Origin of the sequence: Lentiprolixibacter aurantiacus (genome assembly GCF_026241225.1) — a bacterium.
GTDB classification, from domain to species: domain Bacteria; phylum Bacteroidota; class Bacteroidia; order Flavobacteriales; family Flavobacteriaceae; genus Lentiprolixibacter; species Lentiprolixibacter aurantiacus.
In genome coordinates, this window is record NZ_JAPFQP010000001.1 from 288,357 (window position 1) to 343,063 (window position 54,707).

64 protein-coding genes are annotated in these 54,707 nt (G+C 44.5%); 28 read left to right on the forward strand and 36 right to left on the reverse strand.

The features are described from left to right. Window positions 1-72: 72 nt before the first annotated feature. From OO016_RS01220 to OO016_RS01240, 5 genes are all read right to left on the reverse strand, one after another. Window positions 73-405 (reverse strand): MGMT family protein, encoded by a 333-nt coding sequence (locus tag OO016_RS01220; RefSeq protein WP_266010202.1) that lies wholly within the window; start codon window positions 403-405, stop codon window positions 73-75. After that, window positions 406-1,035, reverse strand: coding sequence for a LysE family transporter (locus OO016_RS01225; protein WP_266010203.1), 630 nt, complete (start codon window positions 1,033-1,035; stop codon window positions 406-408). Window positions 1,036-1,038: 3 nt separating this feature from the next. Then, entirely contained in the window at window positions 1,039-1,710 is a 672-nt protein-coding gene (gene trmB / locus OO016_RS01230; protein ID WP_266010204.1) for a tRNA (guanosine(46)-N7)-methyltransferase TrmB, read from the reverse strand. A gap of 112 nt (window positions 1,711-1,822) precedes the next feature. Beyond that, a complete protein-coding gene (locus OO016_RS01235; protein WP_266010205.1) occupies window positions 1,823-2,923 on the reverse strand; it encodes a sensor histidine kinase in 1,101 nt (366 codons plus the stop codon). Continuing rightward, complete coding sequence (locus tag OO016_RS01240) at window positions 2,923-3,612, reverse strand: response regulator transcription factor (RefSeq protein ID WP_266010206.1); 690 nt, start codon at window positions 3,610-3,612, stop codon at window positions 2,923-2,925. Before OO016_RS01240 ends, OO016_RS01235 begins: the two co-directional genes overlap by 1 nt. A gap of 293 nt (window positions 3,613-3,905) precedes the next feature. On the opposite strand from OO016_RS01240, the gene OO016_RS01245 reads away from it, so the two are divergent. The 3 genes from OO016_RS01245 (at window position 3,906) to OO016_RS01255 (ending at window position 5,769) form a co-directional block, all read left to right on the forward strand. Continuing rightward, window positions 3,906-4,214, forward strand: coding sequence for a T9SS type A sorting domain-containing protein (locus OO016_RS01245; RefSeq protein ID WP_266010207.1), 309 nt, complete (start codon window positions 3,906-3,908; stop codon window positions 4,212-4,214). Between the two features lie 173 nt (window positions 4,215-4,387). Continuing rightward, window positions 4,388-4,711 carry a T9SS type A sorting domain-containing protein gene (locus OO016_RS01250; RefSeq protein ID WP_266010208.1) on the forward strand — a complete coding sequence of 108 codons (324 nt, stop codon included), beginning with the start codon at window positions 4,388-4,390 and terminating at the stop codon, window positions 4,709-4,711. 83 nt (window positions 4,712-4,794) lie between these two features. Further along, window positions 4,795-5,769 (forward strand): LuxE/PaaK family acyltransferase, encoded by a 975-nt coding sequence (locus tag OO016_RS01255; protein ID WP_266010209.1) that lies wholly within the window; start codon window positions 4,795-4,797, stop codon window positions 5,767-5,769. 11 nt (window positions 5,770-5,780) lie between these two features. On the opposite strand, the gene tyrS is transcribed toward OO016_RS01255, so the two are convergent. Then, the gene (gene tyrS, locus OO016_RS01260) at window positions 5,781-7,076 is read right to left on the reverse strand and encodes a tyrosine--tRNA ligase (protein WP_266010210.1); all 1,296 of its coding nucleotides are present in this window, start codon (window positions 7,074-7,076) and stop codon (window positions 5,781-5,783) included. Between the two features lie 98 nt (window positions 7,077-7,174). On the opposite strand from tyrS, the gene OO016_RS01265 reads away from it, so the two are divergent. After that, window positions 7,175-8,188 carry an NAD-dependent epimerase/dehydratase family protein gene (locus tag OO016_RS01265; RefSeq protein ID WP_266010211.1) on the forward strand — a complete coding sequence of 338 codons (1,014 nt, stop codon included), beginning with the start codon at window positions 7,175-7,177 and terminating at the stop codon, window positions 8,186-8,188. Here OO016_RS01265 and OO016_RS01270 read toward each other — a convergent pair. The 3 genes from OO016_RS01270 to OO016_RS01280 are packed head-to-tail and all read right to left on the reverse strand — an operon-like array spanning window position 8,178 to window position 10,654. Next, window positions 8,178-8,588: a DUF4296 domain-containing protein gene (locus OO016_RS01270; RefSeq protein ID WP_266010212.1), complete on the reverse strand. Its 411-nt coding sequence runs from the start codon at window positions 8,586-8,588 to the stop codon at window positions 8,178-8,180. The two genes, OO016_RS01265 and OO016_RS01270, sit on opposite strands and share 11 nt — an antisense overlap. Further along, a complete protein-coding gene (locus tag OO016_RS01275; protein ID WP_266010213.1) occupies window positions 8,589-9,923 on the reverse strand; it encodes a dihydroorotase in 1,335 nt (444 codons plus the stop codon). Window positions 9,924-9,925: 2 nt separating this feature from the next. Beyond that, window positions 9,926-10,654, reverse strand: coding sequence for a polyprenol monophosphomannose synthase (locus OO016_RS01280; RefSeq protein ID WP_266010214.1), 729 nt, complete (start codon window positions 10,652-10,654; stop codon window positions 9,926-9,928). Window positions 10,655-10,780: 126 nt separating this feature from the next. Between OO016_RS01280 and OO016_RS01285 the strand changes: the two genes are divergently transcribed. From OO016_RS01285 to OO016_RS01295, 3 genes are read left to right on the forward strand one after another with little or no spacing between them, the layout of a single operon-like run. Further along, window positions 10,781-12,445, forward strand: a complete 1,665-nt coding sequence (locus OO016_RS01285) for an ArnT family glycosyltransferase (protein ID WP_266010215.1) — start codon at window positions 10,781-10,783, stop codon at window positions 12,443-12,445. Next, window positions 12,445-13,101, forward strand: coding sequence for a DUF4271 domain-containing protein (locus OO016_RS01290; protein WP_266010216.1), 657 nt, complete (start codon window positions 12,445-12,447; stop codon window positions 13,099-13,101). The genes OO016_RS01285 and OO016_RS01290 overlap by 1 nt, the downstream gene beginning before the upstream one ends. A 5-nt stretch (window positions 13,102-13,106) precedes the next feature. Next, window positions 13,107-13,853: a uroporphyrinogen-III synthase gene (locus OO016_RS01295; protein ID WP_266010217.1), complete on the forward strand. Its 747-nt coding sequence runs from the start codon at window positions 13,107-13,109 to the stop codon at window positions 13,851-13,853. 59 nt (window positions 13,854-13,912) lie between these two features. On the opposite strand, the gene OO016_RS01300 is transcribed toward OO016_RS01295, so the two are convergent. Then, on the reverse strand, window positions 13,913-14,311 hold the full coding sequence (locus tag OO016_RS01300; RefSeq protein ID WP_266010218.1) for a DUF423 domain-containing protein: 399 nt from the start codon (window positions 14,309-14,311) through the stop codon (window positions 13,913-13,915). A gap of 84 nt (window positions 14,312-14,395) precedes the next feature. Between OO016_RS01300 and OO016_RS01305 the strand changes: the two genes are divergently transcribed. After that, on the forward strand, window positions 14,396-15,766 hold the full coding sequence (locus OO016_RS01305; RefSeq protein ID WP_266010219.1) for a saccharopine dehydrogenase family protein: 1,371 nt from the start codon (window positions 14,396-14,398) through the stop codon (window positions 15,764-15,766). Window positions 15,767-15,836: 70 nt separating this feature from the next. Further along, window positions 15,837-16,286, forward strand: coding sequence for an Lrp/AsnC family transcriptional regulator (locus OO016_RS01310; RefSeq protein ID WP_266010220.1), 450 nt, complete (start codon window positions 15,837-15,839; stop codon window positions 16,284-16,286). A 28-nt stretch (window positions 16,287-16,314) separates the two neighbouring features. Here OO016_RS01310 and OO016_RS01315 read toward each other — a convergent pair whose 3' ends face one another. From OO016_RS01315 to leuS, 3 genes are all read right to left on the reverse strand, one after another. Then, a complete protein-coding gene (locus OO016_RS01315; RefSeq protein ID WP_266010221.1) occupies window positions 16,315-17,010 on the reverse strand; it encodes a zinc metallopeptidase in 696 nt (231 codons plus the stop codon). A 92-nt stretch (window positions 17,011-17,102) separates the two neighbouring features. Then, entirely contained in the window at window positions 17,103-18,203 is a 1,101-nt protein-coding gene (ald, locus tag OO016_RS01320; protein ID WP_266010222.1) for an alanine dehydrogenase, read from the reverse strand. A gap of 256 nt (window positions 18,204-18,459) precedes the next feature. Further along, window positions 18,460-21,294 (reverse strand): leucine--tRNA ligase, encoded by a 2,835-nt coding sequence (gene leuS / locus OO016_RS01325; RefSeq protein ID WP_266010223.1) that lies wholly within the window; start codon window positions 21,292-21,294, stop codon window positions 18,460-18,462. A gap of 111 nt (window positions 21,295-21,405) precedes the next feature. On the opposite strand from leuS, the gene OO016_RS01330 reads away from it, so the two are divergent. Genes OO016_RS01330 through OO016_RS01350 form a run of 5 tightly spaced genes read left to right on the forward strand, consistent with a single transcriptional unit; the run spans window position 21,406 to window position 24,880 of the window. Continuing rightward, the gene (locus tag OO016_RS01330; RefSeq protein WP_266010224.1) at window positions 21,406-22,284 is read left to right on the forward strand and encodes a cell division protein FtsX; all 879 of its coding nucleotides are present in this window, start codon (window positions 21,406-21,408) and stop codon (window positions 22,282-22,284) included. Between the two features lie 9 nt (window positions 22,285-22,293). Continuing rightward, window positions 22,294-22,563 carry a DUF3098 domain-containing protein gene (locus tag OO016_RS01335; RefSeq protein WP_266010225.1) on the forward strand — a complete coding sequence of 90 codons (270 nt, stop codon included), beginning with the start codon at window positions 22,294-22,296 and terminating at the stop codon, window positions 22,561-22,563. A 1-nt stretch (window position 22,564) separates the two neighbouring features. Continuing rightward, window positions 22,565-23,359 (forward strand): undecaprenyl-diphosphate phosphatase, encoded by a 795-nt coding sequence (locus OO016_RS01340; RefSeq protein ID WP_266010226.1) that lies wholly within the window; start codon window positions 22,565-22,567, stop codon window positions 23,357-23,359. 38 nt (window positions 23,360-23,397) lie between these two features. Further along, the gene (gene truB / locus OO016_RS01345; RefSeq protein WP_266010227.1) at window positions 23,398-24,105 is read left to right on the forward strand and encodes a tRNA pseudouridine(55) synthase TruB; all 708 of its coding nucleotides are present in this window, start codon (window positions 23,398-23,400) and stop codon (window positions 24,103-24,105) included. Window positions 24,106-24,154: 49 nt separating this feature from the next. Further along, a complete protein-coding gene (locus OO016_RS01350) occupies window positions 24,155-24,880 on the forward strand; it encodes a hypothetical protein (protein WP_266010228.1) in 726 nt (241 codons plus the stop codon). On the opposite strand, the gene OO016_RS01355 is transcribed toward OO016_RS01350, so the two are convergent. From OO016_RS01355 to OO016_RS01375, 5 genes are all read right to left on the reverse strand, one after another. Further along, window positions 24,839-25,489 (reverse strand): thioredoxin family protein, encoded by a 651-nt coding sequence (locus OO016_RS01355; RefSeq protein ID WP_266010229.1) that lies wholly within the window; start codon window positions 25,487-25,489, stop codon window positions 24,839-24,841. The two genes, OO016_RS01350 and OO016_RS01355, sit on opposite strands and share 42 nt — an antisense overlap. Before the next feature lie 151 nt (window positions 25,490-25,640). Continuing rightward, window positions 25,641-27,041, reverse strand: coding sequence for a TolC family protein (locus OO016_RS01360; protein WP_266010230.1), 1,401 nt, complete (start codon window positions 27,039-27,041; stop codon window positions 25,641-25,643). Between the two features lies 1 nt (window position 27,042). After that, window positions 27,043-28,395: an HlyD family secretion protein gene (locus OO016_RS01365; protein WP_266010231.1), complete on the reverse strand. Its 1,353-nt coding sequence runs from the start codon at window positions 28,393-28,395 to the stop codon at window positions 27,043-27,045. Window positions 28,396-28,400: 5 nt separating this feature from the next. After that, window positions 28,401-30,068, reverse strand: a complete 1,668-nt coding sequence (locus OO016_RS01370; RefSeq protein ID WP_266010232.1) for a peptidase domain-containing ABC transporter — start codon at window positions 30,066-30,068, stop codon at window positions 28,401-28,403. Further along, entirely contained in the window at window positions 30,061-30,747 is a 687-nt protein-coding gene (locus tag OO016_RS01375; RefSeq protein ID WP_266010233.1) for a TetR/AcrR family transcriptional regulator, read from the reverse strand. Before OO016_RS01375 ends, OO016_RS01370 begins: the two co-directional genes overlap by 8 nt. Before the next feature lie 199 nt (window positions 30,748-30,946). On the opposite strand from OO016_RS01375, the gene OO016_RS01380 reads away from it, so the two are divergent. Both OO016_RS01380 and OO016_RS01385 read left to right on the forward strand, forming a co-directional pair. Beyond that, window positions 30,947-31,273 (forward strand): hypothetical protein, encoded by a 327-nt coding sequence (locus tag OO016_RS01380; RefSeq protein ID WP_266010234.1) that lies wholly within the window; start codon window positions 30,947-30,949, stop codon window positions 31,271-31,273. A gap of 39 nt (window positions 31,274-31,312) precedes the next feature. Continuing rightward, complete coding sequence (locus OO016_RS01385; protein WP_266010235.1) at window positions 31,313-31,666, forward strand: hypothetical protein; 354 nt, start codon at window positions 31,313-31,315, stop codon at window positions 31,664-31,666. Between the two features lie 148 nt (window positions 31,667-31,814). Here the strand turns inward: OO016_RS01385 and OO016_RS01390 are convergent, their stop codons facing one another. After that, the gene (locus tag OO016_RS01390; protein WP_266010236.1) at window positions 31,815-32,738 is read right to left on the reverse strand and encodes a LysR family transcriptional regulator; all 924 of its coding nucleotides are present in this window, start codon (window positions 32,736-32,738) and stop codon (window positions 31,815-31,817) included. Window positions 32,739-32,820: 82 nt separating this feature from the next. On the opposite strand from OO016_RS01390, the gene OO016_RS01395 reads away from it, so the two are divergent. From OO016_RS01395 to OO016_RS01430, 8 genes are all read left to right on the forward strand, one after another. Further along, window positions 32,821-33,081: a hypothetical protein gene (locus OO016_RS01395; RefSeq protein ID WP_266010237.1), complete on the forward strand. Its 261-nt coding sequence runs from the start codon at window positions 32,821-32,823 to the stop codon at window positions 33,079-33,081. Between the two features lie 30 nt (window positions 33,082-33,111). Next, window positions 33,112-33,393, forward strand: coding sequence for a hypothetical protein (locus OO016_RS01400; RefSeq protein WP_266010238.1), 282 nt, complete (start codon window positions 33,112-33,114; stop codon window positions 33,391-33,393). A gap of 187 nt (window positions 33,394-33,580) precedes the next feature. Continuing rightward, a complete protein-coding gene (locus tag OO016_RS01405; protein ID WP_266010239.1) occupies window positions 33,581-35,014 on the forward strand; it encodes an NADP-dependent isocitrate dehydrogenase in 1,434 nt (477 codons plus the stop codon). Window positions 35,015-35,027: 13 nt separating this feature from the next. Further along, on the forward strand, window positions 35,028-35,360 hold the full coding sequence (locus tag OO016_RS01410) for a hypothetical protein (RefSeq protein ID WP_266010240.1): 333 nt from the start codon (window positions 35,028-35,030) through the stop codon (window positions 35,358-35,360). Window positions 35,361-35,368: 8 nt separating this feature from the next. Further along, window positions 35,369-36,331 (forward strand): sodium-dependent bicarbonate transport family permease, encoded by a 963-nt coding sequence (locus OO016_RS01415; RefSeq protein WP_266010241.1) that lies wholly within the window; start codon window positions 35,369-35,371, stop codon window positions 36,329-36,331. Between the two features lie 51 nt (window positions 36,332-36,382). Continuing rightward, window positions 36,383-36,943: a DNA-3-methyladenine glycosylase I gene (locus OO016_RS01420; protein WP_266010242.1), complete on the forward strand. Its 561-nt coding sequence runs from the start codon at window positions 36,383-36,385 to the stop codon at window positions 36,941-36,943. Further along, window positions 36,930-37,517 carry a hypothetical protein gene (locus OO016_RS01425; protein ID WP_266010243.1) on the forward strand — a complete coding sequence of 196 codons (588 nt, stop codon included), beginning with the start codon at window positions 36,930-36,932 and terminating at the stop codon, window positions 37,515-37,517. Before OO016_RS01420 ends, OO016_RS01425 begins: the two co-directional genes overlap by 14 nt. Continuing rightward, the gene (locus tag OO016_RS01430) at window positions 37,504-38,190 is read left to right on the forward strand and encodes a DUF2490 domain-containing protein (protein ID WP_266010244.1); all 687 of its coding nucleotides are present in this window, start codon (window positions 37,504-37,506) and stop codon (window positions 38,188-38,190) included. The genes OO016_RS01425 and OO016_RS01430 overlap by 14 nt, the downstream gene beginning before the upstream one ends. Here OO016_RS01430 and aat read toward each other — a convergent pair. From aat to OO016_RS01450, 4 genes are read right to left on the reverse strand one after another with little or no spacing between them, the layout of a single operon-like run. Next, window positions 38,173-38,835, reverse strand: a complete 663-nt coding sequence (aat, locus tag OO016_RS01435; protein ID WP_266010245.1) for a leucyl/phenylalanyl-tRNA--protein transferase — start codon at window positions 38,833-38,835, stop codon at window positions 38,173-38,175. The two genes, OO016_RS01430 and aat, sit on opposite strands and share 18 nt — an antisense overlap. A gap of 34 nt (window positions 38,836-38,869) precedes the next feature. Then, entirely contained in the window at window positions 38,870-40,249 is a 1,380-nt protein-coding gene (locus OO016_RS01440; protein WP_266010246.1) for a short-chain fatty acid transporter, read from the reverse strand. Window positions 40,250-40,294: 45 nt separating this feature from the next. Next, window positions 40,295-40,672: a DUF3127 domain-containing protein gene (locus OO016_RS01445; protein ID WP_266010247.1), complete on the reverse strand. Its 378-nt coding sequence runs from the start codon at window positions 40,670-40,672 to the stop codon at window positions 40,295-40,297. A 3-nt stretch (window positions 40,673-40,675) separates the two neighbouring features. Next, window positions 40,676-41,560, reverse strand: coding sequence for a flavin reductase family protein (locus OO016_RS01450; protein ID WP_266010248.1), 885 nt, complete (start codon window positions 41,558-41,560; stop codon window positions 40,676-40,678). A 109-nt stretch (window positions 41,561-41,669) separates the two neighbouring features. Here OO016_RS01450 and OO016_RS01455 point away from each other — a divergent pair, with 109 nt between their 5' ends. Together OO016_RS01455 and OO016_RS01460 are read left to right on the forward strand one after the other, a co-directional pair. After that, entirely contained in the window at window positions 41,670-42,818 is a 1,149-nt protein-coding gene (locus OO016_RS01455) for a sensor histidine kinase (RefSeq protein ID WP_266010249.1), read from the forward strand. Window positions 42,819-42,820: 2 nt separating this feature from the next. Next, a complete protein-coding gene (locus OO016_RS01460; protein ID WP_266010250.1) occupies window positions 42,821-43,171 on the forward strand; it encodes a hypothetical protein in 351 nt (116 codons plus the stop codon). Here OO016_RS01460 and OO016_RS01465 read toward each other — a convergent pair. After that, window positions 43,164-43,556, reverse strand: a complete 393-nt coding sequence (locus OO016_RS01465; RefSeq protein WP_266010251.1) for an HIT family protein — start codon at window positions 43,554-43,556, stop codon at window positions 43,164-43,166. The genes OO016_RS01460 and OO016_RS01465 overlap by 8 nt on opposite strands. Window positions 43,557-43,653: 97 nt before the next feature. Beyond that, a complete protein-coding gene (greA, locus tag OO016_RS01470) occupies window positions 43,654-44,130 on the reverse strand; it encodes a transcription elongation factor GreA (protein ID WP_266010252.1) in 477 nt (158 codons plus the stop codon). A 238-nt stretch (window positions 44,131-44,368) separates the two neighbouring features. On the opposite strand from greA, the gene OO016_RS01475 reads away from it, so the two are divergent. Further along, window positions 44,369-44,809, forward strand: a complete 441-nt coding sequence (locus OO016_RS01475; protein ID WP_266010253.1) for a Rieske (2Fe-2S) protein — start codon at window positions 44,369-44,371, stop codon at window positions 44,807-44,809. Here OO016_RS01475 and OO016_RS01480 read toward each other — a convergent pair whose 3' ends face one another. The 7 genes from OO016_RS01480 to OO016_RS01505 all read right to left on the reverse strand — a co-directional run bounded on the left by OO016_RS01480 (window position 44,810) and on the right by OO016_RS01505 (window position 50,894). Continuing rightward, complete coding sequence (locus OO016_RS01480) at window positions 44,810-46,984, reverse strand: TonB-dependent receptor (RefSeq protein ID WP_266010254.1); 2,175 nt, start codon at window positions 46,982-46,984, stop codon at window positions 44,810-44,812. It lies immediately after the preceding gene. A 52-nt stretch (window positions 46,985-47,036) separates the two neighbouring features. After that, the gene (locus OO016_RS14480; RefSeq protein ID WP_439649295.1) at window positions 47,037-47,171 is read right to left on the reverse strand and encodes a hypothetical protein; all 135 of its coding nucleotides are present in this window, start codon (window positions 47,169-47,171) and stop codon (window positions 47,037-47,039) included. A gap of 100 nt (window positions 47,172-47,271) precedes the next feature. Continuing rightward, complete coding sequence (locus tag OO016_RS01485; protein WP_266010255.1) at window positions 47,272-48,819, reverse strand: DUF4301 family protein; 1,548 nt, start codon at window positions 48,817-48,819, stop codon at window positions 47,272-47,274. Further along, on the reverse strand, window positions 48,816-49,379 hold the full coding sequence (locus OO016_RS01490; protein WP_266010256.1) for an AAA family ATPase: 564 nt from the start codon (window positions 49,377-49,379) through the stop codon (window positions 48,816-48,818). Before OO016_RS01490 ends, OO016_RS01485 begins: the two co-directional genes overlap by 4 nt. Beyond that, window positions 49,334-49,972: a nicotinamide riboside transporter PnuC gene (gene pnuC / locus OO016_RS01495; RefSeq protein ID WP_266010257.1), complete on the reverse strand. Its 639-nt coding sequence runs from the start codon at window positions 49,970-49,972 to the stop codon at window positions 49,334-49,336. Before pnuC ends, OO016_RS01490 begins: the two co-directional genes overlap by 46 nt. Continuing rightward, window positions 49,956-50,216 carry a hypothetical protein gene (locus OO016_RS01500; RefSeq protein ID WP_266010258.1) on the reverse strand — a complete coding sequence of 87 codons (261 nt, stop codon included), beginning with the start codon at window positions 50,214-50,216 and terminating at the stop codon, window positions 49,956-49,958. Before OO016_RS01500 ends, pnuC begins: the two co-directional genes overlap by 17 nt. A 48-nt stretch (window positions 50,217-50,264) precedes the next feature. Further along, window positions 50,265-50,894 carry a 4'-phosphopantetheinyl transferase family protein gene (locus tag OO016_RS01505; RefSeq protein ID WP_266010259.1) on the reverse strand — a complete coding sequence of 210 codons (630 nt, stop codon included), beginning with the start codon at window positions 50,892-50,894 and terminating at the stop codon, window positions 50,265-50,267. 86 nt (window positions 50,895-50,980) lie between these two features. Here OO016_RS01505 and ahcY point away from each other — a divergent pair, with 86 nt between their 5' ends. Further along, complete coding sequence (ahcY, locus tag OO016_RS01510; RefSeq protein WP_266010260.1) at window positions 50,981-52,297, forward strand: adenosylhomocysteinase; 1,317 nt, start codon at window positions 50,981-50,983, stop codon at window positions 52,295-52,297. 73 nt (window positions 52,298-52,370) lie between these two features. Here the strand turns inward: ahcY and OO016_RS01515 are convergent, their stop codons facing one another. The 4 genes from OO016_RS01515 to OO016_RS01530 form a co-directional block, all read right to left on the reverse strand. After that, a complete protein-coding gene (locus tag OO016_RS01515) occupies window positions 52,371-52,955 on the reverse strand; it encodes a DUF3332 domain-containing protein (protein WP_266010261.1) in 585 nt (194 codons plus the stop codon). 169 nt (window positions 52,956-53,124) lie between these two features. Then, the gene (gene rpmA, locus OO016_RS01520) at window positions 53,125-53,385 is read right to left on the reverse strand and encodes a 50S ribosomal protein L27 (protein WP_266010262.1); all 261 of its coding nucleotides are present in this window, start codon (window positions 53,383-53,385) and stop codon (window positions 53,125-53,127) included. A gap of 41 nt (window positions 53,386-53,426) precedes the next feature. Continuing rightward, on the reverse strand, window positions 53,427-53,975 hold the full coding sequence (gene rplU / locus OO016_RS01525; RefSeq protein ID WP_266010263.1) for a 50S ribosomal protein L21: 549 nt from the start codon (window positions 53,973-53,975) through the stop codon (window positions 53,427-53,429). A gap of 130 nt (window positions 53,976-54,105) precedes the next feature. Next, window positions 54,106-54,549 carry a DUF4199 domain-containing protein gene (locus OO016_RS01530; RefSeq protein ID WP_266010264.1) on the reverse strand — a complete coding sequence of 148 codons (444 nt, stop codon included), beginning with the start codon at window positions 54,547-54,549 and terminating at the stop codon, window positions 54,106-54,108. Window positions 54,550-54,707: the final 158 nt, after the last annotated feature.

The window sequence follows — 54,707 nt, forward strand, 5'->3', positions numbered from 1 at the left end:
TTGACCGGGAAATTAGGAAGAGGAACTCCTGAAAAGGAGGTGATTAGGGAATTCTTCATACTTATCCCTGATTTACAATTCCCTGGCCGGATCCCAGAAATGGCTATCAAAATCCACAACCTGATCATCCTTAATCCTTACCCCTTCGTTTTCAAGGAGTTGCTGCATCAGTTTGCTGCCGCCAAAATGGTTTTTCCCCGTAAGTAATCCCTTGCGGTTCACCACTCTGTGTGCAGGAACATCTTCCCGGGCTACAGCACCGTTCATGGCATAGCCTACCATACGTGCGCTACGTGCTGAACCGAGGTAGCGGGCTATAGCGCCATAGGAGGTTACCATGCCGTAGGGTATCTGACTGGCTACCTGGTATACCGATTCAAAAAAATTTTGCTTGTCTGTTTTCATCTACCTGTAGAAGATTCGGATAATGGTGATCATAAGCAGCACTAGCATCAGCAAACTCAGGACATAATTTGAATTGCGAGAAAAGGCGCTCGTTTTTTTCTCCAGTTTATTAAAGTAAACGGTATACAAGTAAAGTACGGTAAAAGTGCCGGAGCCCGCTGCCAGTATAAATGTAAGCACGTCCCATAGCTCGAATTTTATCCAGCCAGAGGCATTCCACATGGCATTTATTCCGGCATAATAGGGTATTGTAAGAAGATTCAGGGCAGCGAGCAGCAGCCCTTTCAGAAAGCTGTTCTTTCTGCTAACCTTGGTAAGTCTCAGTTTTTTCTTCTTGTGATTCTTGGCAGATATAAAGAAATAAACCGCAAAGAATGCAAATATTGCAATCGCCAGTTTCAACAGAAAATCGATCACCTCCGGATTTCGATAAAGGAACTTGGAAATGAGCACTGCTACATAGGCCTGCAGCATAATCATTGTTGAAACGCCAAGGCTAAAAATAATGCCATTGGCCTTGCCCTTCTCCACACTGGTTTTGGCGGCATTCATATTCAGGAGGCCAGGAGGAACGGTAGCCATAAAAGCGGCGGAGAATGTGGCAAAAAACAGAATGAGCAAATGAGACATGGGTCAGCTTAGCCTGAACTTGATGTATGTGATTGGTTTTCCTTCCTCAAGATACTGATTTTCGTAAAATGTCTGTATTTCGAGTACTTCAGGCGGACTCCCTTCATTAACGTACACATTGTGGTTGGCATACAGTACCTCCTGCCGTAAACCGTGCAGCAATCCAAGGGCATAACCGTGCATGAATTCACTATCGGTTTTCAGATGCACAACGCCATCATCCTTGAGTATGGATCGGTATTTATCCAGGAATCGCTCATTGATCAGGCGATGCTTGGTCCGTTTGTACTTAATCTGGGGGTCCGGAAAGGTTATCCATATCTCGGAAACTTCATTTTCGGCAAAAAGAAGGTCAATCAATTCAATCTGGGACCTCAAGAAAGCAACCTGCTTTAAGCCTTCTTCCACGGCAGTTTTTGCACCCCTCCAGAACCGGGCACCCTTAATATCGACCCCGATATAGTTGCGATCCGGAAATTTCCTGGCCAGCCCTACGGTATACTCGCCCTTCCCGCAACCCAGTTCCAGAACAATAGGCAGATCGTTACCAAAATATTCAGACCAGCGCCCGCGATATGAAAAATCTCCGTCTACTACCTCCTGCCTGGTTGGTTGAATTACATTGCCGAAGGTTTTATTTTCCCGAAAACGCTTTAGCTTGTTTTTACTCCCCACAGAATAAGATTTTATTTAGCAAAGCTAAGGAAACATCTATTGTCAAAAAGAGGAAGATATGCTATGCCTGTGATTTTCTTAGACCGTTAAAACATTGAAAACAGGCATTAAGTTATGCCTGGTTGAGCAGTTCTGATTCTGAAGAAGACTGAGTTGGTTCATTTGTGGTCTTTTCCAGTGTGAATGAGAACTCTGAACCCACATCGGGAACGCTTTCCACATAGATCTTTTCACCATGTGCTTCTATGATATGTTTCACAATAGACAAACCAAGTCCTGACCCCCCTTCTTTGCGGCTACCACTTTTATCTACCCTGTAGAACCTTTCGAAAATCCGCGAAATATGCTCCTGAGGTATTCCTTCCCCATTATCGGTTATCCTGACAATGACCTTGTTCTTTATCAGGTTTTCAACGCTAATTTCAGTGGTCCCGTTGTACTGGCCGTATTTTATGGAGTTTACAAGGAGATTACTAACCACCTGCTGTATCTTTTCCCGATCTGCATGCACCATTATAGGCTCCTTGTAATCCATATCAAAGGTTAGTGCAATCTCTTTCTTGGCAGCTTTCATCTCGAGCAGGTCAAATACATTCTGAATCAGTTCAATGATGTCGAAATCTTCCAGTTTGAGGTTCAGATCGCCTATTTCCAGCTTGGTGATCATGTCCAGGTCCTTCACAATATATATCAATCGCTCTACCCCTTTAGCTGCTCGCTGTAAATACTTCTTTCGCACATTCTTGTCGTCCATAGCACCATCTAACAAGGTCAGGATATAGCCCTGCACGGTAAACAAAGGAGTCTTTAGTTCGTGCGAGATATTACCCAGGAAATCCTTGCGGTATTCTTCCCGGATCTTCAGGGTGTCAATCTCTATTTTTTTGTCTTCGGCAAACTTTTCTATCTCCCGGGTAAGAGTGGCCATATCCGTGATTACGGGATTGGATCTAAGCGGACTGGACTCCAGCAGGGAGACATCGTCATAAATGCGTTTTATACGACGATATATAAAGCGCTCAACTCGGATCTGAATGACAAGGAAGCAGGAAAGAAAAATAGCTAAGGCAACAATAGGGATGTAATACCAATTCTGCTCCAAATCGTCTACATACCACAGCCATGTGATGAAGAGCCCTACAACTAATATGGAAATATAGATGGCTGAACGGAGGGCAAATTTATACGATTTCTTGAGACGGGTTGCGGACATTACAACACAAACTTGTACCCCACTCCTTTAACCGTTTTGAAGTGCTGGTCCCCTATTTTTTCCCTCAGTTTGCGAATATGCACGTCGATGGTCCGACCTCCAACAACCACCTCCTGCCCCCAGACCTTATCCAGGATTACCTCCCTTTTAAATACTTTGTTGGGCTTTGATGCCAGCAGGGCAAGCAATTCGAATTCCTTCCTGGGGAGTATTATTTCCTGGCCTTTGTTCATAACCTTGTACTCTTCCCGGTTAATTACAATATGGCCTACTTTCATCACCTCATCCTGCTTCATGCCCTCGTCTTCCTTAAGCCTTCTCAACAAGGCCTTGATCTTGCTTAGCAGAACCTTAGGTTTGATGGGCTTGGTAATATAATCATCCGCCCCCGCATCAAAGCCTGCTACCTGGGAATAATCTTCTCCCCTGGCTGTGAGGAAAGTGATGATAGTGTTCTCAAGGCCCTTGGTACGCCTAATGATTTCACAAGCTTCAATACCGTCCATTTCGGGCATCATCACATCAAGAATAATGAGGTGAGGTTGTTTCTTTTTGGCTTTCTCAACACCTTCTGCCCCGTTTTTTGCAGTGTATACCTGATATCCCTGTGAGGAAAGATTGTATTTTAAAATTTCAAGAATATCTGGCTCGTCGTCAACCAAAAGTATTTTTGTGTCCTCCTTTTTCATGGTCCCAAGTTGGTTAATCCCATCAAAAGTAAAGATAATACTTCTAGGTATAATGAGGTTAACATTGATTTAAACGGCGGTAACGTTTTCCTAACATTGGCCGTGCTTATACGCCAATTTTGCCGGTTGGTGCACACTTATTTGCATACTGCTTCCTTATTTTCACCGATAAAATGCTCGCAATTATCGATAAAGTGCATTTCAACGAATTTTTGGTTAAAATTCAATTGCCCTTCTTGACGCGATTTTCAAAAAAGCTATCTTTGTGGTATACAATTTGTTATATAGCTTGCATGAAGCACTTTTACCTTGTATGCTTACTGGTCTTTTGTTCCCTGTCTTACGCACAGGAAAAACCGTCATCTGGAGATATAAAGGGCTTCAAAGTTTATCCCAACCCTGTAACTAACGGCAAGGTCTTCATTCAGACCGATCAGAATGCACCCAAAAAAATCCTCATCTTCGATGTTTTTGGGACCCAGGTTAAAGAAACTACTATACTGGGCAATGAACTTAATCTTTCGGACCTGGTAGCCGGGATCTATGTGCTCCGCGTTTTTGAAAAGGACAAGGTTGCGACACGTAAGCTTATCGTAAAATAAACCAGGATTTCAAGTAAAAATCAGTTTAACTCTCAATCGATAAAATGTTCGGTTTTATCGATGAATGGGAGGATGGTTTTTCTTTACCTACAAAATCTGCGCGTTCACAACAAATCCCTCGGAACTGTTTATTAAAAACATATTTTTAAGGTGTTGATCCCAAATCAATGTGCATGAAGTTAATCTACTTACTCCTTTTTATGGGTCTGGCTTTGCCTGTTTCTGCTCAGCAGGAAGTAGGTATCACTTCAGTTGCAGATACCGAAATAACCAACTTCAACCTCTATCCAAACCCGGCTTATAACAACGTGGTTTATATAACAACGAAAAACAATGCGGTTAAGGATATCTCCGTATTTGACGTATTCGGGAAAGTAGTACTAACCGACAGGATGCGAACAAACGCTCTGGATATCTCCAGGCTTGTCCCGGGAGTTTATGTAATTCAGGTTGTTGAGAACAAAAAAACCATGAGGCGCAAACTGGTGGTGAAATAACACCAGCCTTACCCCAAAGAAATAAGCACTGTCAAAAGCAGTGCTTTTATTTTGGCTATTTTTGCTGGAGGTATAAAAGGATAATGGATTCCCGGAAAATATTTACTTGCAGTCCTACCGAATTCGACTCTCTTGCTCTGGAAATTTTCCGTTATCAATATCGGGAAAACATTGTCTACAATGCATTTTGCAAACACCTTCAGTTAAGCCCTGACAAGGTGCGTAAGGTTGAAGAAATCCCCTTCCTGCCTATACAGTTTTTCAAATCCCATCAGATTTTAACCGGTAAAATTACTCCTGAGCTAACCTTTACAAGCAGCGGTACAACGGGTCAGCTTACTAGCAAACACCTTGTGGCAAAGGCTTCTGTATACAGAAACAGTTTCCTGAAATCCTTCCGGCTTTTCTATGGGGATCCAGAAGACTACTGCATCCTTGCCCTGTTGCCTTCCTATCTGGAAAGGGAAGGGTCCTCACTGGTATACATGGTTAATGACCTTATCAATAAATCTGGCCATCCGGAGAGCGGATTTTACCTCCACGAGCATAAGAAACTTGCCCAGAAGTTGGTCGAACTGGACTCCAGTGGAATCAGGGTATTACTAATTGGCGTTTCCTTTGCTTTGCTCGATCTTGTCCAGAAATACACCTTTTCCTTAAAAAATACAGTGGTTATGGAGACTGGTGGCATGAAGGGAAGGAAAAAAGAAATGATCAGGGAAGAACTTCATACCCTATTAAAACAGGGGTTTGGCACAGTCAATATCCATAGTGAATACGGAATGACCGAATTATTATCACAGGCCTATTCCAGGGGACATGGAAAATTTGAATGTCCTACCTGGATGCGGGTAATGATAAGGGATCCTGAAGATCCTTTGACACTTTTATCCCATGGTAAATCCGGGGGTGTGAATATAATAGACCTTGCCAACCTGTATTCCTGCAGCTTTATAGCCACCCAGGACCTTGGGAAACTGCATCCCGGAGGAAGCTTTGAAATTCTGGGAAGATTTGACCATTCTGATCTCCGGGGCTGTAACCTCATGGCCTTGTAGGCAGGTCTGTATTATTCCACAATCAGAACGTAATAATTTTTTTTGCCTCGTTGGAGCAAAATATACTTGTCGTTAATCAGGTCTTTTTCTTCAAGGGCGTAGTCTTCAGATACCTTTTCCTTGTTAACAGAAATGGATTGTTGTTTTAATTCCCTCCTGGCCTCACCATTGGATTTTAAGAACCCTGTTTTTGCAGCAAGGGCCCCAATCATATCCAGCCCGGAAACTACTTCCGCCCTGGCAATTCTTGCCTGGGGAACCCCGTCAAAAACCTCCAGAAAGGTATCCTCATCAAGATATTTAAGGTCTTCCGAGGTAGATTTGCCAAAAAGAATATCACTGGCCTTAACTGCTTTTTGAAGATCCTCTTCTGAATGCACGGCCACGGTAACCTCCTCAGCGAGTTTGCGCTGAAGTGCCCTGAGATGCGGGGCTTCCTTATGCTGCTGTATCAGGTTTTCAATTTCTTCCCTGTTCAAAAAGGTGAAGATCTTAATGTATTTCTCTGCATCCTCATCGGAGGTGTTCAGCCAGTACTGATAGAATTTGTAGGGAGAAGTGCGATGTGCATCAAGCCAGATATTCCCGCTTTCGGTCTTGCCAAACTTTGTGCCATCGGCCTTGGTAATCAAAGGACAGGTCAGGGCATATCCCTTCCCTCCGCCAATACGCCGGATAAGTTCTGTCCCCGTGGTGATATTCCCCCACTGATCGCTGCCACCCATTTGTAAGGTACAGCCCAGGTTCTCGAAGAGGTACAGAAAATCATAGCCCTGAACAAGCTGGTAGGTGAATTCCGTAAAGGACATACCCTCTTTCGCGTCTGCAGATAGCCTCTTTTTTACGGAATCCTTTGCCATCATGTAATTGACTGTAATATGCTTGCCCACATCCCGGATAAAATCCAGGAAGGAGAACCCCTTCATCCAATCGTAATTGTTGACCAGTAACGCCCCGTTATCCGTTTCGCTGTCAAAGTCCAGAAAGCGTGAAAGCTGCTGTTTGATGGCTTCCTGATTCATTCGCAGTGTGGTTTCATCGAGCAGGTTCCTTTCCTGGGATTTCCCGGACGGATCGCCTATCATCCCGGTTGCCCCGCCGATAAGGGCAATGGGTTTATGCCCGGCGAGTTGAAAATGCCTCAGCATCATAACTCCAACCAGATGGCCAATATGAAGGGAATCTGCTGTTGGGTCGATACCTACATAGGCCGATTGCATTCCGCTTAAGAGGTGTTCTTCCGTTCCCGGCATAACATCGTGCAGCATGCCGCGCCATTTCAACTCCTGAACAAAATTCTTCACCATGGTCTTTCTCTAAATGAATTCGTGCAAAGATAAAAGAATTCCCTATCCGGCTTCCTATGGCCTTAAAATATGTCGGGTCTAATAAGTACCTTTGATCCATGATTCTAGTAACGGGCGGAACGGGTTTGGTGGGGGCACACCTCTTGTTAAAACTGACTCAGGGCGGGGAGCCGGTCAGGGCTACTTTCAGGTCCGGCAGTAAATTGGAAAGAGTCCGAAAATTGTTCATTTCGGAACATCCCGAAGGGTCCCGTTTATTTGAGAAAATAGAATGGGCAGAGGCCGATATACTCAACCTGCCCCAGTTGGAAAAAGCATTTGAAGGGATCACCCATGTTTATCACTGTGCTGCTCTTATATCTTTTGACCCACGGGATTTCAGGAAATTGAAACGCGTAAATGTGAGAGGCACTGCCAATGTGGTTAACCTCTGCCTTGCCTTAAACATTAGCAAGCTGTGTTACGTAAGCTCCATTGCTGCTTTCTCACACAACGATGGCAAAACACCCATTACGGAAGAGAACGAATGGATTGGCGCCGCCAATGTCTATGGGTTATCGAAATACCTGGCCGAGATGGAAGTCTGGCGGGGGGCACAGGAAGGAGTCCCGGTAGTGATTGTCAATCCCGGTGTAATAATCGGACCTGGCTTTTGGTACCAGGGAAGTGGATCACTCTTCAGGGCAGCGGCAAAAGCCCCAAAATATTTCCCCCCAGGAGGCACGGGATTTATCACAGTAAAGGACACCATAGAAATCATGACCGGGCTAATGGATTCAGATATTCAGGGTGAGCGATACATACTGATCAGTAAAAACCTTTCTTTTGAAACCGTGATGCAACAAATGGCGGCAGGGTTGGAATTGAAAAAACCAGTGAAAAAATTGAGCAACCTGCAACTTGAAATACTATGGCGACTGGACTGGCTCAGATGTGTTATCAGACGAAAAAGGAGGAGGCTTAGCCGGGAGCAGGCAAAGTCACTGAAACACCCGGTAACTTACAGCAATGCAAAAATCAAAAATACCCTGGGTTATCAATTCGAGGATATGGAAAAGGCCATAAACCACTGTTGTATGCTATACAAGAGGGATGTAGGTATCACTCCATAATGTCTTTTCGAACCTTTTCAGGAACATCATAACCGGTGGTATCTATTTTTGCCTTCTGTACCCTCTCCTCATCCAGCCGAAGCCTTTCCGCCTCGAGACGTTCTTCAAGCAGGGTATAGATAACTTCATATTCCGAGGGAATTGCCGCGTAATACAAGTCGCTCTTAACGAATTGCGCACTGTCTATCCCATGCCTGGCGTAGACATAGCTCATGGGTTCAATCTGATTTTCCTCCATCACATTTGGGTCAATGGCCTTACCTGCATTGATCAGGGCCAGGTCGAAAAGTATGTCTACCATTTTCTCCCGGGCAATAAGATCCTCGGGTTTTTCAATAACCTTTTCGTTGCAGGCTCCGAACAGAATTAGGAACACAACTAAATACCGGAATTTTTTCATTTACCTGTCAAATGTTAATCTCATCCCCTTCCGCTGCTCGGAATAATTCCCGTTGTGATAGGCCAAATGGCCATTAACCCAGGTATGGGTAACTTTGGATTTAAACTGATGTCCTTCAAAAGGAGACCATCCGCACTTATAGGCGATGTTCTCTTTGCTTACTTTCCAGGAGCCCTTGAGGTCTACTGCTGCCAGATCTGCATAATAGCCTTCACGTATAAAGCCTCGTTTCTCAATATCGAAAAGTCTGGCCGGGTTGTGGCACATTTTTTCCACAATCTTCTCCAGACCAATAACTCCTTCATGGTACTTATCGAGCATAGCAGGGAGGGCATGTTGAACCAGTGGCCCTCCGGAAGGTGCCTTGGTATAGACCTGGCTTTTTTCTTCCAGGGTATGTGGCGCATGGTCTGTAGCAACAACATCTATACGATCATCCAGCAGGGCCTTCCAAAGTTCATCACGGTCGGTTGCTGTTTTTACGGCAGGGTTCCATTTAATGAGGGTTCCTTTATCCTTATAATCTTCATCACTGAACCAGAGGTGGTGAATACAGACTTCTGCGGTAATTTGTTTGTCCTCAAGGGGGATCTCATTGGTAAAAAGATCCATTTCCTTTCCGGTAGACAAGTGAAATACATGCAGCCGTGCACCTGTTTTTCTGGCCAGGGCGATGGCTTTTGAAGAACTCAGGTAACAAGCCTGCTCACTGCGAATGAGGGGATGGTACTGCACGGGGATATCGTCTCCATACTTGCTCCGATAACGCTCCATATTTTCCCGTATGGTGGTTTCATCCTCGCAGTGGGCAGATATGACCATTTCGGTATTGCTGAATATACTTTCCAGTACCTGCTCATCGTCTACCAGCATATTCCCGGTTGAGGACCCGAGAAATAGCTTCACTCCAGAACAACTTTTTTTGTCAAGGCGTTTTAATTCTTCCAGATTGTCGTTTGTCCCCCCGAACAAAAAGGAATAGTTCGCTGACGACCTACCGGCGGCAAGCGCAAATTTAGCTTCCAGTTTTTCCAGGGTGGTTGTCTGCGGATTGGTATTGGGCTGCTCCATATACGTAGTAATCCCGCCAGCTACTGCCGCCCTGCTTTCCGAAGCTATGTCCCCTTTGTGCGTGAGGCCAGGTTCCCTGAAATGCACCTGGTCATCAATAATACCGGGGAGCAGAAGATTTCCCTGCAAATCCACTACGGAATGATCGGCAGCCGGGATTTGCCCGCTTATTTTTTCAATTCTTCCGGATCTGACCAGAACATCCGCCTCAAACTTTTGGCCTTCATTAACAACAAGGGCGTTTTTGATCAATGTACTATCCATATCTAAAAACCACTTCTTTTAAAAATACTCCGAAATTTCATATTGATTACACCAAATACAGCCTCCCAGATAATAGAAGAACTCATTTTCGATTTGCCTTTTTCCCGGTCCGTAAAGATGATAGAAACCTCTTCGATCTTAAATCCCTTTTTATAGGCCCGAAACTTCATTTCGATCTGAAACGCGTATCCGATGAATTTGATCTTATCCAGTGGTATAGCTTCCAAAACCTGCCTTTTGTAGCAAATGAACCCAGCCGTGGGATCATGGACGCGCATACCGGTAATCAATTTCACATAGAAGGAAGCCCCATAGGACAGCAAAACACGATGCAATGGCCAGTTCACTACATTAACGCCTCGTTTGTACCGGGACCCTACCGCCACGTCTGCCCCATTGGCGCATGCCCGGTATAGCCTGGGAAGGTCCGATGGACGATGGGAAAAATCGGCATCCATTTCAAAGATGTACTGATAGTCCCTGTTCAGAGCCCACCTGAAACCATGGATATAGGCTACCCCCAGTCCGGATTTTTCTTCCCGCTGCTCCAGGTGAAGACGGTTGGGAAATTTTTGCTGCAGGGCGGTAACAGCTGCCGCTGTGCCATCAGGTGAATTGTCATCAACCACAAGTATGTCAAAGTCCTTGTTCAGGTCAAACACCGCCCTAATAATCGCCTCAATATTTTCAATCTCGTTATAGGTTGGTATAATCACTAAGCTATCAGACATAGGGCTTATTCAATTTTAGCAAAAGTACTACTTTATAGAATGTTCAGCTGTAAAACCGGCATTTTAGGTTTCCCTGAAATACATTTGCCCGCTTCTTTGTAATTTTGGCAGGAAGAATTGGAAAGCATGATATCAAAACTGCCCAGATTATTTCTTCTTTTGTTAGGTGCAGTCCTTCTGATCAACCTGGTTCAGGCGCATGTTACTCCCCTGATCTTTGACGAATCTTACTATTGGCATTACGCAAGCAATATGGCGTGGGGTTATTTTGACCATCCACCAATGGTAGCGGCACTGATCAAAGCCGGCAGTTTACTTTTTGAAGGTGAACTGGGCCTTAGGCTTTTTAGCTGCCTGATGGCCGTAGGAACACCAATCCTGTTATGGGACTGTATTAGTAATAAAGCAAAGAACCAATTTGTGCCGCATTTTTTTGTGCTGCTCTTTTCCATGACACTGTTCCACGCTTATGGGTTCCTTATGCTTCCTGATACACCTTTGCTTTTTTTTACTGCTCTGTTCCTCTGGTTTTACAAGAGATTTCTGACTAACCCGGGGATTGGCATTGCAATTGGACTGGGACTTACCATGGCAGCCCTGATGTACAGCAAATATCACGCAATACTGGTCATCCTCTTTGTCTTGCTGTCCAACATCCGCCTTGTGCTAAATCCAAGGGCATGGCTAGCCGTATTGATTGCACTTGCAGCATACACCCCTCATTTGGTATGGCTGTTTGAAAATGATTTTATCCCGGTTAACTACCACCTTTTTGAACGCCCAAACCGTGCCTATGAATTTAATGACTTTACCCTGGGGTATTTTCTGAACCTGGTGGTCCTGTTTGGCCTCACTTTTCCCTGGGTATACCTGGCGCTTTTCAGGAGCAGGCCTAAAGACCTCTTTTCACGAGCCCTGGTTTTTCTGACTTATGGTGTCTTGTTATTCTTCCTGGTTTCCAGTATTCAGAGGAGGATTCAGACCCAGTGGCTAATCGTGATTTGTGTCCCTATGGCACTACTTGTCTTTGAATACATGATCCATAATGCAAATTCCCGAAAATGGATTTACCGCGCTGGGATTGCCAATATCGCAATATTGTTTTTTTTGCGGATAGGCCTGGTATATCAGCCTCTATTCCCGATTGTTTACGAAACACATGGAAACAAAGAATGGGTGAAAGAAGTTCAGGAAAAGGCAGGAGGTGCTCCAGTGGTTTTCGAGAATTCCTATCGTCTGGCTTCCATGTTTGGTTTCTATTCTGGAGAACCGTCTTTTACTCTGAACAACATCATGTTCAGAAAAAACCAATACTCCATTGATAATTCGGAAGAGAAATTTCGGGGAAAAAAAGTGGCCTATATCAGTCGCTATGTCAATTCCGGCGATTTTAGTTTTGAAGATGCGAAGGGGACCCTTTTTTACGGCAGGTTCATCGAAGACTTTGAATCGTTCAGGAGGTTAGAGGCTATGGTGGACCCGGAAGGGGACTATGCGATTGGCAGCGAAACAGGGCTCATGATTTACAATCCTTATCCGGAAGACATTCCGCTAACCAAGATCAGGTTTGGCATCACCTACCTCAACTCCTACAAACAGGTAAAGGAAACTATTCCCATGGAAGTACGGGCAGACAAAGTTGGAGCAAATGTGCTAAAAGCCCGGGATACCACCCTTTTCTATTTCCAAAGGCCTGTTCCTAAAACATCAGATCCCTCTTACTTTAAAATAACACTTTCTGAAAATGGTTTGCACTGGGGGCTCAATGGCAATAACGTAAAGATCAGGTAATGGACCCAATTTACAGAAGCGTCACTTCCCTGGACTGGATTACCGCTATAATCCTGCTAAGCCTGCTTATTCTGGTTATTGCAAAGCGTTTATTTTCCATACGATTCACCAACTTTGTCATCCTTCCGTTCAACAGCAAATATGTCTTTTTATACAATAAAAAAGATCGGTTGAACCATGGTTTTCACCTCTTCCTGACGGTTTTCCAGTTGTTGAATTTATCCCTTTACCTTTTCTGGATAGTGAATATTTTTAACGGGCCTGATAGGGATTTATCCCCGCTTTCCTTTCTGATGATACTTGGGCTGGTGCTTATTTTCTTTCTTACCAAGATCATCCTGCAACTTGGGAATGCGGTGGTTTTCGACAATTTCAGAATCATCTCGGAATTTATCTTTAAAAAAGTTTCCTACCTGAATTACAGCGGTGGCGTAATGTTGATTGCCAATGTGATCTTTACCTATATAGATCCGGGAGCATTGACTGTATTTTATATAAGTTTTGTACTGATTCTATTAATAAATATCGTGGGCTGGGTCAATATAATCAAGAGCAGGCAAAAATTCATTCTTTCCTACTTTTTCTATTTTATTTTGTACCTTTGCGCACTTGAAATTAGCCCCCTGGTGATCATTGCTCACTATCTAAATGCCTAAGGTAAATGAAAGTAAAAACAATTTTAGTTTCCCAGCCAGAACCTAAAATGGAGAACTCTCCCTATTTGCGTCTCATTGAAAAAGAAAAGGTTAAAGTAGATTTCCGGCCTTTTATCCATGTTGAAGGCGTTGATGCAAAAAGTGTAAGGCAACAGAAAATAGATCTCAACGATTATACTGCCATTATCCTTACCAGCAGAAATTCTGTAGATCACTTCTTTCGCATTGCTGAGGAAATGCGTTTCAAAGTGCCGGATACTATGAAGTACTTCTGCCAGTCTGAAGCCGTTGCCTACTATCTCCAGAAATACGTGGTTTACCGGAAGCGCAAGATCTATGTGGGCAAGCGTACCTTCAATGAATTGATTCCTTTGATTAAGAAATACAAGGATGAAAAATTCCTTTTGCCTTCATCAGATGTGCTTAAAACGACTATACCAAATGCCCTGGATGATCTTGGGATTAACTGGACCCGTGGTATTTTTTACAAAACAGTGATCAGCGATCTTTCGGACTTGAGGAACGTGTATTACGATATACTGGTTTTCTTCAGCCCGTCCGGAATCGAGTCACTATTGAAGAACTTCCCGGATTTTGAACAAAACAATACCCGCATAGCCGTTTTTGGGAATTCCACAATGAAAACGGCCACAGATGCCGGACTCAGGATCGATATTAAGGCACCAACACCGGAAACACCTTCCATGACGATGGCCCTTCAGAAATACATAACCAACGTCAACAAAAAATAATTCATAACCCCGGTAAGCACCGGGGTTTTTTGTTCCTTACAGAAACTTAAGCTTCCAGGTTAGTCGTTGCCGGCTGACTTGAATCTGACTGCCCCTATCCCCAGAAGAACCCACGCCGAAATCATCAGCAGTCCGCCAATGGGGGTAACAAACCCGATAGCCCTGAAATCAAATCCAGTGAGGTCATTGGTAGCCAGAAAGTAAATGGAGAAAGAAAAAAACACTACCCCAAAGACCGTGAGGTAGAATGCTGTTTTCAGATATTTAGCCGATATCCCTTTTAGTTGTGATACTATCAACAGAAGCAGGGCATGGTACATCTGATATTTCACACCCGTTTCAAAAGTGTCCAACTGAGACCCGGCAAGCACGGCTTCCAGTCCATGGGCGCCAAAGGCTCCTAAAATAATAGCCATAACACCAAATAGAATTCCCACGAGAAATATTGTTTTGTTCATAACTTAAAGGGTAAGTTTTCTTATAAATATCACAATTTGATACCTTAGCTCAGGTAGTCAAAGATAATCACAGTTGATAATAGAATGAGAAAAATACTGGTCATCGGGGCGGGCAAATCAACTGCCTACCTGATGAATTACTTCCTTGAAAAATCGGACTCGGAACAACTGGAGCTCCATGTGGCAGATCTAAACCCTGAAAATGTTCCCTTCTTTGTAAGTTCGCACCCTTCATGCAAAGTGATCCCTCTGGATATCATGGACGATTCCCAGAGGATCTCCTGTATTAAGGAGGCAGATATTGTGGTATCCATGTTACCCGCCAGGTTCCACATCAAAGTAGCTGAAGATTGTCTCAACTTTGGCAAGCATCTGGTTACTGCTTCTTACATCAGCAAAGAAATCCGGGCCCTGGATAATGCCGTAAAGGAAAAAGGGCTTGTATTCATGAATGAAATAGGCCTGGATCCTGGAATAGATCATATGAGTGCTATGAAAATCATTGATAGCATTCGTGATAAGGGAGGTAAAATGCTGCTGTTTGAGTCCTTTACCGGCGGGCTGGTTGCACCTGAAAGCGATAATAACCTGTGGAACTACAAGTTCACCTGGAACCCCAGGAATGTTGTCATGGCTGGTCAGGGGGGAGCAGCTAAATTTATACAGGAAGGCACCTATAAATATATCCCATACCATAAGTTGTTCCGCAGGACAGAGTTTCTGGATATTCCCGGATATGGCAAATTTGAAGCCTATCCTAATAGGGATTCGCTCAATTACCGTGAAGATTATGGCCTGAAGGACGTGTTAACCCTGTACCGGGGTACCATGCGGCGTGTTGGTTTTTCAAAAGCCTGGAACATGTTTGTACAGCTGGGAATGACAGATGACCAGTATGTGATTGAAAATTCAGAAGGCATGTCTTATCGTGATTTTACGAACCTCTTCCTTCCCTATTCTCCCACAGATTCGGTGGAGTTGAAATTAAGACACTACCTGAAAATTGACCAGGACGACATTATGTGGGAAAAGCTGATTGAACTGGACCTTTTCAATCCCCATAAATTCTTTACCCTTAAAAATGCTACCCCAGCCCAGTTATTGCAGAAAATACTGGAAGAAAAATGGACCCTGAACGAAGACGAAAAGGATATGATTGTGATGTATCATAAGTTTGGTTATGAACTTAAGGGTCAGAAAAAACAAATAGATGCCAATATGGTGGTTATAGGGGAGGACCGCACCTATACGGCAATGGCAAAAACGGTAGGCCTGCCTGTTGCTATAGCTACCCTGGCTATCCTTAATGGAAGGATCAAAACACCGGGCGTGCAGATCCCCATAAGGAAAGAAGTATATGAACCCATACTCAAAGAGCTCGCTTCCCATGATGTTGTTTTCCAGGAATATCAAGTTCCCTATCTGGGATATAATCCTGACTCAGTAGCGAGTTAACATTTGTTATAAAAATAGTACCTTTCGCTTATCATTTAATTTAATAAACTAGTAATAGCCTAACATATTAATGAAATTAGATGGAATAGATAAACGGATCCTCAGGCATCTCATGGAGGACGCCCGTACCCCTATCCTTGAAATTGCGAGAGATATAGGCATTTCCGGTGCAGCTATACATCAGCGCCTCAGAAAGCTTGAAAAATCAGGCCTTATTTCTGGCTCAAAATTTGTGATCAACCCCAGGGTACTGGGCTACCGGACCATGGCGTATATTGGGATCTACCTGGATAAAGCCATGAGCAATCCCAAAGCAGTCAAGGAACTGGAAAAGATTCCCGAAGTTCTGGAGTGCCATTACACTACAGGGGACTGGTCTATCCTGATCAAGGTCCTATGCCGCGACAATGAACATTTAATGTTGCTTCTGAATAAGAAAATCCAGCAGATAGAAGGGGTTTCCCGCACGGAAACCTTTATTTCCCTTGCCCAGCAAATTGACCGTCAGATCAGCATTTAGGGAACCTAAATACTATAAGCCAGGTTGGCTAGTCACGTCCTCCAAAGACCTGCAACCCCCAGTAAACCAGGGTAGCCAGGGATCCGATAGCGGCTACAAGATAAGTTCGGGCTGCCCATTTCAATGCATCCTGAGAACCTTTGTACTCCTCCTGAGTAACCATGTTTTTGCTGCGCAACCAGGCAAGCGCCCGGTTACTTGCATCATACTCCACCGGAAGGGTTATGAAGCTGAAGATAGTTGCCAGCCCCATCATTATAAGCCCTGCAACTGCAATGTAAAAGCCAAGCCCAAGTCCTGCACCGGCACCTAACATAAGTCCACCGAATACGACCCACATAGACAGGCTGGAAGTTACACTTACCACAGGCACCAGTTTGGAACGCATGGTTAACCACTCATATGCCGTGGCGTGCTGAACCGCGTGCCCGCATTCATGGGCTGCTACGGCCGCAGCGGCGGCGTTTCGCTGACTGTATACTCCCTCACTTAGGTTTACTGTCTTATCCCTGGGATTATAGTGGTCCGAGAGCATTCCCGGAGTTGAGACCACCTTTACGTCGTATATGCCGTGATCCGAAAGCATCTTCTCTGCAATTTCGGCCCCGCTCATTCCATTGCGAAGATGCACTTTGGAATAGTAGTTAAACTTACTTTTTAGCCTGCTGCTAACCAACCAGCTGATCAGTGCAATGGCTCCAATTAAGATATAATAGGACATCATAATTTCTCTGCGTTTATTATAAAAATACAATTTCTAAAAGCAAAAATCCCGCCAAAAAATGGCGGGACTTTAAAAACTGACAGATTGTACTACTAAGCCATCTCAAGTTTTTCAGGAAATACTGATTTCAGTCCATCGTATACGATTTCCCCGTTTACTATATTAAGGCCCTTTTGCAGGGTCATATCATCTGAACAGGCCTCCTCCCACCCTTTTTCAGCAAGCGACAGTACATAAGGCAGGGTTACATTGGTGAGTGCCAGGGTAGAAGTGTAGGGAACTGCGCCCGGCATATTGGCCACACAATAATGGACTACATCGTCGATGATAAAGATGGGATCCTCATGGGTTGTGGGTTTGCTGGTTTCCACACAGCCCCCCTGGTCTACAGCCACATCTACAATAACCGCACCCGGGTGCATGGTTTTCAGCATATCTCTTGTAATAAGTTTAGGCGCTTTAGCTCCTTTGATGAGAACACCCCCAACAATCAGGTCGTGGGTACGAACATGTTTACGGATGTTGTATTCACTGGAATATTGGGTCATTACATGTGGAGGCATAATATCATTAACATAGCGCAAACGCTTCATATCCACATCCAGTATAGTAACATGAGCCCCCAGGCCAGCCGCCATTTTGGCAGCCTGGATCCCCACTGTTCCGGCACCCAGCACAAGTACGCGTCCCGGAGGAACACCGGGAACACCACCAAGCAAAACACCTTTCCCCTTTACCGGTTTCTCCAAATATTTGGCCCCCTGTTGTATGGCCATCCTGCCCGCAACCTCAGACATAGGGGTCAGCAGGGGAAGCGTGCCATCAGTATCCTCCACAGTCTCATAGGCAATACAGATAGCCTTGCTGTCTATCATTGCCCTGGTAAGCTTTTCGCTGGAGGCAAAATGAAAGTAGGTAAAGACTACCTGCCCTTCCCTTATCAGAGGGTATTCAGGAGGAGTAGGTTCCTTAACCTTGACAATCATCTCGCTCCTGGCGTATACCTCTTCAATCGTATCCAGGATTTCCGCCCCGTATTTTTCGTAAACATCGTTCGTAAATCCGCTACCTATGCCGGCACCAGATTGTACATAAACCGTGTGGCCCTTATGGGTTAGTTCCAGCACTCCGGCAGGGGTCATCCCAACCCTGCTTTCGTTGTTTTTGGTCTCTTTAGGAATCCCTACAATCATTTTGTTCAGTTTTTAGTTTAGAAGTTAAAATTGTTTAGTTTGAAACAAAAAAACGAAATTAATCGATAAAATGCAGGGGTAACAGTTTAAAAACTACTATTTTTTTGTTCACACCCCCTTATAATTAGGGGGTGTGTATGTATAAAATATACTTTAAATAAGCCATACCACTAAAAAGGAAAGGTGCAGGATTATACTACCCCTGGCAAGGATTTATAGAATTAAAATTATTTAAGCAGCGTTTCTTCAGTACAGGCTAGCCAACGATATTGACAATTTTGCCCGGAACAACAATAACCCTTTTAGGAGTCCTTCCCTGCAATTGAGCCTGGGTTTTCTCATGCTCCATAACCACTTTCTCAATTTCTTCTTTGCTCATATCCAGGGGAAGTTCAAGGGTAAAGCGCAACTTTCCATTGAAGGAAATAGGATAATCCTTGGTATCTTCTACCAGATACTTCGCATCAAAAACAGGAAATGGTGCGGTTGCAATTGAGGTGGTATGGCCCAGTTTATGCCACAGTTCTTCAGCAATATGGGGCGCATAGGGGGAAATAAGAACAGACAGGCCAGACAGGATTTCCCTGTTGCTACACTTTTGTGAAGAAAGTTCGTTAACGCAGATCATGAAGGTTGAAACCGAGGTGTTGAAGGAGAAATTCTCGATATCTTCCTCAACTTTCTTAATGGTTTTATGCAAACTTTTCAAGGCGGTCTTATCCGGTTCTCCTTCCTCCACATAGAAACTCCCGTCGGCCCCGGAATGGTAGAGCTTCCATAATTTCTTCAGGAACCCATATACTCCTGTGATCCCGGCTGTATTCCAGGGCTTGGCCTGCTCCAGAGGCCCGAGGAACATTTCATAAAGTCTCAGCGCATCGGCCCCGTAATCTGTACATATCTCATCAGGGTTGACCACATTGTATTTGGATTTGGACATTTTTTCAACTTCCCGGCCCACAAGGTATTTGCCATCTTCCAGAATAAACTCACTGTCACTGAACTCAGGGCGCCATTGCTTAAATGCTTCAATATCCAGCTCATCCGAAGCATTGATCAGGGATACATCCGCATGAATAGGAGCAACTTTAGCATCTCCCACCAAACCTTTGGAGATCAACCTATTGGTGCCTTCTTCCCGGTAAACAAAAGCACTTGTTCCCAGGATCATCCCCTGATTGATCAATTTACATGCATATTCATCCACTGGGGCAATCCCCAGATCGAACATAAACTTTTGCCAGAACCTGGAATACAGAAGGTGGCCTGTGGCATGTTCTACCCCTCCGATGTACAGGTCCACTTCCCTCCAGTAATTTATCGCATCCTGGGAATAAATCTCATCATCATTCCATGGATCCATATATCGGTTGAAATACTGCGAACTCCCGGCCCATCCGGGCATTGTATTCAATTCCAGCGGAAATACGGTTTGGTTATCTATAAGGTCATTGGAAACTACCTGAGCTTTCGTCACATCCCAGGCCCAGACGCTCGCATTGCCCAAAGGCGGATCTCCGGTTTCGGTTGGCAGGTATTTCTCCACCTCCGGCAGGGTAAGCGGCAGATGTTCTTCCCCTATCAACTGGGGTAATCCTTCCCTGTAATAGACCGGGAAGGGTTCTCCCCAGTAGCGTTGCCGGCTGAATACCGCGTCCCTCAATCGATAATTGATCTTACCTTTACCCATTCCCAATTTTTCCAATTCTTCTATAACCTTCCTGGTGGCCTGTTTATAATTCAAACCATCCAGGAAATTAGAATTGGCAATTACAGTATTGGCCTTGTCCGCATAAGCTTCTTCGGAAATATCCACTCCCTCAAAGATATTGGGTATGGGAATGTCAAAATATTTGGCAAAATCGTAGTCGCGCTGGTCGCCACAGGGAACAGACATTACAGCCCCCGTTCCATAACCGGCAAGCACATAATCTCCAATCCATATCGGAATCTTTGCTCCGGTAAAAGGGTGTCTGGCATAGGCTCCGGTAAAAGCACCGCTAATCCGCTTCACATCGGACAAACGGTCTCGTTCTGAACGTTTGGCAGTTGCCTCAACATAGGATTCTACCTCATCACGTTGCGCCTCTGTAGTAATCTTCTGAACCAGCTCATGTTCCGGTGCCAATGTCATAAAGCTAACCCCAAATATGGTGTCGGGTCTTGTGGTGAACACCTCAATGGGATACACTTTTCTGTCCCTTTCGGCCGGAAAAGTTTCAAAGGTAACCGAGGCCCCTTCAGACCTGCCTATCCAGTTGGTCTGTGCATCTTTAAGCGACTGAGGCCAGTCTACGGTGGCGAGTCCATCCAGCAACCTTTGGGCATAAGCCGTGATGCGCATGCTCCACTGAGTCATTTTCTTGCGTATCACAGGATGCCCTCCCCGTTCAGACACACCGTTGACCACTTCGTCATTGGCCAGTACAGTACCCAAAGCCGGGCACCAGTTTACCTCTGTATCTGCAAGGTAGGTGAGCCTGTACTTAAGCAGGATTTGCTGCCTGTGCTCCTCAGAGAAAGAATTCCATTCCCGGGCCGAAAATTCAGGGGTATCCTCATCGCATGCCGCGTTGAGATTTGTATTACCCTCCTTTTCGAATCGAGAGACCAGTTGTTCTATGGGCTCTGCCTTATCGGATTTGTAGTTGTACCAGGACTTAAACAGTTGCATAAAGACCCACTGCGTCCATTTGTAATATTTCGGATCCGAAGTGCGCACTTCCCGGTCCCAGTCATAGGAGAACCCTATTTTATCCATCTGCTCCCGATAGCGCTTAATATTTTTCTCAGTGGTTATTGCGGGATGCTGTCCGGTTTGAATGGCGTATTGTTCAGCAGGAAGCCCAAAAGAATCGTAGCCCATAGGGTGCAGCACATTAAACCCCTTGTGCCTTTTATAGCGGGCGTAGATATCACTTGCGATATATCCTAGAGGGTGGCCAACATGCAAGCCGGCCCCGGATGGATACGGGAACATGTCCAGCACATAGTACTTTTTCTGCCCCGGATCATTAGTGGCTTTAAAAGTTTTATTTTCTGCCCAATATTTCTGCCAGCGGGCCTCTATTTCCCTGAAGTTATACTTCATATCACATGGTTTTGTGGAATCCTAACCCGGGGCAAACCCCGGAATTTCAGTCAACCGCAAAAATAAGTTTATTCGATTTACTTTCCTATTTTTACAGCATTATAAGGCATCATGAGCAAATCTTTTGACCGGTTTCAAAGACGTAAATTAATTACCTCATATTTTTCGGTAACCCTTAGTATATCACTGGTTCTTTTTTTGCTGGGGATCCTGGGGCTGCTTGTACTCAATACCCAGAAACTGGCCGACCACTTCAAGGAGCAGATCACGGTTACCGTCTTCCTGAAAGATGCAGCTAAGCAGGTAGAAATAGATCAGCTCGAAAAGCGGCTAGCCATGGCAGAGTATACAAAGTCTACCCGGTTTGTCTCAAAAGAAGAGGCTGCCGAATTACACAGCACTGAAATCGGGGAGAATTTTATTGATTTCCTTGGGTATAACCCGTTGAGAAATTCGATTGACCTGCAACTCAATGCCACCTTCGTAGATTCCGAGCAGATTGCCACTATAGCAGAAGAACTCAGCACCCTGAGCTATGTAGAAGAAGTGAGTTATGACCAACCGCTGATTGCCTTGCTGACTGAAAATGTTAAGCGGGTGAGTTTATGGATCCTTGTGGCCAGTGCTGCTTTTACGTTGATTGCCGTTCTTTTGATCAACAGCTCCATACGGCTTTCCATCTATTCCAAAAGGTTTATCATTAAAACCATGCAAATGGTAGGTGCCACCAAAAGATTTATCCGCAGGCCTTTCATATGGACCAACATTAAACTGGGTATGTTCGGGGCGATTATTGCTGTTGGAGGACTGGCCATTGTGCTGTATTATTTTGATCAGTACTTCCCAGAACTCAACCTTACACAGGATATCCTTATGCTGGGCATCCTATTTGCCTCTGTATTTGCCCTGGGCATAGTTATTTCCCTGATCAGCACATTTTTTGCCACCCAGCGTTTCCTGAACCTGCGAACTGATGATTTATATTATTAATTTTGGCCAATGAAAAAACAAAAAAATCAACAGGAGGCTAAACCAAAGGCAGAATTCATTTTTCAAAGAAAGAATTACCTGTTCATGTTCATAGGGTTGATCTTCATTTCCCTTGGTTTCATTCTGATGAGTGGCGGTGGCAGCGACGATCCCAATTTTTTTAGCCCGGACATATACAACTTCAGGCGCATCAGGCTTGCTCCTACTCTGGTTTTGATCGGGCTCGGAATAGAGATATATGCCATATTGTTGAATCCTCACAAGAAGAAGTCTAAATAACTTGGATGTCTTAGATGCCATACTGCTGGGAATTGTACAGGGCCTTACCGAATTCCTTCCCGTATCTTCCAGCGGACACCTGGAACTGGGAAAAGCCATTCTCGGAGACCAGTCCATCCCACAGGAAAGCCTTTTGTTTACCGTAGTATTGCATTTTGCAACGGCATTGAGCACAGTTGTTATCTTTCGGAAAGATGTCTGGGACATTTTCAGAGGATTATTCCAGTTTAAATGGAACGAAGAAACCCGATTTTCACTGAAAATTATAATTTCCATGATCCCGGCAGCCTTACTGGGGATCCTTTTCGAGGATCAGATGGAACAGTTCTTTAGCGGCAATGTTCCCCTGGTTGGTTATATGCTGATCGTTACCGCACTATTACTTTACCTTGCGGACAAGGCGAAAGACACCAATAAATCTGTCTCCAATTTAAATGCCCTGGTAATTGGCATCTCACAGGCTATTGCCGTTTTACCCGGAATTTCACGTAGCGGAGCTACCATTTCCACCTCTGTCTTACTCGGTGTGGACAAGAGTAAAGCAGCACGATTTTCCTTTCTAATGGTTGTTCCCCTGATCATCGGCAAAATGGTAAAGGACATATGGAGCGGGGATATTTCAATGGAAGACGACAATCTAATTATTCTTGGCTCTGGATTCCTCGCAGCTTTTTTCGCGGGACTTTTTGCATGTGCCTGGATGATCCAACTGGTAAAGAAAAGTAAACTCACCTATTTTGCCCTGTATTGCCTACTGGTGGGCCTGATCGCAATAGGTTATGGTTTCATCTCCTAGAGAAAGATCACAGGAACCACTGAACATATAATAAAGAATTGAAAACCAAGGATGAATTTTTAGAAGGGCAGGTACTCCTGATCGACAAACCACTGGAATGGAGTTCATTCCAGGCTGTAAATGCCGTTCGCTGGGCAATTAGCAAACGATTCAAGATCAAAAAGATCAAAGTGGGGCATGCCGGCACCCTTGACCCCCTTGCCACGGGTTTATTGCTGATCTGCACTGGAAAATACACCAAAAAAATAGCAGAACTACAGGGTCTGAACAAAGAATATACAGGTACCATTACACTTGGTGCCAGAACCCCGTCCTATGATCTTGAGACGGAAATATCAGAAGAGTTCCCAACCAGCCATATTGATGAGCAACTCTTGCTGGAAACAGCTAAATCTTTTGTTGGAACCATCCTCCAGGCCCCTCCTGTATTCTCAGCGGTTAAGAAAAAAGGGAAGAGGCTTTATGAATATGCCAGACAAGGGAAAGAAGTAGAAGTAACAGCCCGGGAAGTCACCATCCATGAGTTTGAAATTACCAGGATCGAGATGCCTGAAATAAGGTTTCGGGTAGTCTGTGGGAAAGGTACCTATATCCGTTCTCTGGCCCATGATTTTGGCAAGGCACTCAAAAGCGGGGCTTATCTATCTGAACTCAGGAGAACCAAAATAGGGGATTTCAACGTAAATAAGGGGATTTCCCCTGTTGAATTCAGGGAAAATTTGCATATTGAGGAACCGAGGACCTGAATAACTGGTCTTTAATACCTCAAATAAACCTATAACGCTGCGTAACCTGATGAATTTAAATCGCAACCAGCTTTCTTTGCTTATCACCGTATTCTCACTGTCTATCGTGGTGCTCCTGCTCTTTAACGTGCACCTGGGTGCCGGGGAGGAAGACGAATACGTGATAGAACTGAGCCTTGCCGATGAAGATCTGCAGGAATTGCTGGAACAGGAAGAGCAAAAGCAACAGGAGCTCAACGCAGACCCGATTAAAAGCCACATGGCCCTTAATGAGGCTGCAAAACCCACTATTGAAGAGCCAGAACCTTTTAAGACCCTGGAAGAAATAATGGCGGAAAAAGCCATGGCGGAAGATACCGAGGGCGCCAAGGATTTCCTGAGCTCAGCCGATGGTTATAATGCCAACCTTCAGGAAATGTTGAAGCAAAGGGAACTCAACAAACAAAAACTTGAAGAACTGGAAGCCAAAAAGAAGGAATTCACCAACAACCTCAAGGACAGGCGACCCTCAGTTACCTATTCCCTGGTAGATCGGCAGCATTATGAGGTACCTCCCCCAATATATACCTGCATTGAAGGAGGAACAGTAGTTATCAATATTAAGGTGGACGGCGACGGATATGTAAGAGAAGCCTTATTTAATAGCAAAAGTTCAAATACTACCAATGGCTGTCTGGTGGACAATGCCATATCTTATGCCCTAAAAGCCCGGTTTGATCCTGCAGCGAAAGCCTTACAAATTGGCACTATTACCTACGTTTTCCAAAGCAAGTAACGTTATTAGTTCATTAAAGGTTTCCTGACCCTTGTCCTTATTGTACCAGTTTTGAAGTTCCTCCCTGAACTCTGCGGTCAGTTTTCCGTGTTCCTTCTTGTAGTGCGCTACCATTTTTCCCGCAACAGCAGGCCTCGGTCCCCATTCTCCTTTTACCTCAAGCGAATTTGCATCCAGCATAATCAACTTTGGTATTGAACGCGCTCCATTGGTAAGGAAGTGATCCATGAGTTTGGGATGCTCATCCCTTTGGAGAATCTTTAAATCGATCCCCGGGTTTAATTCCGCAATTTTATTCATTGCCGGGATGGTGTGTGCTGCGTCTCCACACCAACTTTCAGTAAGAACAAGCCAGATCACTTTGCCACTAAAGGCTTTAATGCCCTTCATCTGCTCATCAGTAATCTTGAGGGTTTTATCCCATCGCTTCATCCTCCTGTTGTTCAGCAGGGTATAATTTATATAGGACACTGTTTTATCACCTGTAGTGTCTCCGGATTCTGCCAATGCCAAAACCAGTTTTCGATAGTCCTCATAGGAGGTGGCCTTTGGCAGGGCAGCTCTGATATTATAGGCTATTTCCTTTTTGAGTTCTGTATCTGTAGTCATTTTTGATATGCTCTTTCAAACTTATCAGTAGGGTATTATACAAAAACCTTACACCCTGCTTCTGTAATTTTCCTAATGTTCTTAGCCCGCGTCAATTATCGCAAGAATAAACGGTTTACAAACACGAATTATTCATAGGGCATAAATCCTGTTAAAGGTTTTTGGGATTAATGGCCAGGCTGCGAAACAGCTTAGCCTTGGCGTAGTAATATTTATTCTGGACCTGGTTCCTTTTGAGCTCTGCCTCTATAAGCTTGCTTTCGCGGGAATTAATGAGAAACAGGGAGCTTTCCCCAAAACTAAACTTGCGTTCTTCTGCAGATAACAACGTCTGATAATCAGTAACTATGGATGAGATCAGGCGGTTCTGGTTATCAAAAGACTCTAATTCCCTGTATATCGCCCGGATCTTGTTCCTGATCTCCACCTCTGCATTGTCAAACTCGAAACGGGCATCATTGAGTTTAAATTTAGCAAGCTTAAGATCTCCACGCTCCTTTCTCAGAAAAAGTGGAAAGCTCACGTTGATCCCTCCCTTATACTCATCTGTAACAAAAGAATTGATCAATTCCGGGGTTTCAGTAAGGAAGTTGTATTCCAGGTCTATCCGGGGCAATAATTTATTGGCCTTAAGCCTTTTGTCTACCTCAAGTCCGGCCACCTTATATTCCAGGGAACGCAGCTTCGGGTGGTTTTCCAGCGTAAAACTATCCAGGGGGGTCCCGCCAATTTCCAGGGTGGTATCAATCACCTCATCCATAGAAATGTCCGGGATAACATTCTCCTGAAGTTCAACAGGGACATTATCAGCCAACCACAGGAAATTAGCAAGCTGAAGGGATTTATTGAAATATTTAACCTTGGCCTGTTCCAGACTCAGCTCACGATTCTCCATCGCAATCCTCGCTTCAACCGTATCAATGGCTGCAAGATCACCTGCCAGGGCACTTTTCCTTATACCCTCAAATCGAATCCGGGCATTTTTCAGGAAGTTCCTGTATACCTCCTGGTCGCGATATGCCTGCAACCAGTCGAAATAGGCGGCAGAAGCCTCAAATAAAATAGTGTTGACCGCCAGGTCTCTGTCGGCCACAGTCTGCTCCCTAAAGAACTTGGCTTTCCTCAGGGTGGCCATCCGGTCATTTATCCATAAACCCTGTCCTACCGGAACAGATACGCCAGCACTGTAGAGACCATCTATTGGTACGGTCTCATCAGGATTGATAAAGGCCCCTTCGTTCTGCTCAAAATTTCCCTTCAATTCAATCCCAAACCAGGTTGGCACCTTAAAGGTGGCATTCAATCGATCCCAGTATTCTGTGCCCTTGAACTGTTTGCGCTCATAGTCCAGCTCCAGCTTTGGGTCAAAGCCACCCCTTGCCTTCATAAGGTTAGCCTGCCCCACTCCAATCTGTAATTCTGCCTGGCGCGCAATAGGGTGGTATTTTTTCACATAACCCAGGTACTCCTTGAAATTAAGCACAAGAGTGTCCTGAGCCATTCCCTCAAATAGGCTCAACAGAATCAGTGCTATGAAAACTAAGCGTTTCATCTTATTTTTTATCTGCTGTTTTGCTATCGTCAAGCGGTTGATAATAATTTGGCGGAAAGCCATTTAGCTGCCTCCATAATTCAAACCAGATAGGCACATCTTCCAGGAGAGCCAGGGTATTGGCTCCAGAACCTACCCTCAGATCCTCCGGCCAGGCATGGTCATCCGGATCCGGCGCTACCAGTATTCGGTACTTTCCGTTGTTGCTGATAAAGGTTTCTATAGCCACTACCTCGCCCCCATAAGTCCCGTAAGAGACGTTGGGCCATCCGCTGAATATTATTACGGGCCAGCCGTCAAACTGAATTCGAACCTTCTCTCCTATGTGGATCAGGGGCAGGTCTATGGGCTCCACAAAGGTTTCTACAGCCATTTCGTAATCTGACGGCATAATGCCAACCAATTGCTCTCCTTCCTTAAAGGTCTCACCTACCCCAGCGCGGATAGCCTTGTTTATAAATCCATTTTGGGGTGCCTTGATATAGTACATCTCATTGCGAATCTCATAATTGCTCTGCTCATTCTGCAATTTAGTAACCTGGGCTTCTGTATCGAATCTATTGCTCTCGGCAGTAAACTTTTCGCTTTGTGCCTTGGAAATCTTATCGGTATACTCCGCCCTTACCCTGTTGATTTCTATTTCTGCATTGATCACTTCATTCTTGCTGGCCAGGAGTTTGTTCTGCTGTGAGATCAGTTTGGCCTGGGCCTCCTGCAACTTCAGGCGTTTTTCTTCCACACTGGTTACAGGCTTAAGACCTTCACCCTCCAATTGAACCACCCGGTCATACTGCCGGTTAGCAATGGTAATATTTGTTTTAGCTGCCTCCAGGTCAATACTATCACTCTGCACTTTCAATCTGGCCTGCATTAGTTTGTTCCTTGCCTGGGTAAGCTTTAATCCCTGCTCCTTAGTAAGTGCTTCAATCTGGTTATTTAAAGCTTTTACCTTCTCCTGATACGAGTTTACCGATAGGGATTTGGCCTGGATTTGCTGTCCAGTACGCTCTACCAGTTGAGGATCAAAGTACTCATTCTTAATTTCAGATATATGCAGAATGGTGTCTCCTTTTTTAACAAAATCCCCCTCCCTAACATACCAGCGCTCAATTCTTCCGGGAATTGGAGATTGAATGGTTTGCGGTCGCTGATCCGGTTTCAGTGTGGTCAGAAATCCTTTTCCTGAAATGGTCTGCGTCCAGGGCAAAAACAACACGATCATCATTATCCCCGCAAACACCAGCAAGAAACGATTAAGATGCTTGTAGTGCTTCCTGTGGAATACCTTGCGGGCAGAGTTAAACCTGTGCAGGTCTACCTTCTGATTTAATTTATTAGGTGATATATTGAGCATGATGCTTAACTTTCTTCTGTTACTCTTCCGTTTGTCATGGTTATTATTCGGCCGCATCGGCTTTTCCAATCCATATTCTGGCTTACCACAATTAAGGCCCAGGGGTTGGCAGGATCTGTCAGGAAATCCATTATTTTTCTAGCTTCGTCCCGGTCAAAATGATCCAGCGGATCTTTGAGAATTAATAGCCTCGGTCGCTTTACAATGCTCCGTGCCAGTACTATTTTCTTGGAAATAACGTAGGGGATTTGCCTGCCTTCCGGATAGAGTGTGGTTTTCAGACCAAAAGGTTGTTCTTTCACAAACTCCGTTAAGCCCACATTTTCAAGGGCCCAGTATACGTCTTCCTCTGAAATATTCTTATCTCCAAAGGTGATGTTTTCCAGAATAGTCCCTTCAAATGGGGATTCCTCAGCAAGGGATTTCCCTATATGCGAACGGTAATAATTCAGGTGAAGGCTCTTCAGAGACACATTATTCACATAGATAGAGCCACTAGACGGTTCAATAATCCCTGCTATCATTCTTAACAGCGTAGACTTACCCGAGCCACTTTTTCCCTGCAGGAGAATGGTACAATCCGGTGTTATAGAAAAGGAAACGTCCTGAACTATATTTTTTTCCAGCTCCGGTACTTTGTAGCTTACCTTGTCCAGCTCAACCACAAAACCTTGATTCTCCGCAAAGGGTTTTTCTCCCTCCTGGGGCTCCAGTTCCTTGTCTACCACCTGCCCCAGTTTTTCCAGGGAAGTAAGCAGGTCATAAAAGGTTTCCAGCCCAAGTATAAGTTTTTCAACGGAGCTGATCACCAATAGGATAATGATCTCAGCGGCAACAAACTGTCCGATATTCATCTCCTGATTGAGTACGAGTATTCCCCCAATCAGCAGCAATCCAATAGTTACCAATACCTTGAAACCAATCATTTGTATGAACTGAATTACTAGTATCTTAAAATGGCTTTCCCTTGCGATCAGGTAGCCGGAAACCAGGTTATCATTTTTGTCCATGGCAAGACTGGTCCGGCCGGACAACTTGAAACTGACAATGGAACGGGCCACTTCCTGTATCCAGTGGGCAACTTTGTACTTGTTTTTAGATTCTTCCAGACTGGTTTCAAGCCCTTTTTGAGCGGTGAATTTGAAAACCAGATAAATCAGAATAAGCAACAGAATACCATAGATGATAAAGAAGGGGTGATAGAAGGACAGCAGCATCAGCCCAAACAATATCTGCAATACAGCCGCAGGAAAATCTATTAGAATTTTGGCAAGGCCTTTTTGAACCGTCAGGGTATCAAAGAATCGATTTGCCAACTCCGGTGGATAAAAATTCTGGAGTGCACTCATCCTGATCTTGGGAAAGCGATAGGAAAACTCAAACGAAGCCCTGGTGAAGATCTTTTGCTGGACATTTTCTATAATCCTGATCTGCATCAGCTGCAGCATCCCCCCAAAAGCAACACCAAGGGTGACCAGAATAACCAGTACGATCCAGGAAGTGCTTACCTGGGCACCCTGAATCAGGTTTATAATCGCCTGTATACCGAGTGGCAGGGTGAGGTTCACCAATCCCGCAAAAATGGCGTAGTAAAAGGTTTGTAAAATATCCCGCTTATCCAGTTTGAGCATTCCAATTAAACGCTGCCAGGCGGAAAGTACATTCTTAGCCATTGTAATCTTTTTTTAAGGTTTTAAACACCAGGTCCACAAAAAACTCGGCTGGTGGTACTTTTTCATTGCAATCCGTCATGGACGAAAAATGGTCCATAAGAAAATATTGATGCAGACCGCCTTCCAGAATTGAACTGGCAAGGCTCGCAGGATAAGGGTAAGAGGAATTAACGTCCTGTATCATTTCCCGTATCCGGTTCACCAGCCTTTTGTAAATGATAAAATACCCCTCCTTGTTCTCCTGGTCTACCTCTTTGGTGAGATACGATTTAGAGTATTCGTTTATCACGATCTTATTCAGCAATACCTCGTTGATATGCGAAAAGGAAGCGTCCACTTCTGTTGCACGTGTCAGTATGCGAATGGCACTGGCCAGCTTATCCTCAGGTTTGGGAATACTATTAGTTGCAAATACAAGCTGGTACTCAAGCCAGCCCCAATACCAGGAAGTGAGGTAGAGCAGCAATTTGTGCTTGTTCTCGAAATAACGGTATACCGAGCTTTCATTGGAACCGATCTGCAGTCCGAGCTTTTTGAAGGTAAAGGCCTCAAACCCCAGGTCGTGTATCATTACAATACTGTGCTCAATGATTCGCCTTCCGAGGTCTGACGACTCAGGGTCCTTTACATATATCTTATCGTTGATGTTAATCTTTACAGACTTTAGCAACTTTTCCATAATCATTCCGTTAATCGAACACAAATATAATAGTATTACTATCATACTTTGATAGTTTAACTTACTTTTAACACCAGTAATACTTTTCAGAATCTTTCTGAATGCTATATTCGCAATAAACAATAGTAGTTTTTAGTAAAGTCACTGATTAATGTTCCTAATCCGGCCATATTTTGCGATATTTGTAATAACATCAGTTATGTCTCATGCCCAGGAAAAAGTGTATTCCCTTAACGCTTATGAATTCGAGGCGCCCCGCATGGAAACTTCACTTGATCCTGCGCAAACCAAACTGGAGATGGACAAGGATAAGCAGCTAACAATTCCCGAACCCCTGCTGCGCAGTATTCTGAATCAGGGAGGTATAGGCAGGGCAGTAAACATTTACGGAAAGGCTTTGGTCATTGAAGAAGTAAACCCGCTGATGGATGGATCCGTGGAATTGGTTATGCGCAAGGAAAACGGCAAATCCTTTTTCAATTTTTATCCAAAGGTCAGGGCCAGACTGAGTCCCAATGCAAATTAAAAGTGAAATCTATAACAACAGTGTTTTAAACCTAATCTTATGAAAGCTATTTTATTGAGTATCGTACTGATGGGATGGTTCAATTTTATGCAACCTGATCCCGGCATGCAAGAGATCCAAGTGAATGATGTACTGGTTATACAGCAGCCCTCGGGCCCTGATTTCAAACATATTCACTTTCCAAAGAAGAATTTTATCATCAAAAGAGGAGGCATTGCCAACATGAAGCAACTGGCTGGCAAAAAAGTGATAGTAGAAGCGATTTCCTATGATAAAGATGGCTCTACCTTAATTACGCTTAGCAGGCAGGATGGCATGAAATTCTTCAGGGCTTTTCCTACTGTAAAGGCTTCTTTAGAAGACGCACTCGATTCAGGCGAATTGCGTAAATAAAAATTCTACAAGCACCGGCCGCAAGCAGATTCCATACCGTTAACTCATTCGTTCTCAGGTCGGTGCTTTCTTTCCTCTTTTTTATCCCAAAAGCACTGAAAAGCTTTGCCCTGCACTGGTAATTTTATCAGGATTTTCCGGCAAAGTGTTAATATTCATCAATCCAACTGAAAACATCGGCTATAATTCCTTTCTTTTCCTTTTCCAGATATTCGAGGAATGCCTCGGCTGCAGGGGAGAGGGCTTTGGACTTAAGCCAAATCAGGTTCCAGGTAGTGCTGATGGGCAAGCCCGTAACCGGGATAATCTGAAGGTCATTATTCTTCAACTCATTCTTAATCCCTATCAAAGGCATAATTGAACATCCCAGGCCAGCTATAACGGCCTGTTTCACAGCCTCGTTCGAGGTTAATTCTATCTTCTTCTGAGAGGGCAGCCTGATTTTGGCAAGGAAGGCTTCCATTGCATTCCTAGTGGCAGACCCCGGTTCTCTGAATATCAATGGCAATTCTTCAAAAAGCTGGCGCTTACTGGCCTTGCCTTTTAAATTAAGCTTTGAGGATCCTACAAAGTAAAGCTTGTTTTCCATTAGCTCCACGGTATTAACCTTAAGTTTCCTGGGAAGCACCGACACCATGGCAAAATCTACCTCGTTGTTTTCAAGGCTTTCTACAACCCGGGATTTATTGGTAACATCCATGACCAGATCAACTCCCCGGTGCTGATCCATAAAACCCGACAGAAAGTAGGGGATAACATACTTCCCGGTAGACACCACTGAAATATTAAGGCGCCCGGTGAGTTTCCCTTTATAGGAAAGCGTCTTGTAGTTAATGGCATACACTTCGTTAATTATTTTTTCCGCTGCTTCTGCTATCTCTTTGCCAAATTCTGTAATGAATAATTGCCTGCCCACCACCTCAGTAAGCGGAATTGAAAACTGATCCTGGAATTTTTTAAGCTGTATGGACACCGCCGGCTGGGTAAGGTGCAATTCCTCCGATGCCTTTGTAATGCTCTGATGTTGAGCGATTTTGAGAAACACCTGAAGTTGATGCAATGTATAATTCATAACTTTTATTTATGTTTTATATTACAAATATAAATAATTATTTATCATATAAATTTATAACCTTTGCGGCAGAAATAAAAAGATGGGAAAAAATTCTATGCAAAACCTTCCGTTGGAACAGGGCGTAATAAGGCTCAAAACCATTCCAATTAGAAGCCAGAGTAAAAAAGAAAAGCGAAAGGTATTCATTGATGCCTTTCTTTTTTTGCTCTTTCTGAACCTGATTGGCGTGGCCATAGTGGTCTCGTGCATCAACAATTACCTGTTTCTGGATCAATTGCTGACAGGAGGATTTATCGTCCTTGCCCTTGGAACCATCAAATGGATAAGTAAAGAAAATTAATCCGTGGGTCACCACGCAGTAACAGCAAATATGAAAACAAAACAAAACATTCAACTGGTAGACGGTGAATTCACACCATCTGAAGCCTCAGACGTAATCATGTCGCTGATCGAGCAGAAGATCAATTTCCACAAATTACAGCGCCTTGCCCTCTGTGAAGGTTTCTATGGTGCTGACACGGAATATCCCGATGGTCGCATAGGCGAACTGGAGACAGAAAAAGAAATCGCCAGAGATTTCATAGCCCAGGTACGTCACCAGGGAAAAAGATTAAAGATCAACGGCGTACTGGAAATCACCTTGATGGACTAGCCCAAAGAGGTCCTAGCAACAGGGAAGATTTCAACCCCCAGACGGAACAGCTGATAAGATTGAATCTTATTTAATCTAAAGCATAAATTATATTAATGTTTTGAATAAATATATTAAATATATATAAATGCTTTTTTTGGGTTTTATGTCGCTGAAAAACAACAACTCATAATTATTAATCATAGTAATGGATACCATAACCATAGCGAAAGGAGACGGGATAGGTCCGGAAATTATGGATGCTACATTGAGCATCCTGAAGGCTGCAGGTGCTGCCTTACAATACGAAGAAATTGAGATTGGTGAGCAGGTATACCTTGCTGGGAATACTGCTGGGATATCCCCTGAATCATGGGATAGTATTCGAAGAAATAAAGTCTTTCTGAAGGCCCCGATCACCACCCCTCAGGGAGGAGGCTACAAAAGCCTTAATGTTACCACGCGCAAAACGCTGGGACTGTATGCAAACGTGAGGCCCTGTAAAAGTCTTCATCCCTATGTAGACACCAAGCATCCCAACATGGATGTGGTAATCATCAGGGAGAACGAAGAAGACCTTTATGCCGGGATAGAACATCAGCAAACAGACGAAGTAGTACAGTGCCTTAAACTTATCAGCAGGCCAGGTTGTGAAAAAATCATAAGGTATGCTTTCGAGTTTGCCCGTCAGTACGGAAGAAAGAAGGTGACTTGCTTCACCAAAGACAACATTATGAAGCAAACCGATGGTTTGTTCCACGAGGTATTTGACGAAGTAGCTGCTGAATATACCGATATCGAAAACGAACACTGGATCGTGGATATCGGAGCTGCAAAAATGGCCGATACCCCGGAAGCATTTGATGTAATTGTTATGCCCAACCTGTACGGGGACATTATGTCTGACGTAGCGGCTCAAATCACCGGTTCTGTAGGGTTAGCTGGTTCTGCCAACATTGGAGAGGAGTGCGCTATGTTTGAAGCTATCCACGGTTCTGCCCCAAGAAGGGCAGGTCAGAATATGGCTAATCCCTCGGGTTTGCTCCACGGTGCAATCATGATGCTGAATCACCTGGGGCAAAACAATGTAGCTGAGAAAATCCACAACGCCTGGTTGAAAACCATAGAAGATGGGGTACACACTTATGATATCTACAAGGAAGGCGTAAGCAGAGAAAAAGTAGGTACCAGAGAATTTGCACAGGCCATTATAGCCCGCCTGGGACAGGAACCGGCTACGCTGCCCAGAGCTGAGTACAGGCAGACCAAACCACTGGACTTGCCCAAATACAAAAGAAAGCCCCAGGCAAACAAAGAACTGGTTGGAGTGGATCTTTTTGTACACTGGAGTGGTGAAGATGCTAATAAAATTGGTGCTATTCTGCAGAAAATAGACAACGAACACGCCAAACTCTCGATGGTAACAAACAGGGGCATCAAGGTATGGCCCAAAGGATTCAAGGAAACCTTTTGCACGGATCACTGGAGATGCAGGTATTCCTCTACCAATGGGAAAATTGACAAGGATACCATAGTCCGACTACTATCAGATGCCAACGCACAGAACATCGACGTGATCAAAACCGAGAATCTATACAAATTTGATGGAAAGCAGGCTTACTCGTTGGGTCAGGGGCAGTAAAAAAAGTCCAAGGTTGAGCAAAAAATCCCCGGGGCGGCACTCCTCTGCCCCGGGGAATATTACCCTGGTAAAAGGCACCTTCGCACCTTCGGAAGCTGCCGATGTCCTGTTAACGCTGATCAACGACAAGATCAAGTTCCACAGCATACAGATCCTCAACCTGAGGGAAGGATCTGAAGATGACATTGCCAATTCCGAGGAAAGGATCAAAGCGCTGAGAACCGCCAAAGCAGAAATCACCAAAATGGTTGTTGAAGCCAGGAATAAAGACCTGGTCCTTGAAATAAACAGCAGCATCAACATTCAGATGAGACCACGGCCCGTGGACAAGGAAATCAACCACTAACGCCTTATATGGATTTACACCTTCTTCTTGACAATCTTACCAACCCGGCACTGTTATTCTTTTTCCTGGGCATAATTGCAGTCCAACTCAAAAGCGACCTGGAAATCCCGGCAAACTCTTCTAAGTTCATATCCCTCTACCTCCTATTTTCAATTGGTTTTAAAGGCGGACAGGAACTTGCCCATAGCGAACTTAACCTGGAAATCCTGTGGTCCCTGCTATTCGGGATCTTCCTGGCCCTTTTGGTCCCACTCTACACTTTTTTCATCCTGAAAAAGAAATTCAGTATTGAAAATGCAGGGGCTATTGCAGCTGCATACGGCTCGGTGAGTGCGGTAACCTTCGTAACGGCTGTCTCTTTCCTCGAGATCGAGCATATCACGTTCGGAGGCCATATGGTAGCTGTAATGGCACTAATGGAAGCCCCTTCAATAATCATTGGAGTACTACTGATGTCTGTTTTCGCAAAGAGCTACAAGAAGGGCATTAAAATGGGTAAGATTGTCCACCATGCCCTGACCAATGGAAGTGTATTACTGATACTGGGAAGCCTGGTTATTGGCTTTCTCACCAGTGACGCTCAGGCCAGGGGCATTGCTCCCTTTACCACGGATATATTCAAGGGATTCCTTGCCGTTTTCCTTTTAGATATGGGAATTACAAGTGGGAAAAAATTATCAACATTTCTCCGAAAAGGGGGTTTTGCCACCATATTTTCTATAGTAGCCCCTATTATCAATGGATGCGCGGTTGCCGTGGCCAGTGGACTCATAACGGACAGTATTGGAAACCGCTTTCTCTTTTCTATTCTCGCAGCAAGTGCCTCTTATATTGCAGTGCCCGCGGCGATGCGACTGGCAGCACCCAAGGCCAACCCCAGCCTTTATATCCCTATGGCACTGGCCATTACGTTTCCCTTCAACATCACCCTGGGAATGCCTATATACCTCTTTATCATTCAATTGACCTAGACCTGGTCAAAGAGGGGGAAAATCTGTATCTTCAATATTAATTGTACTACCATGAAGAACAGATGTGGCTGGTGTTTGGGAGATTCGCTCTATGAAGCGTACCACGATGAAGAATGGGGCGTTCCCGTTAAGGATGACCATAAGCTTTTCGAATTTCTGATCCTGGAGACCTTCCAGGCCGGATTAAGCTGGATCACGGTTCTGCGTAAACGGGAGAACTTCAGGAAGGCCTTTGATCAGTTCGACTACCATAAAATTGCCCGATACAACGAAGCCAAAATTGAAGATTTGCTAAAGGATGCTGGTATCATCAGGAACCGCTTGAAGGTTCTTGCCACCATAAGCAATGCCAGGGCATTTATGAAGGTTCAGGACGAGTTTGGAAGCTTCAGCGACTACATATGGGGTTTTGTAGGAGGACAGCCTATCCGGAATAAGCTTAAGGACTATCGGAACGGCCCTGCGACAACCCCGCTTTCGGATGCGATTAGCAAAGACCTTAAAAAACGTGGCTTTAAATTTGTGGGCAGTACGGTAGTCTATGCCCATATGCAGGCAACCGGAATGGTTAATGATCATGAAATCTCATGCTTTCGATATGAAGAAGTATAGCTTTTACCTCTCCTTGTTGCTGTTATTATTAGCAACTGCCGGCTGGTCCCAGAACAAATATGAACGCGAATTCCGGATCAAAAAATCACAATTTCCTGAAAATGCCCATGCTTTCCTGAAAGATGAATTGCAAAACGCAAAACGCATTCGGTACTACAAGGAAGTGGATAGCAGCAAGGTCAGCTATGAGGTTAAGTTTAAAAAAGAACGCCTCTTCTACAGTATCGAATTTGATGCCTCAGGAGAACTGGAAGATGTTGAAATCCTGATTAAGGAGGCAGACATGCCCAATTCCAGCTATGAGGCCATAGACGGCTATCTCAAAGGCTATTTTACCAAATACCGGATCCGGAAAATCCAACAGCAATATACCCTTGCTGCCTTTGGCACAGTTTCCAGCACCCTGAAAAATGCTTTCCAGAACATGATAGACCCAAAAATCAATTACGAATTGATAGTTGGAGGCGCAACGGATGCTAGTTTCCAGGATTATGAAATACTCTTCGATTCCGAGGGGAACTTCATTAGCATGAGAAAATCCCTTCCGGCCAATTACGATCATGTTCTCTATTAAGAAATTCCTCTTCCTTTCGGGTTTGTTATTCGTGATTTCTTCTTTATGGAGCCAGGATGATTTTGTCTCCTACTGGCAACCTGGGATTGCTGTAAACTACAAAGTTGCTCCTGGTTATGAGCACAATTTTTCCCTAACTAAGAGAAGCTTTACCTACAATGATTCTAACTTGCAGTTTGACGTACGACAACTGGATCTGGTTCATTTTTCCAAATGGAGGCTCCTGGACAATCAAAGTGTGGGTTTAGGGATTCAGTACCGATTCCGTAAAGTATTCGAACCGGATAGCGGCAATGAATTGCGGCTTACCCAGCAATACAACATCACCTTCAGACCAAGGACAATGAGGTTTGGCCACAGAATCAGGTCCGAACAGCGAATTTTCAGGGAGCAGACCATACATCGATTCAGGTATCGCCTTGCGCTCGACAGACCATTGGTTGGTGAAAAACTGGATGTTGGGGAACCTTATATTATAGGTGCCCTTGAAAGTCTTATCAGTGTAGGAGCAGGCCAAAGACCGGAATTCGATCAGCGGGTTGGGTTGAATATAGGATGGCTGGTATCGCAAAAAAGTAAAATACAGGCCGGACTGGAATACCGGCGTGAAGACTTTACTAATACCGGAGCAGATCTGTTGTTCCTCAATACTTCCTTAGTCCTGTCCCTTTAGGTATTTTAGAAAGGCTTCCCTGGGTATCTCTTCCGCCCCCATGAGCTCCAGGTGAGGTGTATACAGCTGGCAATCGATAAGCACATAGCCTTTTTGTTCCAGTTCTTCAACAAGCTTTATCAAGGCAAATTTGGAAGCATTGTCTACCAGGCTGAACATGCTTTCACCACAAAAAACATGTCCCAGATCAACCCCGTACAATCCCCCCACAAGTTTATCATCCTGCCATACCTCATAGGATTTGGCCATCCCGAGCTGGTACAATTTCAGGTAGGCATTTTTCATCTGATCGGTAATCCAGGTCCCTTCCTGCCCTGCCCTCGGTATACTTGCACAGAAATCTATTACTTCTTCAAAGGCTGTATTGATCCGAATTTCAAAAATATTGGACTTAATTACCTTCCTCATGCTCTTTGAAATCCTGACCCTGGAGGGAAACAAAACCATTCTGGGATCCGGGCACCACCATAAAATGAGGGAGTCCTCATTGAACCAGGGAAATATTCCGTTTTTGTAAGCCAGAATTAGTCGCTCCGGAGACAAGTCGCCCCCTACAGCAAGTAGTCCCTCTGAATTTGCACGGGAAACGGGAGGAAATTCAAGTTTTTCCGTCAGGAAACACAAAGGAGCATCTTCTTTTTCCACTACTTAAGCTTTTCCAGAAATTACAATAATCAAATCAGAATATCAAGAGGCCACAGACGTAAACGGCTATGCCTGCCAGCATAAACAGCAGCGTATACGGCAGTATTTCCTTTGCTTTCAGCTTGGTGATAGCCAGCAATGGAAGTGCCCAGAACGGCTGAAGCATATTGGTTATCTGATCTCCATATGCCAGCGCCATGATGGCCTTGGGCAGGGGGACATTTAGTTGCAGCGCAGTCTCCAGAATCATAGGCCCCTGAACCGCCCACTGGCCTCCTCCGCTGGGGACAAAAATATTGACCAGTCCTGCACTGAAAAAAGTATAAATAGGAAAGGTAAGCTCATTGGATATGGAGACAAAGAAGTCCGATATGCCATTGATCATACCACTGGAACCCATTATCCCCATAATCCCAAAATAGAGGGGAAACTGGATCAGAATCCCAGCCGTGTCACCAATGGCCGCCTCAACGGCATTTAAAAACCGGCTGAAACTGCCGTGCAGGATTAACGCAAGGCCAAGCATAAAAAAGTTGAGCATATTGGGTGTTATGTTGAGGCTCCTGAGCATTGGGGTATATTGCAGCAGGAAAGCAACTATAATCAGCAGGCCGAAAGCTGTGGCAAATATTTTGGAATGGTCCAGTCTTTCGGACAGGTTGGCCATACTTTCGGGTTCATGATCAAATTTATACTTACTCAGCTGATAGGTAGTTGGCGAACTGCGCTTGCCCATAAAATAGGCCATGAGGGAAATCAGGATCAATACGGCCATGAAAAGAATCAGGTTCCAGGAACTGAAAACCGTAAGTGAAGTGCTGATTGTATCCGGAAGATCCATCAAAAGCTGTTCTCCCGAGTAGCCAGACATCAGATCTTTCAGGTGGCCTTTTTCAGATACCTTGATGGGAGCTGATCCGCTGATCCCCCCATGCCACACCATTAAGCCTGCATAACCGGAAGCGCCTATCAGCGGGTAATTGATCTTAATTCCGTGTAACTGGGCATATTCGCCCACCTTACGTGCAAGTATGGCTCCAAAGATCAAACCCAGGCCCCAGTTAAAAAAGGACACGAGCATGGTTGGAAGGACTACCAGGACAGCTGCGTTTGCCGAGTTGGTAACATTTCGCGTTAGCAGTAATATCAGACGCTCCACAGGACTGCTCAGTACCAAAACATGGCCCAGCACCAGGATCAGCATCATCTGATAGGCAAAAACCAGCAACCCGTTGTTCCAGATCCCGGTTTCCCAGAAGGAGAGCAAAGCCTGAAGGTGGGGCTTGTCCGTGTTGTTTTCCGTAAACAACAGGGCCAGGACCAAGGTAAATAAAGTAAGGACTATGGCAATAGTGAAGGGTGAAGGCAGGAACCTTCGGAAAACCGTTTCAACAAAACGCGTAAATCTCATCATAGGGAAACGCTGCCTAAGCCAAAATCCCAGGGACAGAACAGATCATCAGAAGGGCAAGTCGTCATAATCTTCCTCCTTAAGATCGTCTACGGGCTCAAAGCTGTCCAATGGAGGTGTCGGTGGCGCTCCGCCTTCCTGCATTGCCTCTTCCAGGGCTTCAATACGCCATCCCTGAATAGAATTAAAGTATTTGGTTTCCCCCTGCGGATTGACCCATTCCCTTCCTCTCAGGTTAATGCTCACCCTTACCTGCTGACCAGTTGCAAATTTGTCCAGCAAGTCTGTTTTATCCTGTATAAACTCAATTAGCAGGTGTTGAGGGTATTGCTCTTCGGTTGTAATAACCAGTTCCCTTTTTCGGAATCCATTATTCCCGTAGGTTTTGGTCTCATCAATAAATTTTATCCTTCCTTGTATCTCCATCTTTTACGAATTAAGCATTAATATTTTCCATGCGGATTCCGCATCATTCTTCTCTAAATATTCTTTTGCCCTGCGATGCACCAACAGGGGGTCTGCTGCATTGATCAGCGTGCTAAGTGAAGGGTTTTTTTCAACAAAAGTGCGTACTTCTTCTGCTGTGGGCAAGCATTCCACATTACCCAGTTTGCCCAGGTCGTTCCCGGTAAGCACTTTGCTGTTACGAATCTCATTTGGGATCCGGTCTACCCCGATCCCCAGGCTAGACAGCGGTTTGGGCACTTCGAACATCCCCAGATTGGCCCTTGAATACCAGTTTCCCCCCATGCGTGCCACCTGATCTATTTTATGCTGGTCTATAGCGCCATTATCGTCAAGTATATCCTTGTGAATATGTATTTTGAGCACTTCTGAAAAAACCAGGTTGCCAGCTCCACCTTCCTTCCCAAGGGCTTCCACTTTGGTAACCCTGCATTCGAACTGCACAGGAGATTCGGCTACCCTGAACGGGGCAACCAGATCGGACTTCAGCATGGTAAGGCCGGACTTGATAAACTCATTCTCTCCCTTGTCATATTCCGTGCTGGACAGGGACATTTGCTGTACAATATCATAATTCACGATATTAATTACCACTTCCCTGGTCTCCAGAACGTTGTCTAAGGTATGCTTGGTAGTATTATTGCGCACCCGGCGGGCTGGAGAAAATATCAAAATAGGTGGATTGGCACTGAATACGTTGAAAAAACTAAAAGGCGACAAATTGGGGGCACCTTCCTTATCAACTGTACTTGCAAATGCTATTGGTCTGGGGCCCACTGCACCTAACAGATACCCATGTAATTTGGCTGTGGGGAGTTCCGATGGAATGATAGAAAAAAGCTCCTTCATGGGTTACAAAAATACATAAATTGAAGGCTCCCGAAAAGGGATTGCATAAGGAAAAAGCACAACATATTCCTGTATTTTGAGTTATCTTTAAGCTGTATATGATCAATGGATGAATTTTAATCCCAGAAAGAAAACTTCCAACTTTATTCTCCTGTTGGCTTCCTTTGTGATCGTTAGCTTAATCCTCTGGAATACTAATAGCTTTTTCAAAAAATTCAAGGAAGAAGAGCGTTACAAGATGGAGATTTGGGCAACAGCCCAGGCAGAATTCCTTTCCCTGCCAGCTGATGCAGATCCGGGCAACCTGCCCCTGACCATCTTCCAGAACAACACTTCAACTCCCATGATCCTGGTCAATAAGGACAGTACTTTCAAAACCAATAATATTCCTGAGGAGCTGCTAAAAGACACGACATATCTGATGAAAAAGCTGAAGCAGTTCAAGAGTGAAAATAACCCTATCATCATGGAGGATAAAGGTGAATACCTGGCCACGCTTTATTACGGGAATTCCGAAGTGCTGAACAAGCTCAAATACTACCCCATCGCACTGATGCTCATTATCTTCCTCTTTGGCGCCGTGCTCTACTTTTTGTTCAAAACCAACAAAGCTTCTGAACAAAATAAACTCTGGGCCGGTATGGCAAAGGAAACGGCCCACCAGATAGGAACCCCCCTGACCTCACTACTGGGATGGAACGAATTACTGAAAAATGAAGATATCAACACGGAAATATCCAGGGAAATAGAAAAAGATATTGTCCGTCTGCAAACCATTACGGAGCGATTTTCCAAAATTGGGTCACTTCCGGCCCTGCAGCGGTGCAATTTGGTTACGGAAACGCGAAATGCATATGATTATCTGAGGATCAGAAGTTCAAAACTCATACATTTTTCATTTGATTCCAGGGCCGAGGAATTCCCGGTTATGCTCAACCCGTCTTTGTACAACTGGACAATTGAAAACCTCGTAAAAAACGGAATCGATGCTATGAAGGGGAAAGGGAGCATTGCTGTGGAGATTGTACCGGCCGGGAAGTTTGTAAATGTATTGATTTCGGACACGGGTCACGGAATTGCGCGAAGTGATTTCCAGAATATATTCAATCCGGGCTATACCAGCAAAAAGCGGGGCTGGGGTCTGGGTTTATCCCTGGTAAAAAGAATAGTTGAAGAATACCACAATGGAAAGGTCAAGGTCCTTTCCTCTACCAAAGAGGGCACAATAATGCAGATATCACTTAAAATTTGTGCTTAGCTATGACGAAAGTAAAAGAAGTAGTAATCAAAGAAGCTGAGATCAACAATAACTGTCCGGAATGTTTCAATCAGGATATGCAGCTCACGTTTTTCCAGAAACATCGCGTATCCCGGTGGTATTACCAGATCACAGCCGAGGTAACCCATCAGATGGTTTGCAACACCTGCCATTCCACGATTTATCCTGTAAAATGGACCGATGACATTGAACGCACCTTTGAATATTACCAGAAGATGGTTACCCCGGAGAAAAAGGGGCTAAAACTCAGCAGGCTATCCTTCCTGCTCATCATTTTACTTCTGATATTAGCCGGGGTACTGTACTATCTGTTCTATTCCGGTATCATCTAAGTTTAGCCCTTATTTTTTGGGCAATCTCTTCAAATTCTGCCGGACTAAGGGCTACTTTGCTGGAGAAAGTGGCATCTGCCATGCTACGCAGGGGAATCAGATGTATATGTACGTGTGGCACTTCAAGGCCAATAACAGAAATGCCTACCCTTTCACATGCAATTGCAGCTTCCAGTGCCAGGCCAACCTTTCGGGCAAATGCCATAAGGCCGGCATAGGTATCCTGGTCCAGGTCCAAAATCTTGTCTACTTCTTTCTTGGGAACACAAAGGGTATGCCCCGGGGCATTGGGATTAATATCCAGAAAAGCATAAAAGTTTTCGTCTTCCGCAATCTTAAAGGAAGGAATTTCGCCCTGAATTATCCTGGTGAAAATACTGGCCATATTTCCTGAATTAATGGTTAAACAAACAGCTGATGTAAATTAAAAAATCCTTTGCGAATACGGCGCAAAGGATTCATATTTCTCCAGGCATTGCTGCTTACTCCCTGGTGATTTCGAGTATTTCCAGTTTAAGTGTTCCGTTGGGCACGGAAATTTCGGCAATGTCCCCTACTTCTTTACCCAAAAGGCCCTTACCTATAGGAGAGGTTACAGATATTTTTCCGGATTTGAGATCGGCCTCGCTCTCTGCAACCAGGGTATAGGTCATTTGCATACCGTTCTGCTGATTTTTGAGCTTTACCGTAGATAACACCAGCACCTTGGAAACATCCAGTTGTGACTCATCTATCAGTCGGGCATTTGCGAGCGTTTCTTCCAGTTTGGATATTTTCAGTTCCAGAAGGCCTTGTGCCTCTTTAGCGGCGTCGTACTCGGCGTTTTCCGAAAGATCGCCCTTATCCCTGGCCTCGGCTATGGCCTGAGAAGCCTTCGGACGTTCAACATCACGGAGGTGATTCAATTCCTCCCTTAATTTTTTCAAGCCTTCAGCAGTGTAATACGATACGTTGCTCATAACTTCATTTTTTGGGGTTCCCCTTCAACTTGTTCATTCTCTATTTTACAACAAATCCCGCTCGAGAGCAGGATTAGATCAACCAGCCATTTTACATTTTTAGTCAGGTGCTATAATAACAGGGGTGTAGCATCAAAATGGAGTTGTTCTAATAGGAAAATCCTCTTTTTTCAAGAGGATTTAACGCAAATATAGGCATTTTTTACTCAACTTTGCTTAAATAAACTGTATTGCGCGTATGGGATTTCCCCGATATATCAGGTTTTTCCTCCTCTTTTTGATCATCTCCTGCAGCGATAATGACAGCAGGAGGAACCCCTATTTGCCCGAACTTGGTTTCCGTTATGAAATCAACCTGAACTTACCCTTGTACAGTCCTTTGAGCAGTCCTGGAAATGCCATATACATCAATAGCGTCAATGCTGGTATCCGCGGCATTTTTGTGATCAATACAGGTTTCGATTTCATGGCTTTGGAGGCCAGTTGTCCCAACCACGTACCCAACAACTGTTCCACCATGGAGCTTGATGGACAAATTGCCAGGTGTTCCTGTGAGGAATTCGAATACAGCCTGTTTAACGGGCAACTTCTGAACCGCCCGAATGATGGAGAACGTTATTACGACATGCTGATCTACAACACGGCAAGAAGTGGCAGTACGGTGGTAATTTCCAATTGATCAGAAGACTACGGTAGCTCCCAGCAGGAAATTGATCCCTGCCTGGGGATAGTACCCCGCTCCTTCAATAGTTGTTACCGTGCCCGGGTTGCTGAAATCATCATCAAAGGTGAAAAAGTAGCCGTTAGACACAAACTTGGCATCAAAAATATTGTTTACCAGTCCTGAAAGAGTGATGGATTTCGCAATTCGATTCAACCTGATTTGGTATTGTATGTTGAAATCAGTCTGTGAATAGGCTTCCAGAATGCTGTTCTCCGAGTCGATATTCCCCATATACTGTTCACCCACGTATTTGGTCAGCAGTGCGATATCAAGGCCAGCTGTGGGCGTCCATCCCAATCTGTTTCCTATTATCACTTCCGGGGAATACGCAATACTGGTATTGCCCAGATCCTGTAGAATACCGTCGCGCTGGAACACAAAATCCACATTTCTGTTAGTGCTCAGGGCAATATTGGGTTGCCAGCTAAACTGATCCCCAATATTGATATTTGCCTCCACTTCCAGCCCCAGGCGATAGCTATCCCCAACATTGGCCCTCAATGGAGCCCCTACATCGTTTAACTCCCCGGTCAGCACCAGCTGGTCTTTGTAACGCATGTAATAGAGGTTTGCGTTCACCTGGAAATCCGGATTGAGGTACCTCCATCCCAATTCAAAATCATTGAGTTTTTCCGGTCTGGGATTGCCATTTTCATAATCATTGCGATTAGGTTCACGCTGGGCAACCGCATAAGAAAAATATAAATTGTTATTGCGGTTCAGACTGTAAGTAAGCCCCGCTTTGGGGTTGAAGAAGTTAAAGGTATCGTCTACAATACCGGTTTCCACACCGTTGGCTTCATATCTCACGGTGCGGTACTGCATATCTGCAAACAGCCGCCAGCGATCATTGAGGGAGTAATTGGTCTTGGCAAAAATATTGAAGTCTGTTTTCCGGGAATCGTCTTCATAGTATCGGTCCCGTATAAAGCTATCCGGTGCCTGCCTGGCCCATATTACTTCACCAAAGTGGTCTCCCTGATAATTGTTGACACCCCCTCCAATTACCAGATCATAGGTTTCTGCGCGCTTGTTCAGCGAAAAAACAGTCCCGTAAAAATCATTATCCAGCCATCTCCTCCGCACCAGATCTGTGGTAGTAACCAGCTCTCCATTAATGCTGACGGGCAGAAAGCCGTAGGTACCAAAATCATCATCTTCCCTGAATTGCTCAAAATACCCCCTTCCCCTCGTGTAGTGCAGGGCAAAGTGGCTGCTCCATCCCCCGTCCCAGTTTTCATTCCAATGCAATTGGGCGTGATCCTGTTTGTAGTTGTCTACTTCATTTTCATAGAATCGGGTTTCCCCATTGTCGTCTGTGTATATTCCAGCAGGGTTAAATGTCCGGTTGGTGGCAAGGGTTGCAGCATCGATCCCAAACCATGACTGGTAAGTAATTTCATGGCCTCCGAAAAGCAGGGCTTTTACCAGGGTATTTTCGTCTTTATAGGCACCCTGCAGAAAATAGGACTCCAATTCTGATGCGGCACGGTCAATATACCCGTCTGAAGTAATCCTGGACAGGCGGCCTGAAAATTCAAACTGCTCGTTGAGCAATCCGGTGCTGAATTTTACATTATTTCTCAAAGTGTTGAAACTGCCAAAGGAAGAAGCGACCTGGGCATAGGCATCCTCCGAGACAGCATCCGTAAGAATATTAAGGCTGGCACCAAACGCTCCCGCTCCATTAGTAGAAGTCCCAACACCTCGCTGCAGCTGCAGGTTCTCAGTTGAGGAACTGAAATCGGGCAAGTTTACCCAGAACGTACCATGAGATTCAGAATCGTTATAGGGTATTCCATTTATGGTAACATTCACACGGGTTGCGTCACTACCGCGGACACGAATACCCGTATACCCGATACCGGCTCCGGCATCGGAAGTAGTCACCACTGCAGGAAGAAAATTCATCAGGATTGGAATATCCTGCCCGAGATTCCTGGGAGCAATTTCACTCTTTTCCAGATTGGTGAAAGTAAGCGGGATCTCCTTTGTGACCCTGACGGCAGAGACCATTACTTCATCCAGAATAATCTTTTTGGTATCCAGGGAATCCTTTTGTTTCTCATCCTGTGCAAATCCCAAAAAGGAAACAGCACTAAGCGCACATGTGATCAATAATCTTTTCATCCGTAAAAATTTTACGAATAAAAGGGGTAATTATTCTGGGTTCTTGAAAATTCTATTCCGGAGGAACGGAATACATCCAAATGGTGTTCTTCACCTCCCTTCCCGGCATTACCCGGGCAGGTTCATTGGGTATGATCTCAGCCCTGATAAGCCTTGGCCTGTCTACACAAACTAACTTGCTTATCAAAGCACCCCTTTGAGATTATGCAAAGTTACAACAGTACCCTGTTTCTCAAAAAGAATATGACGGATTTTTAAATGGCCCACAAGGGTGCCTGTAAGAATTTTTAATTGGAACTCCCCTGATGGGCAGGCTTCAGCAGATCATTAACCGTTTTTACCGGGTTAAAGGTGAGCAGCGGAACCTCAACAAAAACCGTATTCCAATAGGCCATGGCTCCATTCCAGAGTCCCGGGAGTTCAAGGGCCTTCAAGGGTTTGCCATCCTTGGTCTTCTCCGCGATGAAACCCTGGTCAGTATCCACGAAATTCAGCAGGTTATACTTCTCTCCGCGATGGTTTCTTACCCCACATACAAGATCTACCGGGTTAAAATGGGTGGCCTCGTGGAAAATATGTTTTTGTTCATCATCAGCCAGGTCTGCCTGGGCAGATTCCACAATCTGAAGGGAAACATGGTTGCGAGGATCCCTTACCCAGTAAGGACCTCCTCCTGGTTCGCCCTCATTGCGAACCATTCCGCACACCCGAATGGGACGATTAATCTTATCCCTTAAAATATCCAGTTGTTCCCCAAGGCTAAAACTGGAGTAATTGTCCGAGAAACGCACATTGAGTTCCTTGATCAGGAAATCCCTGATTTCCTGTACCTGCTCACCGGACAAAGCAGGACCTTCCAGCATGGCCGCGTATCGAAATGCCTTTTCCTGAATATTGAGAAGCACTCCAGCCAGCAGTTTTTTGCTCGCTCCTGATTCCCTGGCTACGCTGGGTACAGCTACGTTGTCTATATTTTTGATAAATATTATATCTGCCTCCTGTTCGTTGAGGTTCTCTATCAATGCCCCGTGACCTCCCGGGCGAAACAGCAGAGTTCCATCTGCCTGTCGGAAAGGCTCGTTTTCGGGGGTTACAGCAATTGTATCCGTAGCGGGTTTCTGGAATGAGTAGCCTACATCAAAATGTGTTCCCGTTTCCTTTTCAATACGATCCTTAATTTCTGCATAGGTATCTTTAAACAGGTCCTCATGCTGAGGTGAAATGGTAAAATGAAGTTTTCCATTTCCCCCTGCGGATGCATAGTCCGCTGCCTCCCTCAGGTGCTCTTCGAAAGCAGTAGCGACATGCGACTCGTATTGGTGAAAAGGCAATAGCCCCTTAGGGTAAAAATCATAATTGAGGCCGGAGGCATCCAGCATACGGTGTATAAAATGAAGCAGTGCCCTCCCCGATTCCGCAAATTGTTCATCTGTTATATCGAGTATGTTCTGATAAAAGGGGAAACGCTCGAGGTTTTCAGTAAATACGCGGATATCATTGTCTGCTGTCCTTTCGAGGTACTCTTCCAGTGTTTCCTTCCCGGGGTTAAAGGCTTGCAGAAAATGAAAAAGCGCCTTGAACATGCGCGAAGCAGCTCCCGAAGCAGGAACAAATTTGAGGGTTTCCAGTGATTCTGCAGCCTTTTCAAAGGCTTTTACAAGCTGTGCCGACTCCTCGTTCGTGAACCTGAGAATCCCATCCCCTACAACGGCTGCTCGTTCCAGTCGGGTATACGGAATTCCCTCCATAAAGGTTTCTATCTGTTTCAAAACCTTTTGCTGGGTTACACCCATTTCTTCCATTTGTTTCAGGTCATTTTCGAGGAATTCAATCATCTTTCAAGAAGTTGGTCTATGGATTCTACTGCCTTACGGAACCGCGTTTCTTCAGTTCCATTTAAGGTAATAAAATTGCGATTATACTTTATTAGTGTGTCCTTAAAACATGCGAACATTTTTTCCCGTTCATTGGGCTTATCTCTGAGGTCATCCTTTTCCCAGGGAATATCAATACCGGTCAGCAAATACAAGTCGTATTGATTGATCAAGGCATACTTTTCAAGGATGGGATCGCAGGATCCCAAATAATAGGCTTCAGAATATACCTTGGTCTCCAGAAGGTCCGTGTCACAAATCAGAAGTTTGCTGGCCTCTTTTGCCAGGCGGTTTTCCAGAGCCATCTGTCCAATAGCAATAGGCAAAAGGTCTTCAGGCTGACAGGTTTGCTGTTCCCTGTCCCATTTTTCCTGCAGGTATTCCCGTGCAAATTCGGGGACCCATACTGTCTTGTAGTGCTCTGCCAGTTGTTCCGCAAGCGTGGTCTTACCTGTAGATTCCGGTCCAAACAGGACTATTTTAACAAGGTCTGAGGGCTCTTGTTTAAGTTTCTTTTCCATTCCAAATAACCAAATATGGCGATAAGGGTAAACAGCAAATACTGAAAGGATGTAAAGATAAGCCCTTTGTACAAATATAGTGGTATGGAAATGACGTCTCCTATTATCCAGAAGGTCCAGTTTTCGAGCTTTTTACGGGCCATTAACCACATCCCTACAAAAAATATGGCTGTAGTAACCGTATCCACATATGCTGTCCAGGTATTGAATTTGTCGAAAAGCAAATAAATAAGGACCACAAAGATCAAAGTGGCCGTAAACAGCAACACGGACCATCTTTTTTCAAGGGTGCTGGTGCGGGTAACGGGGATAAAATGTGTTTCATCCACTTTACGGGTCCAGACATACCAGCCGTATACACTCATGGCGAAATAATACGCATTAATGAGCATATCGCCCAGCAGTCCAAAAACGAGTAAGATATATACGAAGATTCCTGTGCTGATTATTCCGGTTGGGAATACCAGTATGTTTTCCCGTTTGGCATACCACACACTCAAAAACCCAAAAAATACACCAATAAGCTCGAGTGAAATCAAGTAAGTCGGGGTATTATCGTATTGGGCAAATATCCAGTCAAAAATGTGGCTCATACTGGCTTCGGTCAGATTTTACGATCTTCATAAAGAACAAACCATGTTCGGCATCCGTTAGCGCTTCCTTCATCGCCTGCTGCAAAAATGGCATCAGCTGGTCGTATTCACCATATACCTGCGTGCTGAGTGGATTCTCCAATACCGTAAACCCGGAGGACCTGAGTTTCTGGATAAAGGCGATGATGGGAGGTTCAAAATCGTCCTGTAAAGGGCTTAGGGTAAGTTCTACGGATACCTGCATCTTTTCTGTTTTGGGCGAAATTACAACCTTTTTGGGGGTATGGCATATTCAGGCACGGAGCGCATATACACAGGTAAACCCTTCGAACTCCAGAAAAGCAATCTCATAGTGGGAATCCTCCCCCTGAAAACTGGCTATACCGGTAGTTTTTCCCTGATTTAGCTTAAAGCTCCTGATATCTATATGCTTATAGAAACTAATCCCCGGTGTTGAAAGGACCTTGTAGATAGATTCCTTGGCCCCCCAGAGCACTGTAAGCCTTCGGACCAGTTCATTATCCTCGCTCCTACGGTCGTAATCCAAATCTGTGAATTTATGGGCAATCCGGGCAATCTTATCTCGCTGTTTTTCAATATCGATGCCCACTTTTACCTGTTCGCTGACAATAATGCCCGTAAAGTTGTGCGAATGGGTAATAGAAATATGGTTCCCGTCTTTGAGATGGGGTTTACCCAGCATGTCATAATATAAATCACTATCTGCATATCCTGCTTCGGCAAGCAGATGTCGTATGCTGAGGAAACCCCTTCGGTGCAATTCCGATTTCATCCCACCCAGGCGATTGATGCTGTTCTCCGTAAGTGTAAGGGGAGCCTGCAAAACAGATTCCTGTTCTTCAACCTTCCAAAGGTATATGAAGATGTCCGGACGTACTGCTAATGTTTTGTAAAGAGGCATGAGATTATTCCAGTTATCATTACCTTTGCAGGGATTTTAAAACAGCTGCCACAGCCGGTAGCGAATGTATAAAGAAAATAATTGTTATGAGTACCAAAACCATTCCTTACACCCCTTACAAAGTAAAGGATATTACACTTGCCGAATGGGGAAGAAAAGAAATAAACCTGGCAGAAGCAGAAATGCCCGGTTTGATGGCACTTAGAGAAGAATACGCAAAAGAACAACCTTTGAAAGGAGCACGAATTGCCGGATGCCTTCACATGACCATCCAGACTGCGGTTTTAATTGAAACCCTGGTAGCCCTCGGAGCCGAGGTGACCTGGAGTTCCTGCAACATCTTTTCTACCCAGGATCATGCAGCAGCTGCAATTGCCGCGGCTGGCATCCCTGTTTATGCCTGGAAAGGAATGACTGAAGAGGAATTTGACTGGTGTATTGAACAAACCCTGTTCTTCGGGGAAGAGCGCCAGCCCCTGAATATGATCCTGGACGACGGAGGTGACCTAACCAATATGGTTTTGGATAACTATCCGGAATTAACCAGCGAAATCAGAGGATTATCTGAAGAAACCACAACAGGCGTACACCGTTTATATGAACGATTCAAAAATGGGATACTCCCCATGCCTGCCATCAATGTGAATGACTCGGTTACCAAATCCAAGTTCGACAATAAATACGGTTGCAGGGAAAGTGCTGTAGATGCTGTTAGGCGTGCCACAGACACCATGCTTGCCGGTAAACGTGTTGTGGTTGCTGGTTATGGAGATGTTGGAAAAGGAACAGCAGCTTCCTTCCGGGGCGCAGGTGCTATTGTAACGGTTACGGAAATTGATCCAATTTGCGCACTTCAGGCATGTATGGACGGGTATGAAGTGAAAAAACTGGAGAATGTTGTGGGCCAGGCCGATATTGTTGTCACCGCGACCGGCAATAAGGATATTATCCGTGAAGAGCACTTCCGAAGTATGCGGGACAAGGTTATTGTTTGCAACATCGGGCATTTTGATAATGAAATAGACATGGCCTGGATCAACGGTGCATATGGAGATACCAAGGATGAAATTAAACCTCAGGTAGACAAGTATACTGTAGAAGGGAAAGATATTATCATTCTGGCTGAGGGCCGACTGGTTAACCTCGGTTGTGCCACCGGGCACCCCAGCTTTGTAATGAGTAATTCATTTACAAACCAGGTACTCGCCCAGATAGAGCTGTTTAACCATAGCGCCAAGTATGAGAACAAGGTTTATATGCTGCCGAAGCACCTGGATGAAAAAGTTGCCAAATTGCACCTTGCACGTCTGGGGGCCGAACTTACAGAGCTGCGTGAGGATCAGGCAAGCTACATTGGCGTAAAACCTGAAGGTCCGTTTAAACCGGATTACTACAGGTACTAATATTAAAATACAGGCACAAAAAACCCGGAAGAATTGCTTCCGGGTTTTTTTATTTATATCCGAGAGAAGGTTGCTAACGCGCTTCGGCCAGCATGCCTTCCATAAAATAACAGTCTTTGTGCTCATTCAAAACAGCCAGGCCTTCCTCCCTGGTCATGTTGGGGTCTAACTGTACTTTCTGCCCATCGGGAAGATAAACCATGTAGAATCCATCCTCCATGGAAGAAAGTTTGATCATTTCACCACTCGGACGAATCGCATTCCAGGATTTCTCATCTGGTTTATAAAAGACCTCAAGTTTATTTCCTTTTTTGGGACCATCAATTACAGTCAGGAAAATACGGTTCTTCATGGCTACCATTTCATAGGTATTTCCATCACGTTCCACGACCTGAACTTCTTTTTGCCCTTCTTTCATGGCGATAGGATTGGATCCCGACCAGAATTCAATGACATTGAAAATTATCGTATCGCCCAAGAAAAACAGGCCATACACCGGGACAATATTTAATCCCCAAAATATCAGGTTGTTCACAAACTTACTTTCAGAAACTCCCTGGTTCCATTCCTTTAGGTTGTTAAATGCACTGAATGATCCCAGGCAACTTGAAAAGAGCAGGCATGAGGCCATGGCAATTGCTACGATTGGTTTTTTCATTTTCATTATGTTTTTAAGGTTATGTTTCGTGAATATAGAAATTTTGAATTTGAGTAAAAACATATCAGTATTATTTTATAGCTCTGCTCTGACAAAATCAGATAGGCAAGCCATAAAAAAAACCCGCAAACTACATTTGCGGGTTTTTATTTTGTCAGATGGCGTTCTACTAGGCCTCAAAAGGATCTACCGAAACAAAAGATTTCCCTCCGGATTTCTTGTCGAACCTAACTATGCCATCAACTTTGGCGTGCAAAGTATGGTCTTTTCCGGCATAAACATTGTCGCCGGGATTATGTTTGGTTCCTCTTTGTCTTACAATGATATTTCCGGCTATTGCAGGCTGTCCTCCAAAAATCTTAACGCCAAGGCGTTTCGATTCCGATTCCCTACCGTTTTTAGAACTACCAACACCTTTCTTATGTGCCATGATATTTATTTTTTACCGGGTTAAAACCGGCAGGTTCTACTTTATTTGCTTAATGCTTCTATAAGTTCGGCCTTCTTCATGGAAGAATAACCGCTAATACCATTTGCCTTCGCCATTTCCTTGAGCTCTGCCACTGTTTTAGAACTAAGGTCAGCAGCAGGTTTCTCTGCCTTCGCTTTAGGCTGCTCCTTTTTCGGGGCTTCCTTTACAGCTTTCTCTGCCTGTTTGGCGGCAACTTTAGGGGCTTCTGCCTTTTTAGGAGCTACTTTCTTAGCTCCTTTGGCTACGATACCCTCAATCAATAATTCGGTCAATTGCTGGCGATGCCCGTTCTTGACACGATAACCTTTACGTCTTTTCTTTTTGAAGACAATTACCTTGTCCCCTTTCAGATGTTTAACGACTTTAGCCTCTACTGCGGCTCCGTCTATAGCCGGGGCGCCGATCGTAATATCCTTACCATCCTCCAGGAGAAGAACATCGTGAAAGGTCACTTTTTTTCCTTCTTCTTCCTTAAGACGGTGCACATATACTTTCTGGTCTTTCGCAACTTTAAATTGCTGCCCTGCTATCTCTACAATTGCATACATACGCTATCTGTTAATACTTATAGATTTTCAATCTGCTAACCGGGTAAGTATACTTCCCTGCGGTTCAAGCGGGTGCAAATATACTGCTAAAATGCGAATTCACAAGGCTTTTGAATTGAATTTAAGCCCCTTATTTAAGATTTCTAGAAGCCTTGAACAGTTGCATAAAGGCCAGGGTTAGCACCAGGGTGGTTGCAAATCCCATTATCGCTACCGTAAAAAACACAATGGCTTCAAAGCTCTGGTAATTACTGAACCATGAAGCAGACAGTTGTTTCAGGAATTCAGGGGCTATCTCTTCGGCATAAACAGCAAAGAATAAAGTGAAGATCAGGGTTGCTACAAATCCGGTAATTACACCAGTTTTGAAACCAATCCCGTAATTGAAATCTTCCATTAATTCGAGTTTTCGGTATTTAATCGCCTCATAGATTCCAAACCCAGTTATTACACCATTGAAAAGGCTGTAAAAAATATTGGTATGTAGATCAACCAGGGAAAGCAATAAAAAATAGCCCACAAGGCTTCCACTGGTTGCGATCCCAAAACGAATGGGGAGGCTAAAACGCATCATAGTGTTACTGTTTAATTTGGTTCTATTAATAAAATATGATTTTTAATGCATTTTTAATTAAATTCTTGTTAAATCTCCATGGAAACCCCCGTAGTTGTGGGAAAATCCAACTTCGTACCTTAAATTAGCTACGCGGTCCCTTAAGGGATCGTTATTGT

Excerpts from the sequence above, each read along its gene's own strand:
- ald (WP_266010222.1), bottom strand. The coding sequence starts at position 18,203 with ATGATTGTAGGGATTCCTAAAGAGACCAAAAACAACGAAAGCAGGGTT.
- OO016_RS01285 (WP_266010215.1), top strand. The coding sequence starts at position 10,781 with ATGATATCAAAACTGCCCAGATTATTTCTTCTTTTGTTAGGTGCAGTC.
- OO016_RS01280 (WP_266010214.1), bottom strand. The coding sequence starts at position 10,654 with ATGTCTGATAGCTTAGTGATTATACCAACCTATAACGAGATTGAAAAT.
- rpmA (WP_266010262.1), bottom strand. The coding sequence starts at position 53,385 with ATGGCACATAAGAAAGGTGTTGGTAGTTCTAAAAACGGTAGGGAATCG.
- OO016_RS01250 (WP_266010208.1), top strand. The coding sequence starts at position 4,388 with ATGAAGTTAATCTACTTACTCCTTTTTATGGGTCTGGCTTTGCCTGTT.
- OO016_RS01395 (WP_266010237.1), top strand. The coding sequence starts at position 32,821 with ATGGGAAAAAATTCTATGCAAAACCTTCCGTTGGAACAGGGCGTAATA.
- ahcY (WP_266010260.1), top strand. The coding sequence starts at position 50,981 with ATGAGTACCAAAACCATTCCTTACACCCCTTACAAAGTAAAGGATATT.
- OO016_RS01240 (WP_266010206.1), bottom strand. The coding sequence starts at position 3,612 with ATGAAAAAGGAGGACACAAAAATACTTTTGGTTGACGACGAGCCAGAT.
- OO016_RS01225 (WP_266010203.1), bottom strand. The coding sequence starts at position 1,035 with ATGTCTCATTTGCTCATTCTGTTTTTTGCCACATTCTCCGCCGCTTTT.
- OO016_RS01375 (WP_266010233.1), bottom strand. The coding sequence starts at position 30,747 with ATGGAAAAGTTGCTAAAGTCTGTAAAGATTAACATCAACGATAAGATA.
- OO016_RS01400 (WP_266010238.1), top strand. The coding sequence starts at position 33,112 with ATGAAAACAAAACAAAACATTCAACTGGTAGACGGTGAATTCACACCA.
- OO016_RS01255 (WP_266010209.1), top strand. The coding sequence starts at position 4,795 with ATGGATTCCCGGAAAATATTTACTTGCAGTCCTACCGAATTCGACTCT.
- OO016_RS01360 (WP_266010230.1), bottom strand. The coding sequence starts at position 27,041 with ATGAAACGCTTAGTTTTCATAGCACTGATTCTGTTGAGCCTATTTGAG.
- OO016_RS01415 (WP_266010241.1), top strand. The coding sequence starts at position 35,369 with ATGGATTTACACCTTCTTCTTGACAATCTTACCAACCCGGCACTGTTA.
- OO016_RS01465 (WP_266010251.1), bottom strand. The coding sequence starts at position 43,556 with ATGGCCAGTATTTTCACCAGGATAATTCAGGGCGAAATTCCTTCCTTT.
- tyrS (WP_266010210.1), bottom strand. The coding sequence starts at position 7,076 with ATGGTGAAGAATTTTGTTCAGGAGTTGAAATGGCGCGGCATGCTGCAC.
- OO016_RS01485 (WP_266010255.1), bottom strand. The coding sequence starts at position 48,819 with ATGATTGAATTCCTCGAAAATGACCTGAAACAAATGGAAGAAATGGGT.
- OO016_RS01405 (WP_266010239.1), top strand. The coding sequence starts at position 33,581 with ATGGATACCATAACCATAGCGAAAGGAGACGGGATAGGTCCGGAAATT.
- OO016_RS01440 (WP_266010246.1), bottom strand. The coding sequence starts at position 40,249 with ATGATGAGATTTACGCGTTTTGTTGAAACGGTTTTCCGAAGGTTCCTG.
- OO016_RS01530 (WP_266010264.1), bottom strand. The coding sequence starts at position 54,549 with ATGATGCGTTTTAGCCTCCCCATTCGTTTTGGGATCGCAACCAGTGGA.
- OO016_RS01390 (WP_266010236.1), bottom strand. The coding sequence starts at position 32,738 with ATGAATTATACATTGCATCAACTTCAGGTGTTTCTCAAAATCGCTCAA.
- OO016_RS01420 (WP_266010242.1), top strand. The coding sequence starts at position 36,383 with ATGAAGAACAGATGTGGCTGGTGTTTGGGAGATTCGCTCTATGAAGCG.
- OO016_RS01265 (WP_266010211.1), top strand. The coding sequence starts at position 7,175 with ATGATTCTAGTAACGGGCGGAACGGGTTTGGTGGGGGCACACCTCTTG.
- OO016_RS01305 (WP_266010219.1), top strand. The coding sequence starts at position 14,396 with ATGAGAAAAATACTGGTCATCGGGGCGGGCAAATCAACTGCCTACCTG.
- OO016_RS01300 (WP_266010218.1), bottom strand. The coding sequence starts at position 14,311 with ATGAACAAAACAATATTTCTCGTGGGAATTCTATTTGGTGTTATGGCT.
- OO016_RS01490 (WP_266010256.1), bottom strand. The coding sequence starts at position 49,379 with ATGGAAAAGAAACTTAAACAAGAGCCCTCAGACCTTGTTAAAATAGTC.
- rplU (WP_266010263.1), bottom strand. The coding sequence starts at position 53,975 with ATGTATGCAATTGTAGAGATAGCAGGGCAGCAATTTAAAGTTGCGAAA.
- OO016_RS01295 (WP_266010217.1), top strand. The coding sequence starts at position 13,107 with ATGAAAGTAAAAACAATTTTAGTTTCCCAGCCAGAACCTAAAATGGAG.
- OO016_RS01315 (WP_266010221.1), bottom strand. The coding sequence starts at position 17,010 with ATGATGTCCTATTATATCTTAATTGGAGCCATTGCACTGATCAGCTGG.
- OO016_RS01380 (WP_266010234.1), top strand. The coding sequence starts at position 30,947 with ATGTCTCATGCCCAGGAAAAAGTGTATTCCCTTAACGCTTATGAATTC.
- OO016_RS01455 (WP_266010249.1), top strand. The coding sequence starts at position 41,670 with ATGAATTTTAATCCCAGAAAGAAAACTTCCAACTTTATTCTCCTGTTG.
- OO016_RS01370 (WP_266010232.1), bottom strand. The coding sequence starts at position 30,068 with ATGGCTAAGAATGTACTTTCCGCCTGGCAGCGTTTAATTGGAATGCTC.
- OO016_RS01480 (WP_266010254.1), bottom strand. The coding sequence starts at position 46,984 with ATGAAAAGATTATTGATCACATGTGCGCTTAGTGCTGTTTCCTTTTTG.
- OO016_RS01350 (WP_266010228.1), top strand. The coding sequence starts at position 24,155 with ATGAATTTAAATCGCAACCAGCTTTCTTTGCTTATCACCGTATTCTCA.
- OO016_RS01335 (WP_266010225.1), top strand. The coding sequence starts at position 22,294 with ATGAAAAAACAAAAAAATCAACAGGAGGCTAAACCAAAGGCAGAATTC.
- OO016_RS01275 (WP_266010213.1), bottom strand. The coding sequence starts at position 9,923 with ATGGATAGTACATTGATCAAAAACGCCCTTGTTGTTAATGAAGGCCAA.
- OO016_RS01475 (WP_266010253.1), top strand. The coding sequence starts at position 44,369 with ATGGGATTTCCCCGATATATCAGGTTTTTCCTCCTCTTTTTGATCATC.
- OO016_RS01290 (WP_266010216.1), top strand. The coding sequence starts at position 12,445 with ATGGACCCAATTTACAGAAGCGTCACTTCCCTGGACTGGATTACCGCT.
- OO016_RS01355 (WP_266010229.1), bottom strand. The coding sequence starts at position 25,489 with ATGACTACAGATACAGAACTCAAAAAGGAAATAGCCTATAATATCAGA.
- OO016_RS01505 (WP_266010259.1), bottom strand. The coding sequence starts at position 50,894 with ATGCCTCTTTACAAAACATTAGCAGTACGTCCGGACATCTTCATATAC.
- OO016_RS01500 (WP_266010258.1), bottom strand. The coding sequence starts at position 50,216 with ATGCAGGTATCCGTAGAACTTACCCTAAGCCCTTTACAGGACGATTTT.
- OO016_RS01385 (WP_266010235.1), top strand. The coding sequence starts at position 31,313 with ATGAAAGCTATTTTATTGAGTATCGTACTGATGGGATGGTTCAATTTT.
- OO016_RS01445 (WP_266010247.1), bottom strand. The coding sequence starts at position 40,672 with ATGGAGATACAAGGAAGGATAAAATTTATTGATGAGACCAAAACCTAC.
- OO016_RS01460 (WP_266010250.1), top strand. The coding sequence starts at position 42,821 with ATGACGAAAGTAAAAGAAGTAGTAATCAAAGAAGCTGAGATCAACAAT.
- OO016_RS01430 (WP_266010244.1), top strand. The coding sequence starts at position 37,504 with ATGTTCTCTATTAAGAAATTCCTCTTCCTTTCGGGTTTGTTATTCGTG.
- OO016_RS01245 (WP_266010207.1), top strand. The coding sequence starts at position 3,906 with ATGAAGCACTTTTACCTTGTATGCTTACTGGTCTTTTGTTCCCTGTCT.
- OO016_RS01270 (WP_266010212.1), bottom strand. The coding sequence starts at position 8,588 with ATGAAAAAATTCCGGTATTTAGTTGTGTTCCTAATTCTGTTCGGAGCC.
- OO016_RS01365 (WP_266010231.1), bottom strand. The coding sequence starts at position 28,395 with ATGCTCAATATATCACCTAATAAATTAAATCAGAAGGTAGACCTGCAC.
- OO016_RS01330 (WP_266010224.1), top strand. The coding sequence starts at position 21,406 with ATGAGCAAATCTTTTGACCGGTTTCAAAGACGTAAATTAATTACCTCA.
- greA (WP_266010252.1), bottom strand. The coding sequence starts at position 44,130 with ATGAGCAACGTATCGTATTACACTGCTGAAGGCTTGAAAAAATTAAGG.
- OO016_RS01450 (WP_266010248.1), bottom strand. The coding sequence starts at position 41,560 with ATGAAGGAGCTTTTTTCTATCATTCCATCGGAACTCCCCACAGCCAAA.
- OO016_RS01425 (WP_266010243.1), top strand. The coding sequence starts at position 36,930 with ATGAAGAAGTATAGCTTTTACCTCTCCTTGTTGCTGTTATTATTAGCA.
- OO016_RS01220 (WP_266010202.1), bottom strand. The coding sequence starts at position 405 with ATGAAAACAGACAAGCAAAATTTTTTTGAATCGGTATACCAGGTAGCC.
- pnuC (WP_266010257.1), bottom strand. The coding sequence starts at position 49,972 with ATGAGCCACATTTTTGACTGGATATTTGCCCAATACGATAATACCCCG.
- OO016_RS01515 (WP_266010261.1), bottom strand. The coding sequence starts at position 52,955 with ATGAAAAAACCAATCGTAGCAATTGCCATGGCCTCATGCCTGCTCTTT.
- leuS (WP_266010223.1), bottom strand. The coding sequence starts at position 21,294 with ATGAAGTATAACTTCAGGGAAATAGAGGCCCGCTGGCAGAAATATTGG.
- OO016_RS01310 (WP_266010220.1), top strand. The coding sequence starts at position 15,837 with ATGAAATTAGATGGAATAGATAAACGGATCCTCAGGCATCTCATGGAG.
- OO016_RS01235 (WP_266010205.1), bottom strand. The coding sequence starts at position 2,923 with ATGTCCGCAACCCGTCTCAAGAAATCGTATAAATTTGCCCTCCGTTCA.